The organism is Corynebacterium sp. AOP40-4SA-5, assembly GCF_052377355.1.
In the GTDB taxonomy this organism is placed as follows: domain Bacteria; phylum Actinomycetota; class Actinomycetes; order Mycobacteriales; family Mycobacteriaceae; genus Corynebacterium.
Genome location: NZ_JBQSWS010000020.1, coordinates 1 through 57,405 on the forward strand (window position 1 = coordinate 1; position 57,405 = coordinate 57,405).

General features: G+C 70.0%; 48 protein-coding genes (1 of these 48 only partly in view). 28 read left to right on the plus strand and 20 right to left on the minus strand.

Annotated features, from left to right (window positions below):
- The first annotated feature begins 163 nt into the window (after positions 1-163).
- Together ACT3S3_RS11620 and ACT3S3_RS11625 are read left to right on the plus strand one after the other, a co-directional pair.
- A complete protein-coding gene (locus ACT3S3_RS11620; protein ID WP_301444185.1) occupies positions 164-1,456 on the plus strand; it encodes a glycosyltransferase 87 family protein in 1,293 nt (430 codons plus the stop codon).
- A 67-nt stretch (positions 1,457-1,523) separates the two neighbouring features.
- Positions 1,524-2,555, plus strand: a complete 1,032-nt coding sequence (locus ACT3S3_RS11625) for a GmrSD restriction endonuclease domain-containing protein (RefSeq protein WP_301444184.1) — start codon at positions 1,524-1,526, stop codon at positions 2,553-2,555.
- A gap of 18 nt (positions 2,556-2,573) precedes the next feature.
- On the opposite strand, the gene ACT3S3_RS11630 is transcribed toward ACT3S3_RS11625, so the two are convergent.
- The gene (locus ACT3S3_RS11630; RefSeq protein WP_301444179.1) at positions 2,574-3,389 is read right to left on the minus strand and encodes a CPBP family intramembrane glutamic endopeptidase; all 816 of its coding nucleotides are present in this window, start codon (positions 3,387-3,389) and stop codon (positions 2,574-2,576) included.
- A 226-nt stretch (positions 3,390-3,615) separates the two neighbouring features.
- On the opposite strand from ACT3S3_RS11630, the gene ACT3S3_RS11635 reads away from it, so the two are divergent.
- Positions 3,616-5,076 (plus strand): dicarboxylate/amino acid:cation symporter, encoded by a 1,461-nt coding sequence (locus ACT3S3_RS11635; protein WP_301444178.1) that lies wholly within the window; start codon positions 3,616-3,618, stop codon positions 5,074-5,076.
- Positions 5,077-5,215: 139 nt separating this feature from the next.
- On the opposite strand, the gene ACT3S3_RS11640 is transcribed toward ACT3S3_RS11635, so the two are convergent.
- The 6 genes from ACT3S3_RS11640 to ACT3S3_RS11665 form a co-directional block, all read right to left on the minus strand.
- Positions 5,216-6,721 carry a carboxylesterase family protein gene (locus ACT3S3_RS11640; protein ID WP_441579308.1) on the minus strand — a complete coding sequence of 502 codons (1,506 nt, stop codon included), beginning with the start codon at positions 6,719-6,721 and terminating at the stop codon, positions 5,216-5,218.
- 84 nt (positions 6,722-6,805) lie between these two features.
- Positions 6,806-8,083 (minus strand): NAD(P)/FAD-dependent oxidoreductase, encoded by a 1,278-nt coding sequence (locus ACT3S3_RS11645; protein ID WP_301444032.1) that lies wholly within the window; start codon positions 8,081-8,083, stop codon positions 6,806-6,808.
- Positions 8,084-8,135: 52 nt separating this feature from the next.
- Positions 8,136-8,318: a rubredoxin gene (locus ACT3S3_RS11650; RefSeq protein WP_075816283.1), complete on the minus strand. Its 183-nt coding sequence runs from the start codon at positions 8,316-8,318 to the stop codon at positions 8,136-8,138.
- Positions 8,319-8,369: 51 nt separating this feature from the next.
- Entirely contained in the window at positions 8,370-8,546 is a 177-nt protein-coding gene (locus ACT3S3_RS11655) for a rubredoxin (protein WP_441579309.1), read from the minus strand.
- Between the two features lie 78 nt (positions 8,547-8,624).
- A complete protein-coding gene (locus ACT3S3_RS11660; protein ID WP_301443021.1) occupies positions 8,625-9,014 on the minus strand; it encodes a hypothetical protein in 390 nt (129 codons plus the stop codon).
- A 3-nt stretch (positions 9,015-9,017) separates the two neighbouring features.
- Positions 9,018-10,277 carry an alkane 1-monooxygenase gene (locus ACT3S3_RS11665; RefSeq protein ID WP_441579310.1) on the minus strand — a complete coding sequence of 420 codons (1,260 nt, stop codon included), beginning with the start codon at positions 10,275-10,277 and terminating at the stop codon, positions 9,018-9,020.
- A gap of 261 nt (positions 10,278-10,538) precedes the next feature.
- Between ACT3S3_RS11665 and ACT3S3_RS11670 the strand changes: the two genes are divergently transcribed.
- Together ACT3S3_RS11670 and lepB are read left to right on the plus strand one after the other, a co-directional pair.
- Complete coding sequence (locus ACT3S3_RS11670; protein ID WP_301443022.1) at positions 10,539-11,333, plus strand: ABC transporter ATP-binding protein; 795 nt, start codon at positions 10,539-10,541, stop codon at positions 11,331-11,333.
- Between the two features lie 10 nt (positions 11,334-11,343).
- Positions 11,344-12,090 (plus strand): signal peptidase I, encoded by a 747-nt coding sequence (gene lepB / locus ACT3S3_RS11675; protein ID WP_301443023.1) that lies wholly within the window; start codon positions 11,344-11,346, stop codon positions 12,088-12,090.
- Here lepB and ACT3S3_RS11680 read toward each other — a convergent pair.
- The 3 genes from ACT3S3_RS11680 to phoA all read right to left on the minus strand — a co-directional run bounded on the left by ACT3S3_RS11680 (position 12,087) and on the right by phoA (position 15,579).
- Positions 12,087-12,743 (minus strand): histidine phosphatase family protein, encoded by a 657-nt coding sequence (locus ACT3S3_RS11680; RefSeq protein WP_301443024.1) that lies wholly within the window; start codon positions 12,741-12,743, stop codon positions 12,087-12,089. The genes lepB and ACT3S3_RS11680 overlap by 4 nt on opposite strands.
- Positions 12,743-13,969 (minus strand): dicarboxylate/amino acid:cation symporter, encoded by a 1,227-nt coding sequence (locus tag ACT3S3_RS11685; protein WP_301443025.1) that lies wholly within the window; start codon positions 13,967-13,969, stop codon positions 12,743-12,745. The genes ACT3S3_RS11680 and ACT3S3_RS11685 overlap by 1 nt, the downstream gene beginning before the upstream one ends.
- 71 nt (positions 13,970-14,040) lie before the next feature.
- The gene (phoA, locus tag ACT3S3_RS11690) at positions 14,041-15,579 is read right to left on the minus strand and encodes an alkaline phosphatase (protein WP_301443026.1); all 1,539 of its coding nucleotides are present in this window, start codon (positions 15,577-15,579) and stop codon (positions 14,041-14,043) included.
- 155 nt (positions 15,580-15,734) lie between these two features.
- Between phoA and ACT3S3_RS11695 the strand changes: the two genes are divergently transcribed.
- Complete coding sequence (locus tag ACT3S3_RS11695; RefSeq protein WP_301443027.1) at positions 15,735-16,688, plus strand: hypothetical protein; 954 nt, start codon at positions 15,735-15,737, stop codon at positions 16,686-16,688.
- Positions 16,689-16,852: 164 nt separating this feature from the next.
- On the opposite strand, the gene ACT3S3_RS11700 is transcribed toward ACT3S3_RS11695, so the two are convergent.
- Both ACT3S3_RS11700 and ACT3S3_RS11705 read right to left on the minus strand, forming a co-directional pair.
- Entirely contained in the window at positions 16,853-18,718 is a 1,866-nt protein-coding gene (locus tag ACT3S3_RS11700) for a hypothetical protein (protein ID WP_441578975.1), read from the minus strand.
- A 147-nt stretch (positions 18,719-18,865) separates the two neighbouring features.
- A complete protein-coding gene (locus ACT3S3_RS11705; protein ID WP_301443897.1) occupies positions 18,866-19,483 on the minus strand; it encodes a sugar O-acetyltransferase in 618 nt (205 codons plus the stop codon).
- Between the two features lie 107 nt (positions 19,484-19,590).
- On the opposite strand from ACT3S3_RS11705, the gene ACT3S3_RS11710 reads away from it, so the two are divergent.
- From ACT3S3_RS11710 to ACT3S3_RS11720, 3 genes are read left to right on the plus strand one after another with little or no spacing between them, the layout of a single operon-like run.
- Positions 19,591-20,847 (plus strand): cystathionine gamma-synthase, encoded by a 1,257-nt coding sequence (locus ACT3S3_RS11710; RefSeq protein ID WP_301443896.1) that lies wholly within the window; start codon positions 19,591-19,593, stop codon positions 20,845-20,847.
- Positions 20,844-21,590, plus strand: a complete 747-nt coding sequence (locus ACT3S3_RS11715) for a hypothetical protein (RefSeq protein WP_301443895.1) — start codon at positions 20,844-20,846, stop codon at positions 21,588-21,590. Before ACT3S3_RS11710 ends, ACT3S3_RS11715 begins: the two co-directional genes overlap by 4 nt.
- Before the next feature lie 53 nt (positions 21,591-21,643).
- On the plus strand, positions 21,644-21,973 hold the full coding sequence (locus ACT3S3_RS11720) for a YdeI/OmpD-associated family protein (protein ID WP_301443894.1): 330 nt from the start codon (positions 21,644-21,646) through the stop codon (positions 21,971-21,973).
- Between the two features lie 12 nt (positions 21,974-21,985).
- Here ACT3S3_RS11720 and ACT3S3_RS11725 read toward each other — a convergent pair whose 3' ends face one another.
- The 4 genes from ACT3S3_RS11725 to ACT3S3_RS11740 all read right to left on the minus strand — a co-directional run bounded on the left by ACT3S3_RS11725 (position 21,986) and on the right by ACT3S3_RS11740 (position 26,621).
- Positions 21,986-23,011: a zinc-dependent alcohol dehydrogenase gene (locus ACT3S3_RS11725; protein WP_301443893.1), complete on the minus strand. Its 1,026-nt coding sequence runs from the start codon at positions 23,009-23,011 to the stop codon at positions 21,986-21,988.
- A 411-nt stretch (positions 23,012-23,422) separates the two neighbouring features.
- Positions 23,423-23,842: a hypothetical protein gene (locus tag ACT3S3_RS11730; protein WP_301442651.1), complete on the minus strand. Its 420-nt coding sequence runs from the start codon at positions 23,840-23,842 to the stop codon at positions 23,423-23,425.
- A gap of 160 nt (positions 23,843-24,002) precedes the next feature.
- A complete protein-coding gene (locus tag ACT3S3_RS11735; RefSeq protein ID WP_444626821.1) occupies positions 24,003-24,611 on the minus strand; it encodes a DNA-3-methyladenine glycosylase in 609 nt (202 codons plus the stop codon).
- Between the two features lie 3 nt (positions 24,612-24,614).
- Positions 24,615-26,621, minus strand: coding sequence for an FAD/NAD(P)-binding protein (locus tag ACT3S3_RS11740; RefSeq protein WP_301442653.1), 2,007 nt, complete (start codon positions 26,619-26,621; stop codon positions 24,615-24,617).
- 99 nt (positions 26,622-26,720) lie between these two features.
- Between ACT3S3_RS11740 and ACT3S3_RS11745 the strand changes: the two genes are divergently transcribed.
- The 14 genes from ACT3S3_RS11745 to ACT3S3_RS11810 all read left to right on the plus strand — a co-directional run bounded on the left by ACT3S3_RS11745 (position 26,721) and on the right by ACT3S3_RS11810 (position 48,412).
- Complete coding sequence (locus ACT3S3_RS11745; protein WP_444626823.1) at positions 26,721-28,436, plus strand: TIGR04028 family ABC transporter substrate-binding protein; 1,716 nt, start codon at positions 26,721-26,723, stop codon at positions 28,434-28,436.
- A gap of 17 nt (positions 28,437-28,453) precedes the next feature.
- Positions 28,454-29,395, plus strand: coding sequence for an ABC transporter permease (locus ACT3S3_RS11750; RefSeq protein WP_301442661.1), 942 nt, complete (start codon positions 28,454-28,456; stop codon positions 29,393-29,395).
- The gene (locus ACT3S3_RS11755) at positions 29,392-30,228 is read left to right on the plus strand and encodes an ABC transporter permease (RefSeq protein WP_441578976.1); all 837 of its coding nucleotides are present in this window, start codon (positions 29,392-29,394) and stop codon (positions 30,226-30,228) included. Before ACT3S3_RS11750 ends, ACT3S3_RS11755 begins: the two co-directional genes overlap by 4 nt.
- A gap of 14 nt (positions 30,229-30,242) precedes the next feature.
- Positions 30,243-31,925 (plus strand): dipeptide ABC transporter ATP-binding protein, encoded by a 1,683-nt coding sequence (locus ACT3S3_RS11760; protein WP_301442663.1) that lies wholly within the window; start codon positions 30,243-30,245, stop codon positions 31,923-31,925.
- The gene (locus tag ACT3S3_RS11765; RefSeq protein ID WP_301442655.1) at positions 31,922-33,259 is read left to right on the plus strand and encodes an alkylhydroperoxidase domain protein; all 1,338 of its coding nucleotides are present in this window, start codon (positions 31,922-31,924) and stop codon (positions 33,257-33,259) included. Before ACT3S3_RS11760 ends, ACT3S3_RS11765 begins: the two co-directional genes overlap by 4 nt.
- Before the next feature lie 17 nt (positions 33,260-33,276).
- Positions 33,277-34,242 carry an aldo/keto reductase gene (locus ACT3S3_RS11770; RefSeq protein WP_301442656.1) on the plus strand — a complete coding sequence of 322 codons (966 nt, stop codon included), beginning with the start codon at positions 33,277-33,279 and terminating at the stop codon, positions 34,240-34,242.
- A gap of 14 nt (positions 34,243-34,256) precedes the next feature.
- Positions 34,257-34,847: a GNAT family N-acetyltransferase gene (locus tag ACT3S3_RS11775; RefSeq protein WP_301442657.1), complete on the plus strand. Its 591-nt coding sequence runs from the start codon at positions 34,257-34,259 to the stop codon at positions 34,845-34,847.
- A gap of 39 nt (positions 34,848-34,886) precedes the next feature.
- Positions 34,887-35,087 carry a hypothetical protein gene (locus tag ACT3S3_RS11780; protein WP_301442658.1) on the plus strand — a complete coding sequence of 67 codons (201 nt, stop codon included), beginning with the start codon at positions 34,887-34,889 and terminating at the stop codon, positions 35,085-35,087.
- Between the two features lie 204 nt (positions 35,088-35,291).
- Positions 35,292-37,586: an acyltransferase family protein gene (locus ACT3S3_RS11785; protein ID WP_301442659.1), complete on the plus strand. Its 2,295-nt coding sequence runs from the start codon at positions 35,292-35,294 to the stop codon at positions 37,584-37,586.
- Between the two features lie 5 nt (positions 37,587-37,591).
- Positions 37,592-39,865 carry an acyltransferase family protein gene (locus ACT3S3_RS11790; protein WP_444615012.1) on the plus strand — a complete coding sequence of 758 codons (2,274 nt, stop codon included), beginning with the start codon at positions 37,592-37,594 and terminating at the stop codon, positions 39,863-39,865.
- Between the two features lie 62 nt (positions 39,866-39,927).
- On the plus strand, positions 39,928-42,564 hold the full coding sequence (locus tag ACT3S3_RS11795) for an acyltransferase family protein (protein WP_444615011.1): 2,637 nt from the start codon (positions 39,928-39,930) through the stop codon (positions 42,562-42,564).
- 91 nt (positions 42,565-42,655) lie between these two features.
- Positions 42,656-45,217, plus strand: coding sequence for an acyltransferase family protein (locus ACT3S3_RS11800; RefSeq protein WP_301442611.1), 2,562 nt, complete (start codon positions 42,656-42,658; stop codon positions 45,215-45,217).
- A 144-nt stretch (positions 45,218-45,361) separates the two neighbouring features.
- Entirely contained in the window at positions 45,362-46,297 is a 936-nt protein-coding gene (locus ACT3S3_RS11805) for a hypothetical protein (RefSeq protein WP_301442610.1), read from the plus strand.
- 69 nt (positions 46,298-46,366) lie between these two features.
- A complete protein-coding gene (locus tag ACT3S3_RS11810; protein ID WP_301442609.1) occupies positions 46,367-48,412 on the plus strand; it encodes a glucose PTS transporter subunit IIA in 2,046 nt (681 codons plus the stop codon).
- Positions 48,413-48,442: 30 nt separating this feature from the next.
- Here the strand turns inward: ACT3S3_RS11810 and ACT3S3_RS11815 are convergent, their stop codons facing one another.
- From ACT3S3_RS11815 to ACT3S3_RS11825, 3 genes are all read right to left on the minus strand, one after another.
- The gene (locus tag ACT3S3_RS11815; RefSeq protein WP_301442608.1) at positions 48,443-49,180 is read right to left on the minus strand and encodes a hypothetical protein; all 738 of its coding nucleotides are present in this window, start codon (positions 49,178-49,180) and stop codon (positions 48,443-48,445) included.
- Positions 49,173-49,901, minus strand: a complete 729-nt coding sequence (locus ACT3S3_RS11820; RefSeq protein WP_441578981.1) for a class I SAM-dependent methyltransferase — start codon at positions 49,899-49,901, stop codon at positions 49,173-49,175. The genes ACT3S3_RS11815 and ACT3S3_RS11820 overlap by 8 nt, the downstream gene beginning before the upstream one ends.
- 181 nt (positions 49,902-50,082) lie before the next feature.
- Entirely contained in the window at positions 50,083-51,693 is a 1,611-nt protein-coding gene (locus ACT3S3_RS11825; protein WP_301442606.1) for a glycerol-3-phosphate dehydrogenase/oxidase, read from the minus strand.
- A 92-nt stretch (positions 51,694-51,785) separates the two neighbouring features.
- Here ACT3S3_RS11825 and ACT3S3_RS11830 point away from each other — a divergent pair, with 92 nt between their 5' ends.
- Both ACT3S3_RS11830 and ACT3S3_RS11835 read left to right on the plus strand, forming a co-directional pair.
- Positions 51,786-53,411, plus strand: coding sequence for an FAD-binding oxidoreductase (locus ACT3S3_RS11830; RefSeq protein WP_301442613.1), 1,626 nt, complete (start codon positions 51,786-51,788; stop codon positions 53,409-53,411).
- Complete coding sequence (locus ACT3S3_RS11835) at positions 53,404-54,369, plus strand: diacylglycerol kinase (RefSeq protein ID WP_301442605.1); 966 nt, start codon at positions 53,404-53,406, stop codon at positions 54,367-54,369. The genes ACT3S3_RS11830 and ACT3S3_RS11835 overlap by 8 nt, the downstream gene beginning before the upstream one ends.
- 43 nt (positions 54,370-54,412) lie before the next feature.
- Here the strand turns inward: ACT3S3_RS11835 and ACT3S3_RS11840 are convergent, their stop codons facing one another.
- Positions 54,413-54,646, minus strand: coding sequence for a hypothetical protein (locus ACT3S3_RS11840; RefSeq protein WP_301442604.1), 234 nt, complete (start codon positions 54,644-54,646; stop codon positions 54,413-54,415).
- A gap of 42 nt (positions 54,647-54,688) precedes the next feature.
- On the opposite strand from ACT3S3_RS11840, the gene ACT3S3_RS11845 reads away from it, so the two are divergent.
- From ACT3S3_RS11845 to ACT3S3_RS11855, 3 genes are all read left to right on the plus strand, one after another.
- The gene (locus ACT3S3_RS11845; RefSeq protein WP_441579826.1) at positions 54,689-55,447 is read left to right on the plus strand and encodes an SDR family oxidoreductase; all 759 of its coding nucleotides are present in this window, start codon (positions 54,689-54,691) and stop codon (positions 55,445-55,447) included.
- A gap of 324 nt (positions 55,448-55,771) precedes the next feature.
- Entirely contained in the window at positions 55,772-56,431 is a 660-nt protein-coding gene (locus ACT3S3_RS11850; RefSeq protein ID WP_301444110.1) for a GntR family transcriptional regulator, read from the plus strand.
- A gap of 93 nt (positions 56,432-56,524) precedes the next feature.
- Positions 56,525-57,405, plus strand: partial view of a LysR family transcriptional regulator gene (locus ACT3S3_RS11855; RefSeq protein ID WP_441588349.1) — the 5' portion only. It continues 34 nt past the right edge of the window; 881 of the gene's 915 nt are visible here — the first part of the coding sequence; its start codon is at positions 56,525-56,527; the stop codon falls past the right edge of the window.

Here is a 57,405-nt window from a genome sequence, read left to right on the forward strand (position 1 = left end):
AGGTAGCCGCGTTTTCTCCTGAAGCCGCTGTCAGTCCCAACGGGGCTGACAGCGGTTTCACAGTGTGCGGGGGTGGCGTGGCCAGCGCCGTCCCCTACGCTTGTTCACCGACCTGACCACCTGAGCCGACCAACCGAGCCCCGTACGGAAGAGACCATCTGCCATGACCCCTGCCGCACCGTCGCGCCCCGAGCCCACCAGTGACCCGGGGACGGTGTCGGACACGCTGCCGGGGCAGCTATCTCGCAGGACGCCACGCAGGACGCCACGGACCACCGCAGGACGCACCGTCGCCGGCGCGGCCGCGGCGGTGGGCGTCGTCCTGCTGGTGTGGCAGCTGGTGGGCGTCATCGGGCACGTCAGTTCGAGTTACCTGCTGGACGTGGGCGTGTTCCGCGACGCCGGACGTGCCGTCGTGGAGGGCGGCGGGCTCTACGGCGAGGACTTCGACTCACGTAGCGGTTTCGCCTTCATCTACCCGCCTCTCGCGGCGGCGCTGTTTGTGCCGCTGACCTGGTTCGACGAGAACCTCATGGAGGCGTTGTGGACGGCGACGAGCCTGGTGGCCGCCTGGGGTGTGCTGGCGATGGTCGCCGACCGGCTGCGCCTGTGGCGTCCGCTGCTGGTGGCGCTGCCGATGCTGGGCTTCGCGCTGTGCCTGGAGCCGTTGCAGACGCACCTGATGTACGGGCAGATCAACGTGTTCCTGGTGCTGCTGGTCACCGCGGACCTGCTGGGGTACACGCCGCGGTGGCTGCGTGGTGCCGGGGTGGGCCTGGCCGCGGGGATCAAGATCACCCCGGCGGCGTACGCGCTGGTCTTCCTGGTGTCGCGACGCTGGGGCGACCTGGCGCGTTCGGCCGGGACGTTCTTCGTCACGGTGGCGCTCGGCTGGGCGATGCGTCCGGCGGAGTCCCTGTTCTACTGGACGGAGGAGTTCTTCAACGGCGACCGTGGCGGCCCGCCGGACTACGAGGCGAACCAGGCGTTGACCGGGCTGATCTCCCGCGCCGGGGTGGACGGCGACCTGGCGCAGACGATCATGCTGCCCGGGCTGCTGGTCATCGCGGTGCTGGCGGGCTGGGGTGCCTGGCAGCTGGGCCGGGCGGGGCGTCCGGTGTCGGTGCTGCTGCTGATGGTGCTGGCGGTGAGCATCTCCGCGCCGGTGGCGGTCACGCACCACTGGACGGGCATCATCGTGGCGGTGGGGCTGCTGGTCTCGCTGGTGCTGGGCCGGGAGGGTGCCTCGCGCGACTGGGTGACCCTGGTCGGGGTGTTCGTGCTGCTGGCGGCGAACGTGCTGCCGCGCAACGACGTGAGCGTGGGGGCCACGGTGGAGCCGTACTACCGGGCGTTCGAGGGCAACTGGTTGCTCAGCAACGTGCAGGGTATCGCCGGGATCGTGTGTTTCGTGCTGCTGCTGGTGGCCGCGTGGCGCTGCCGCCCACGAGCCTGAGTAACACCCGTGTGAGTTGTCCCCTTAGTATGTGAGTCGTAACGACCACATCAGACTCAGGGGTCACATGAGCTTCACCGGCCGGGCGTCCGTACTCGCCGCCGTCACCGCCACCGCACTGGTCCTCGCCGGCTGCGCCGGCACCACGCAGGACGCCACGTCCGCCGCGCCTTCCGCCACGTCCGCGCCGGCGGCAGCGTCCGGCACGTCGTCCGAGGCGTCCTCCCCGGAGCCGACGACGGACGCGGCCGAGACCGGGGACGCCGGCGACGGAGCCGACGCCGCGTCCGGCGAACCCGCCGTACAGGACATGGTCGACATGCTCGGCACCCTGGAGGTCAAGGGCCGGGCGCCGAAGACCGGCTACAGCCGCGACGAGTTCGGCCAGCGGTGGAAGGACACCGACCGCAACGGCTGCGACCAGCGCAACGACGTCCTCGCCCGCGACATGACCGACATCGACCGGGAGGGCCCGTGCAAGGTGATGACCGGCACCCTGGACGACCCGTACACGGCGACCACGATCGATTTCGTGCGTGGCCCGGACACGAGTACCGCGGTGCACATCGACCACGTCGTGGCCCTGTCGGACGCGTGGCAGAAGGGTGCGCAGCAGCTGTCGGCTGAGCGTCGCGAGGAGCTCGCCAACGACCACCTCAACCTGCTGGCCGTCGACGGCCCGGCGAACATGCAGAAGAGCGACGGGGACGCCGCGACCTGGCTGCCGGCGAACCGCGCCTTCCGCTGCAGCTACGTGGCCACCCAGGTGCAGGTCAAGGCGAAGTACGCGTTGTGGGTGACCGCCGCCGAGCATGACGCGATCGCCCGCGAACTCGGCAACTGCGACTCGGACGGTTCCGCCGGCCTCGCCCCGGTGGAGGAGGCTCCCAGGCAGGCCGCTGAACCTGCCGCCGAACAGGCCCCGGAGCAGGCCCCCGAGCAGGCCCCTGCCGCCGAGCCGGCGGGGGAGGTCGGCGGTGAGGTGTACTACCAGAACTGCACCGCGGCACGTGCGGCCGGAGCGGCTCCGCTCTACCGTGGCCAGCCGGGCTACCGGGCGCAGATGGACGGCGACAACGACGGCGTCGCCTGCGAGTGAGCCTCGTACCGGCGCCGGTTAGAGCAGCTGCCAGGCTGCGGCTGCGGCGAGCGCACCCACCGCGTTGAGTGCCCAGTGCAGGCCGATCGGGGCGATCACGCTGCCGGTGTGGTGGCGCAGCCAGGTCAGCCCGGCGCCGGCCCCGGCGGTGGCGACGACGGCGGCGCCCACGCCCAGCCACTGTGCCGCCGTCCCGGACCCCAGGAAGGCGGTCAGGCCGGCATTGCTGGCCGTCAGGTTCAGTGAGCTGGCGATGTGCCACAGACCGAACAGCAGCGAACTGCCGAAGAACACCAGCTTCGTGCCGCCCATGCGTGCCAGGGTGCCGTGCAGTACGCCGCGGAACGCCAGCTCCTCGGGCAGGACGGTCTGCAGCGGGATGATCACCAATGCGGCGATCAGCGCGGTACGCAGGCTCGCGTAGGACTCGTTGAAGAAGAACTCCCTGGTGAACGGCATGGCCAGGCCGATGCCGACGGCCAGCACCACCAGGCCGGCCGCGCCGAGACCGTACAGCAGGCCCTTGCCGTGGGTGTGGCGTCCCAGCCCGAGGTCCCGCCAGGTCATCCCGTTCGCGCGGGCGATGACCAACAGGATCGCCACGCCCACCGGGACGGTGGTGGCGACGGCGGCGAGTTGGGAGAAGTGCGCGGTGACGTTGATCACGGCCAGGGCGGTGACGACCGCCAGGACGTTCAGGACGTCCCGCGTGCGGACGCCTCGCGACGGGGCGGCGGCGCGCGCGGGGGTGGCGGTGTCGACAGTGGCGGTAGTGGCGGTGGCACGCCGCCGGAACAGGGCGGACGGGGTGAATCGTGTGGTGGTCAGGCTCATTACAGATCAACGTTATACCGCCCGCGGCATGGTCCGCGAGCTCATCGGCGGGCTGTGGACGGATCGACATGGACTCCGGACGCCACTGCCAGCCAACGGTCAGGGACACCGCCGGGACCCACCCGGGAATGGATTCGGGGGCCGGTGGCGTTAGAGTATGGACACCAAGAATAGACAGATGAGTCTGTCCGTAACCCGTGCAGCGAAGAGAATCAGGAACACGCGCATGTCGACTACACACGACCAACGGAGCAGCCGCATCCCGGGCTGGCTCACCGGGTTCGGCGCCCAGGTCATCGCCGGTCTCGTCATCGGCCTCATCCTCGGCTTCATCGCCCGCGCCCAGGGCGCCGACCTCGGCGAGGACGACCAGAGCTGGCTCGGCACCCTCCTCGACGAGGTCGGCTCCACCTACGTCAGCCTGCTGAAGCTGATGATCCCGCCGCTGATCATCGCCGCGGTGATCACCTCGGTGGCCAACCTGCGCAAGGTCGCCAACGCCGCACGCCTGGCGGTGAGCACCCTGATCTGGTTCGCCATCACAGCCTTCTTCTCCGTGCTCGTCGGTATCGGCGTCGGCCTGGTGATGAAGCCGGGCGAGGGCACCTCGGTGGACGCGACCAGCGCCGCCGAGCCGTCCAGCTCCGGTTCGTGGCTCGGCTTCCTCGAGTCCATCGTCCCGGACAACATCCTCGGCCTGGCGGCCTCCGCCAACTCGGAGGGGGACATCGGCCTGAGCTTCAACGTGCTGCAGCTGCTGGTCATCTCCATCGTGCTGGGTGTGGCCGCGGTGAAGGCGGGCAAGTCCGCCGAACCGTTCCTGGCGGTCACCGAGTCACTGCTCACCGTGGTGCAGAAGGTGCTGTGGTGGATCATCCGCCTGGCACCGATCGGCACCGGTGCGCTGATCGGCCACGCCGTCTCCGACTACGGGTGGGACGCCCTGGGCTCCCTCGGCAAGTTCGTCCTGGCGATCTACATCGGCCTGGCGATCGTGATGCTGGTCATCTACCCGGCGGTGCTCGCGTTCAACGGACTGCCCGTGGTCGGTTTCTACCGCCGCGTGTGGCCGGTCACCTCCCTGGGCTTCATCACCCGTTCCTCGATGGGCGTGATGCCGGTGACGCAGCGTGTCACCGAACGCTCCATGGGTGTGCCCACCGAGTACGCCTCCTTCGCCGTGCCGCTGGGTGCGACGACGAAGATGGACGGTTGCGCCGCGGTCTACCCGGCGATCGCCGCCCTGTTCGTCGCCCAGTTCTACGGCATCGACCTCGGCTTCACCGACTACCTGCTGATCATCTTCGTCTCGGTCATCGGTTCGGCCGCCACCGCCGGCACCACCGGCGCGACCGTGATGCTGACCCTGACCCTGTCCACGCTGGGCCTGCCGCTCGCCGGTGTGGGCCTGCTGCTGGCCATCGAGCCGATCATCGACATGGGCCGTACCGCGGTCAACGTCACCGGTCAGTCCCTGGCTGCCACGGTGGTGGCCAAGCGGGCAGGCATCTGGGACAAGGAGATCTGGGACGCCGCCCAGGAGGGCGGGTTCGAGGCCTCCGCCGGTGAGGACAGCCACCGCGCGCACCTGCCGGAGGACGCTGAGAGCACTGGGAGCACTGAGAACGCTGGGAGCGCCGAGGATCCCGAGGACTCCGAGCTCACCGGTTCCACCGTGCGCGGCTGACCGACAGGCACGCACTACACGCACCGCACCTTGAGCCCTCAGGTCGCCGATCACCCCGATCCGCGACCTGAGGGCTCAAGGTCTCACAGGGGGGGGGCAGGGGAACCGGGGCAGGGGAACAGAGGAAAGCGGCCAGCTGCTACCCGGTGAGCCGCACCCGCGACCACGCCTCACGCAGCTCCGGCACCGGGTCGTCGACGGTCTCCTCGCCGGCGTCGAAGACCTGGGTGGCGAAACCGTCCCGGTAGGGCGTCCAGCCCGGGTCACCCCGGTGGATGAACTCGCGCCAGCGCTGCTGCATCACCGCCGTCGTCGCCGACATCCGGTCGCGCCCGCCCAGGGCCAGGGCACCGGGGCCGCGTCCGGAGTCGTAGCGTCCGAAGAGGATCGGCAGGTCCAGGGCGTGGGTGGCACCGATGCCGGAGATGTTCAACGACGGTGTCGTCAGGTCCAGCCGGTACATCCAGGCGCGCCCGGACGGGTGCTGGTCGGCCAGCCGCATGGAGGGGGCGGTGAACAGGGCGTCGCCGATGAAGCGTCCGGCGTCCCCGCGACGCCGCCCGCCGGAGTAGAACGTGGACAGCACGTCCGGCCCTCGTTCGTCGTCGATGAGGCCGGCGAAGTCGCGGGTCTGGCCCTGCAACGTCCTGCGCGACACCCGGTTCCAGCGCATCAGCACGTACTCGTCGAGGTTCGTGCCGACGAGCAGCGGCACGTCCAACTGCGCGCCGGGTTCCAGGGGGTGGCGCGGCAGCAGGTCGTCGACGACCGGGGCGAAGGCGCCGGCGATCCCGGCGGCACCCCAGGACGCGGCGTTGAGCTTCTCCGTCAACCAGGCGAGGTCCCGGTGGTCGGCGTCGAGCGGGGAGGCGTCGGTCCGGGTGGCGAGCAGCTCCAGGGCCGCGTCCGACAGCTGCCCTGCCTGGGCGGGGGAGTGCACCATCGCGCCGGCGGGGGACTGGGCGATGAAACCGGCGACCAGGCCGTCCATCCGCGGTGAGGCGCTCAGCGCGGTGACCATCGCGCCGCCGCTGGACTCGCCCATCACGGTGATCCGTGACGGGTCGCCGCCGAACGCCTGGGCGTTGGCGTGGACCCACTCGACGGCGGTGACGATGTCGGACAGCCCGGCGTTGGTCTCGAAACGGTCGGTGTCGAGGCCGTCGGCGTGGCCGAGGGCGAGTTGGCCGAGCATGCCCAGGCGGTAGTTCACCGCCACGTAGACAGCGTCGGTGGCGTTGGCGAAGTACTCGCCGGACAGCAGCGGTTCGCGGGCGGAGCCGTGGATGTTCGATCCGCCGTGCAGGTAGACCACGACAGGACGCTGCTCGTCACCGTCGCGGGGCCCGCCGTGTGGGACGACGACGTTGAGCCAGAGGCAGTCCTCGGAGCCGATCCAGCCGTGGCGGGCGTCGCGCCACTGGCTGCAGTACTCGCCGGGGCGGTCGGCGACGAAGGTCCCGTCCCACGGGGTCTTCGGGCGTGCACGGCGCAAGCGCAGGTCACCGACGGGCGGTTCGGCGTAGGGGATGCCGCGGAAGGCCACGCCGTGGTTCACGGCGTGGCCCCGGATCCTCCCGGTGGTCGTGGTGACGGTCCACCGGTCGGCGACGGTCGTGCGGACGGTGCGGGGTCCCTGGTGCATGCCGACAAGCCTAACGCCCGGCCCCCGCGTGGGGTGGCCGGGCGTTGAGGACGGTGGGTCACGGTGGGCCCGTGAGGGCGGGACTCAGGTCGCCGAGGAGATGAGCGCCCCGTCGGTGAAGAACTCCGCCTCGACCTCGTGCAGGGTCATGCCCAGGGCGTTCTTCGCCTTGCGGACGACCGGGCTGCGGCCCACGGTGGTGACACCGGAGACCTCGGACTCCCCGCCGGAGCGGGAGACAAGGCTGAACACCACGAGCTCCTCGTCCTCGCTGAGCAGGACGAGCTCGTGGTCCGCCGGGGTGTCGGACGGGCCGGGCTGGCCGCTCTGCACCGGTCGGCCGGTGGCGCCGGCGAGGTTGAGCATCAGACCGTACTGGCGCGACCACCCCTTGGACGGGGAGAGCAGGAAGGACTCGGCGTCCTTGCCGGCCAGTGCGGCGCCGACGATGCCGCCGAGCAGGCGGGCGGACCCCTCGTCCTCCGGGAGGTTGACGGTCCCGTCCTCGGCACGGATCTCCACGCAGTCACCGGCGGCCCAGACGCCGGGGGTGGAGGTGCGGCCGAACTCGTCGGTGACGATGCCGCGTCCGACCTCCAGCCCGGCGGAGCGGGCCAGGGAGACGTCGCGGTCGAGACCGACGGAGACGACCATGACGGCCGGGTCGAGTTCACTGACCGCGGCGTCGATCTGCTCGTCGCTGAGACCGCAGCGGATGTCGATGCCGTGCTCGGTGTGGCGCTGGCGCAGCCAGCCGGCCGCGGCGGCGGGCAGGATGCGCCGGCAGATGTCGTCCTGCGCCTCCAGCACCGTGACGCTGGCCTCGGTGAGGGAGGACGCGGCGGCCGCCGCCTCGAGCCCGAGGATGCCCGCGCCGACGATGACGACGTTGTCGTCGGCGGTCAGGCCCTGGAGGGAGCCGCGCAGCGACGTGGAGTGCTCGGGGGTGCGGATGTAGTGGACGTCGCGTCCGGCGGTCCACGCGGTGTCGAGCTCACGCGGGGAGGCCCCGGTGGTCAGCACGAGCTGGTCCCAGGGGCGCTCCTCGCCGTCGACGGTGAGGGTGCGGGCCGTGGTGTCCACGGCGGTGACCTCGCTGGACAGGTGCAGCTCGACGTCCACGTTGTCGGAACCGTCGAAGACCGCGCCGGGCAGGGAGACGTCCTGCGGGCCCTTGCCGTCGATGAGGATGTCCTTGTTCACGGACGGGCGACGGTACGGGCGGTGCGCCTCCCGGGTGTAGATGTCCACGGTGGTGGAGCCGACCGTGTCCCCGGCCGCAGCGAGGAAGGCCTTGAGCGCCGAGTGGGCGGCCACACCGCCGCCGATGACGGCGATGCGCTGGTGGTCGGGTTCAGTCATGAGCAGGATCCTGTCTGTGAAGTCGGTGGTACGTCAACGTGAGGGTGTGCGGCTACTTGCGGCTGATCTGGACCATCTCGAAGTCGGCCTTCGCCGCACCGCAGTCCGGGCACTCCCAGTCGTCGGGGATGTCGTCCCAGAGGGTGCCCGGGGGGAAGCCCTCCGCCGGGTCTCCTTCAGCCTCGTCGTAGATGTACCCGCACTGCAGGCATTCGTAGACTTTGTAGTCGTCCATGGTGAGCTCCTTTCCTGAGCTGGTGTCCGGTGCTGCCGTTGCGGTCGGCACCTAGCTGACCTTGTCGAAGTCGACCTTGTCGCGGACCCCGCAGTCGGGGCAGAACCAGTCCTCGGGGACCTCCGACTCCCAGTCGAATCCGGGGGAGAACCCTTCGGCGTCGTCTCCTGCGTCGGTGTCGACACGGTAGTCACACAGGGGGCACTGGTAGACAGCCACAGTGGTCACCTGTCCTTTCTCTTCTCAATGGTGTGTGCAGTAGGGAACCGCCGCCGGCGACGGCGACGGGTGGGGCAGGGGGACTCGTCAGGCCGCCGGGGCCGGGCCGGCGGCGCCACCGGCGCCGGCGGCGTAGTCGATCGGCTTGCGGTTCTTCGGCCGGGGGATCACGTGGGTGGACGGGACCCCGGGGCCCCTGATCAGGCCGACGAGGCCGGGCAGGAGGAAGAACAGGGAGATCAGGACGAGCCACGGGCTCACGGCGTGTACGTAGGCCAGGCCGTACGCCCCGAAGATGCCCAGGGCCAGTGCCACCGCCCCGACGACGGCGATCACGGTGCAGAGCATGTAGTGCACCTTCGGGTTCGTCATCTTCTGCGGCGGAGCCTGGTTCTCGGGGATGTCGGCCCCGCCGGTCGCGCGGATCGCGGCGATGTCGGGGGCGTCGGACGATGCGTTGTTCGCGGTCGCGGTCATTGGTCAGCCCTCCTTGGTGGCGGCTGCCGGTGCTGCCGTACCCCACTTGGCACGCAGCTTGGCGGCCTTCGGCGGGTAGAGGTTCGCACGCTCGGTGTCGTTGTTGTAGTACTGCATCAGGCGCTTGTCCATGATCTTGAACCACAGGGGCGGGAACGAGGCGACGGCGATCATCGTCGCGTAACCGCCGGGCAGCTCCGGGGCGAAGACGTCCGAACGCAGGGACTGGTAACGCCGGGTGGGGTTGGCGTGGTGGTCCGAGTGGCGCTGCAGCTGGTACAGGAAGATGTTCGTGGTGAGGTTGTCCGAGTTCCAGGAGTGCTCCGGGGAGCAACGCTCGTAGCGGCCGTCCTCGAGCTTCTGGCGCAGCAGGCCGTAGTGCTCCAGGTAGTTGACGAACTCCAGCAGAGCGATGCCGATGACCGCCTGGATCAGCAGGTACGGCAGGATGTTGATGCCGAACACGGCGAGCAGCACGCCCCAGATCAGGACGGTGATCAGCCAGGCGTTGAGCACGTCGTTGTCCAGGTTGAACTGGCCCTTGCCGCCGCGGGCGAGACGCTTCTTCTCGATGTCCCAGGCGCGGGGGATCTGACGGGGGATGGAACGGACCAGGTAGGCGTAGACGTTCTCACCCATGCGCGAGCTGACCGGATCCTCCGGGGTGGCGACCTTCACGTGGTGGCCCTTGTTGTGCTCCACGTAGAAGTGGCCGTAGGCGGGGACCGCCAGGACGATCTTGCCGAGCCAGCGCTCGAAGCTGCCCTTCTTGTGGCCGAGCTCGTGGGCGGCGACGATGCCGATACCCGAGGTCATGCCCATGGTCCAGGCCAGGCCGATCTTGTCGTACCACTCGAGCCCGCCGTAGGTCCACTGCCAGCAGCACAGGATCAGGCTGGCCAGCATGAGCGGGAAGTACAGGTAGGAGATGATCCGGTAGTACTTCGTCTCCTCCAGCCAGGGCACGAACTCCTCGGGGGCGTTCTCGCCGTCACGGCCGAGGACCCAGTCCCCGATGGGGACGATGATGAACACGGCGATGGGCCCGAGGAACCAGGACGCGGAGACCAGGACGTCGGGAGCGTTGATGGCCCGCATCCACTCCACGATGCCCCAGATGATCAGCGGCATGGCACCGGGCACCATGCTGAGGATCCAGGCGTACTTCTTCTTGTCCACCCACTGCTTCTCTTCCGGGGTGAACGACTCTTCTGCGGTGACACCACCCTCGGCGGGTGCTGTCTTCTTGTTTGTTGTCGTCATGACTAGGCGACCTCCATCTGAATGGCGCGAAGTGTGTTGTGGAACACACACTATGTAAAGTGTGGTTCACAGTACGATATGTATTCGAGGAACACAATGTTTATCGAGAAAAAACTGGATGGCGCGCTACAGATGGCTGTGACCTGCGCGTATCTTCCCGAATTGGGGTAAGGGGGGAGGGGGGTTCGCCTAGCAGAGGCGGCGGTCGGCCCCGTAGCCGGCTGTGCCCGGGAGGACGCACCGGGCGTAGGGTGCCTACCCATGAACGCGCTCGAGATCACCGACGTCACCGTCCGCCGCGGCGGCAGCCACCTCGTCGAGGACGTGCGCCTCACCGTGGCGTCCGGCACGCACTGGGCCGTGCTCGGCCCCAACGGGGCCGGCAAGTCCACGATCCTCAAGCTCGCCGGCGCGCGGCTGTACCCCACCACCGGTGAGGTGCGCATCCTCGGCGAGCAGGTCGGACGCACCGACGTCCGCGAGCTGCAGAAACGCATCGGCTACGTCGACCCGAAGCAGCGCCTCGACGACGTCACCGCCGAGGAGGCCGTCCTGTCCGGGGCGTCGGCGTCCAACGGCTACGTCCAGCGTTTCGACTACGCCCCGCACCGCGCGCGTGCCGCCGAACTGCTCGACCTGGTGGGCATGGCGGACAAGGCCGACCGGCGCTGGAGCCAGATGAGCCAGGGGGAGAAGGCGCGCACGCTCATCGCCCGTGCGTTGGTCACCGACCCGGAGATGCTGCTGCTCGACGAACCGTCCACCGGCCTGGACCTGCCCGGACGCGAGACGCTGCTGCGTGTCGTCGACGACCTGCGCGCCTCCCACCCCAGGCTCACCACGGTGCTGATCACCCACCACGTCGAGGAGGTCGCCGCCTCCACCACCGACGTGCTCATGGTCAAGGACGGCCGCGTGCTGGACGCCGGGCCGGTGGAGCGGACGATGACCGCGCAGAACCTGGGCGTCCTCTACGACATGCCCGTGCAGCTGCAACGCGTCGAAGGACGCTGGTTCGCCGTGGCAGGACCGGCTGCGGCGCCGACCGTGGGATAGGCTCTCAAGGGTGACTGACTCCAGTGAAACCGCGGAAACGCCGGGAACGACGGACGCACCGGACGCGACGAAGAAGCGTCCGGCGTGGCTCGAGTACCTCGTGACCTTCCTCATCGCGATCCTGCTGCTCGGGCTGTTCAACACCTTCGTCGGACGGCTCTACCAGATCCCGTCGGAGTCGATGGAGCCCACGCTCGTCGGCTGCGACGGCTGCACGGACGACCGCATCTTCGTGGACAAGGTGTCCTACCACTTCACCGACGTCTCCCAGGGCGACGTGGTCGTGTTCACCGGCACCGAGGCGTGGTCGGAGGACTACGTGTCCACCCGCTCGTCCCAGCCGCTGGTCAAGGGTCTGCAGACCGGCCTGGAGAAGATCGGCATCCTGGCCCCGGACGAGTTCACCCTCGTCAAGCGCGTCGTCGCCACCGGCGGGCAGACCGTGCAGTGCCAGGAAGGTGACCCCGGGATCATGGTCGACGGCGAGAAGGTCGACGACTCCTTCACCGAGGAGCCCATGGCCTACCCCGTGAACCAGACCACCGGCTCGGACGCCTGCCAGGGCGAGTACTTCGGCCCGGTCACCGTGCCGGACGACAAGGTCTGGCTCATGGGCGACAACCGCACCAACTCCAAGGACTCGCGCTACTACAACCTCGCCGGTGACCCGGAGGAGGGCATGGTCCCGCTGGACAACGTGGTGGGCAAGGTGCAGTTCAAGGTATGGCCCCTGAGCCGGATCGGCTCGGTGAACTAGCTAGCGGGCCAGGTGCCGCCCAGGTGCTCTGTCTGGTTGAGGCTGACCAGGGTGCGGTTGTGGAAGTAGTCGTCCTCCCGCAGCACGCTGATGCTGCCGGGCGTCACGCCGAAACGCGCGTACCCCAGGGTATCGACGGGCAGGCGCAGCCAGTGCGCGACGACCATCGTCGCCGTCCCGCCGTGGGTGACCACCACAGTGTCGGGACGTCCCGCCGCGAGGACCTCGTCCATGCACGTGTGGACGCGCCGGGCGAAGTCCCCCATGGTCTCCGCGCCCAGCCCCTCGTCGTGCCCCAACCGCTCGCCCACGGCGGGCGGCGGGGTGAACCGTTCGCGGAACCATGCGTCTGGGCGTCCCTCCCCCTCGCCGTAGGACTTCTCCCGCAGCGCGGGCAGGAACGTGGCCTCCACGCCCAGGGCCGCGGCGACGGGCGCGGCGGTCTCGCGGCAGCGCGTCAGGTCGGACGCGACGAGCGCTGTGCCGTCCCCGCCGTCCCCGCCACGTCCTTCAACGCAGGACGCCACGGCGTCGGCGATGCGCGCGGCGTCCTGTCGTCCGCGGGCGGTGAGACGCGAGTCGAACCAGCCGCCGACCAGACCGTCCACGTGGTGCGTGGCCTCGGGGTGGGTGACGACGATGAGCCGGCGCATCAGGACTCGCTGGTGTTCAGCACACCCTCGGTCTCGATCTCGTCGTCGGTGGTGCCGATACGGCCCTTGGAGAGCTTGTTGACGACCATGGCGATCGCGCCGTCGCCGGTGACGTTCGCCGCGGTACCGAAGGAGTCGATGGCGATGTAGGCGGCGATCATCAGGGCGATCTGGTCCGCGTCGAAACCGAGGTTCGACTGCAGCACACCGACGGCCGCCATGATCGCGCCGCCGGGCACACCCGGGGCGGCGATCATCATGATGCCGAGCAGCAGGATGAAGCCGATGACCTGCCCGGCGTTCACGTCCAGGTCGAACATGTGGACCACGGCGAGGGCGAAGAGGGCGATCTTCATCATCGACCCGGCCAGGTGGATCGTCGCGCACAGCGGGACCACGAAACCGGCGACGTTGTCCGGCACACCGTTCTTCTTCGCGCTGGCCAGCGTCACCGGGATCGTCGCCGCCGAGGACGAGGTGCCCAGCGCGGTGGCGTAGGCCGGCAGCATGGTGACCAGGGCCTTGAACGGGTTACGTCCGGTGAGCGCACCGGCGACGAGGAACTGGGCGATGACCAGCAGGACCGTCATCACCACGGCGAGGACCAGCACCTTGGCGAAGGAGGAGATCACGTCCAGCAGGTGGCCGTTCATGCCCATCGACAGGAACACGCCGAAGACGAACACCGGCAGCAGGGGGATCACGAAGGAGCTGATGACCTTCATGACCACGCCCTCGAGCTCGCGGGCGGCGCCGTGCAGGATGTCCGACTTCACCGCGGTCATCGCCAGGCCCACGCAGAAGGCCAGGATCAGAGCGGTCATCACCTCGAACGGCGCGGGCATCTCGATCTCGAAGTAGGGCGAGAGCGCGCCCTCGTCGATGTCCATCAGCGTGCTGATCTTCTGGTCGCCCAGGAGCCAGCCGTAGGTGGCGGTGGCGACGGCGAAGGCGATGAGCCCGGAGATGACGGTCGAGCCGTAGGCGATGCCGGCCGTCAGCCCGAGCCACTTCCCGGCCCCGCGGCCCACCCCGGCGATCGCCGGGGTGATCAGCGCGAAGATCAGCACCGGGATGAACAGGTCCAGGAAGTTGCCGAACAGCCCGTTGAAGGTCACGAAGACCCTGGCCAGCCACTCCGGGAAGAAGAGACTGAACACGATGCCGAGGACGATCGCCACCACGATCCGGAACAACAGGGAGCCCGCCAGCTTCTTGAAAGTCATGGTGGTGACGATATGCCACCACACGCCCCCCGGCATAGCGGGGGGTGAAACTACCTCCCCGGCAGGTGCACCTAGAGGCCGAGTGCGTCGGCGATGGTGAAGTGCAGGTCCGTCTGGTCGGTCAGTCCGGAGACGTTCGCGGCGGACGGCCCGTAGGCGGCGATGCGCAGCTGGGTGCCGGTGTGGCCCTGCGCCTCGGTGTCGACGTTGTCGGAGGTGGCGTAGGCGATGGTCATCTCCGCGCCCTCACGGGTGATCAGGTTGCGCGACAGGCCCGGGTACACGGTGGCACGGGCCTCCTCCACGCTGATGCCCTTGTCCTCGGCGATCTCCTTGATGTCGTCCTCGTCGACGCCGCCCACGATCTGGCTGGTGTGCGCGTGGTCGGCGGTGACGAGCACGAGGGTCTCTCCGTCCTCCTCGGCGAAGGAGAGCGCCTCCTGGACGGCCTCGTCGAGGTCCACGGTCTCGCCGATCTGCCCGCAGGGGTTCGCGGCGTGGTCCTCCTTGTCGATGGACGCGCCCTCGACCTGCAGGAAGAAGCCGTTCTCCTTCCCGTCGTCGTTGTTGCTCAGCAGGTCGATGGCCTTGTTGGTCATCGAGGCGAGCTTGGGGATGTCCTCGGTGCGCTCGGGGTTGTCGGTGCACTCCTGCGCGGGCTTGAGGTAGCCCTCCTTCTCGGCGGTGTCGCCGTCCCAGCGCACCGGCATGTTGCCGTCGGAGAAGAGGCCGAGGACCGGGGAGTCCTGGTTGGCCTCGGAGACGGCGTCGAGCTCGGCGGCGTTGGTGGGCAGCTGGTAGCCGCGATCCTCGGCCTGCTCCAGCAGGGTCTTGCCCTTCCAGTCGCCGGCCTTGGCCTTCTGGGCGAAGCTCTCGGCGCCGCCGCCGAGGGTGACGTCCGCGCGCGACTCGAGGTACTGCTCGGAGATGGAGCCGTCGCCACCCTTGTCGAGGAGGTCGTCGCCGCAGGCGTCGGTGTCCTCCGGGCCGTAGCACTTGCGCTTGGCGACGTGGGCGGCCTGCACGGCGGGCGTGGCGTCCTGGATCTCGGCGGTGGACACGTTGCCGGTGGCCAGGCCGGCGGACTTGGCCTTCTCGATGAGGTTCTGCTGGCTCTCGCCCTCGACGTCCACGCCGATGGCGCCGTTGTAGGACTTCGTGCCGGTGGCCCAGGCGGTGCCGGACGCGGCGCTGTCGGTGACGTAGTTCGGCGTGCCGTCCTCGTTCAGCGAGTAGTGGGTGTACTGGCCGGTGACGGGGAGGGCGTCGATGCCCTTGAAGCTGCCGGACGCGCCCTCGGCGAAGTTGCGGGCGGCGGTGATCTCGGAGTCGCCCATGCCGTCGCCGATGAGCAGGATGACGTTCTTGGCGCCGGTGGCGGCGACGGCGTCGCGGACGTAGTCGCCCTGGTCGCCGTCGAGGCGTCGGGCGCCGCCGTTGGCGGTCAGGTCGCCGTCGGCCTCGCGGTGCTGGATGGCGGGGGTGCCACCGTCGGCGTTGTCGTCGGCGTTGCTGTCGCTGCAGGCGACGGCGGTGGCCAGGAGGGATACGGTGCCGACGAGACCCAGTCCGGTCTTCAGGACGGCGACGGCGGTGCGGTTGTGGTTCACGGTCAACTCTCTCTAAACGAAAACGTCAGGAACAGACCGTGACGCTACGGAGCCGAGGTGAATCCACGGTGAGATCCGAGGGCCCTTGAGGTGAACAGGTGGTGACAGGTGCTGAAGAACTCAGAACCATATGATTTGATAATGGGATGACGTTCATGAATATGAGGAAGAAGAAGCTCAGCGGCGCGGCCTTCGCCGCGGCCCTGGTGCTCGGCGCCGGGTCGCTCACCGCCTGCGGCGGGGACGACGCCGAGGCATCGGACGCCACCGGCGCTGCGGGCGCAACGGACGCAGCGGCAGCAGCGTCCGGCGCCGGTCTCGATGGCAGCGAGGCGCTGCAGGCGATGCAGGTCAAGGCCGAGGAGAACGGCTACGACAGCTGCATGATGACCCCGGCGAGCAGTAGCGACCTCAGCACGATCCGGCTCGCCTGCGTCCAGGCGGGCCTTCCGCAGATCTCGCTGTTCGACAAGGCGGACCGGGAGTCCGGCAGCGAGGTTGTCGAGGCGGAGCTCGACGAGCTCGAGGAGTTCTCCGCGGACCAGGAGTACGCGGCGACGCGCGAGGACATGGGCGGTAAATACCGCGCGCTCGACGGCGACGACGTCGTCGGATCCTGCAACGACCTGTCCAACGACGATTGCGATGACATCGCGGAAGCCCTCGGACTGGAGTCGACGCTGCCGGACGGCGCGATCACCGAGGAGGAGTTCAAGGCCAACCTCGCCGAGGAGATGGAGCGCGACGCCAAGGAGGCCGAGGAGAAGCGGAAGAAGGAAGAGGAGGAGAAGGAGCGCGAGCTGCAGACCTACTCCGGCTGGGACGACCTCTCCCAGGCCAGGGAGCAGCTGAGCGCGTGGGACCTCGCCTGCTCGGAGGCCAGCGGCTCGGGCGGCCAGGCTGCCTGGTGCGCACTGGACTCCGTGCTGGTCACCTTCGACATGGACATCGACGAGCTCGAGGACCAGGGCGTCTTCCAGGAGGTCTCCCGCGACGACATGGTCTCCGTCTCCGACGACGACTGGATCGTGATGTGCTCGCCCGGGTCCCACGACCGGTGCGAGATGATCGCCGACAAGACCGGCAAGTCGGTCAAGGACGGCGTGTAGGTGCGTAGTTCGTAGGCCCGATTTCGGCCCCTGTGCTGTCGGTGCAGGGGTACCAAGTTGGACCTGGGAGCTCTGAGTTGGTCGACTCAACGCTCCCAGGTCCAACTTGGTCCCCGTCCTCGCACAGGACGTCCCGCGTAGGACGCCGCGAGCCGGGTCGGCGGTTACGGCGCGAGCGCCTCCGCAACGTCTGTGCCGGCACCGCCGTCCCCGCTGCCGAGCAGCTCGCTGAGCCACACGATGTCGTCGACGAGGGTGACGCTGTCGAGCCAGTTGGCGAGGATGAGGTCGGGGCGGGTCAGGTCGTCCAGCGCGACGGTGCCCAGACCGAAGGCGTTGTCCCAGGTGACCAGGCTGACCTTGGGGAGCAGTCCGGCGTCGGCGTCGTCGGCGACGGCCTCGATCTCCGGCAGGCTGAGGTAGTTGGGCCGCTCGTCGCCGTTGACCTCGACGGCGGGGAAGAAGACCACGCGCTGTCCGAGCCATTCCACGGTGATCGGGTCGCGGAAGCCGTAGTCGCTGGTCAGCCAGGCGGCGCTGGTGGTGCGCGTGGTCATCTCGGTGACGGGCTCGCCGTTGTCGTCGAGGACGGGGTTGCCGTCGTCGTCGAGCACGGGGGTCTCGACCTCGTCGGTGTAGGTGTCGGAGGTCAGACGCACGAAGTCCTTGGCGAACTTCAGACGGTCGTCCTCGGAGGTGACGTTGTGCATCAGGTCGTCGAGGAACGGGGTGTCCTCGGTCTCGCCGGTGAGCTGCTTGAGCAGGGCGTCGTTGCCGAGCACGAGGGAGCTCACGTCGGTCAGGCCGACCTGGCTCTGGCGGTGCTCGCCGACCTCGGGGTCGCGCAGGTCCTGGTAGGTGTCGACGGTGCCGAGGATGTTGGTGCACTTGCCGAGTCCCTCGGCGGTGGCGCGGGAGTTCAGGCCGAAGCAGCTGACCTCCTTGAGCGCGGGGACCTCGAGGTCGTCGACGGTGTCGAGCATGTCCTCGACGTCCTCCCCGGCGAAGTCGGCGATGCCGTCCTCGCGCAGGCGGTCGAAGTCGAGGGCACGTCCGAACCAGGTCAGGCCGATCTCGTCGGTGTCCATGTTCATGGCGGAGGCGAAGCCGAGGCGGGTGTAGGCGATGGAGCTGCGCTCCTCGTCGGCGGCGGCGAGGGCGATGCCGGGCAGGCCGAAGAGTTCGTTGGCCTCGGCGGTGGCGTCACCGCCGCGCATGGACGCGGCGACCTGGGTGCCGTCCCCGGCCACGGTGGACGTGCCACGCGGTGCGGGACGCTCCGGCAGCTCGACGGGCTGCGTGTAGTCGTACGTCTCGCCGGTGAGGTACCCGGCGATCTTCAGCGCGTCGGTGCGCGTGGCGAGGTTGGTGTCGGTGGTGCGTTCGCGCCAGGACCCCAGGCAGCGGCCGGCGATCACGACTCCGCTGCAGTACCGTTCGGTGACCATGTTGACCGGCAGCGCGGCGTCCTGCTGGACCTGCGCGTAGGTGCTGTAGGCGCCGAGCCGTCGCGGTTCGATGTTGGGGTACCCGAGGGCCGTGATGGTCCGCCTGACGAGGGGGCTGAGGCTGTCCTGGTCCAGGACCACGGCGCTCAGGATCTCGATGAGGTTGCGTTCACCGAGCTCCAGGGTCATTCCCAGGATGGAGATGTCGTCGCCGAGGTCGATGGTCATCTCCTCGGCGGCGGAGCCGACCTCGATGTTCTCGGGCAGGACGACGGCGATGCCGTCGCCGGTGGACTGGCTGCAGTCGGCGACGGCGGTCACCTCGGTCGCGTCGGACGCCTCGTCGCCGGACTGGCAGAGCTCGACGTAGTCGAGGATCATCTCGTTCTCGAGGAGGTCCTGGAAACCGCCGAGGTCGACGTCCACGTTGGACGTGTCGACCTGGACGTCCTGCTGGTCGTCCGGTGCGTCCTGCGCGGTGGCGGTGGGGAGCAGGGCGGCGCCGAGCGCGAGCGCGGTGGCGACGGCGGTGGTGGTTGCGGCGATGCGGCGCAACGGGCGGGGGCGGCGGGGACAGGTCACGGTGGGGCCTTCGGGGCTGCGGGGACGGAGGGTGCGGCAGGAGAGGAGGTTTCTCCTACGCAACATACGTCACATGAGTCACATAAGTAACACTGGTAACACCGGTACCCCCGTGGGTATCCGACTTCGCGCGGTCTCAGGCCATGCTCAGAGCTCCCGCACCACCGTGGCGGGCGTCCCCACGGCCAGCACGTCCGACGGCAGGTCGCGGGTCACCACCGAACCCGCCCCGACCACCACATTGTCGCCGATCGTCACGCCCGCGCACACCGTCACCCGGCCGCCGAACCACACGTTGCGCCCCAGGGTGATCGGCGCGCCGTACTCCCAGCCGGTCGCCCGCAGTTCGTGGTCCTCCAGGGGGTGCAGCGGGGTGAGGAACTGCGCGCCGGGGCCGATCTGGCAGTGGTCGCCGATGCGCACCGGGCAGACGTCGAGGATCGTGGCGTCCACGTTGATGAAGACGTCGTCGCCGAGGTGCACGTTCGTGCCGTAGTCCACGCGCAACCCGGGCCACACCTGGCTCCGCTCGCCGACGTGGCCGAGCAGGTCGCGGACCTGCGCGTCCCAGGAGTCCGCGTTCGCCGGGTCGGTCTGCGACAGCCGGAAGCACGCCGAGCGTGCGGCGACGTCCGGCTCGTCGGCGAGGTAGTACTCGCCGGCGACCATGCGTTCCCACATGCTGCGCGGGTCGGCGTCGACGGCGGCACGCAGGGAAGTGGCCGTGGTGGCCGTGGTGGCTGTGGCGTCTGTGCTGTCACTCATCTGCCCAGCCTGCCACACCCCGGGGTGCGTCCTGAGGTAGACCGCTCGGTTCGATAGGATGGCCACGCGAAATATTTTCAGCAGCCGACCAGCACAGGAGAGCACCCATGAGCAGCGACGACCACTCCCACGAGCACGAGTCGCGTGCGGACGCCGGCACCGCCGCACGCCGCGCCGCTGCCCTGCAGGCCGGCGACCGCCTGACGGACGCCACGGGACGTCCCTTCGGCTTCGACACCAACGCCATCCACGCCGGCTACGAGCCGGACGGTCAGACCGGTGCGATCAACGCCCCGATCTACGCCTCGACGACGTACGCGCAGGACGGCGTGGCGCAGCTGCGTGGCGGCTTCGAGTACTCGCGGTGCGGAAACCCCACGGTCACCGCCCTGGAGGAGACCGTCGCCGCGCTGGAGGGCGCGAAGTTCGGCCGTGCCTTCTCCTCGGGCATGGCCGCCACGGACACCGTCCTGCGCGCACTGCTGCGTCCGGGCGCCCACGTGATCCTCGGCAACGACGCCTACGGCGGCACCTTCCGCCTGCTCGACACCACCTACCGCGACTGGGGCGTGGAGGTGTCCGTGGTCGACACCGCCGACACCGCGCAGGTCACCGCCGCGCTGCGTCCGGAGACCGCGCTGGTCTGGCTGGAGACCCCCACCAACCCGCTGCTGGGTATCACCGACATCGCCGCCACCGCGGAGGGGATGAAGGACCACCCGGCGAAGCTGATCGTGGACAACACCTTCGCTAGCCCGTACCTGCAGCGCCCGCTGGCGCTGGGTGCGGACGTGGTCATGCACTCCACCACGAAGTACCTCGGCGGGCACTCGGACGTGGTCGGCGGCGTGATCGTCACCGACGACGAGGACCTCGACGGCGAGCTGCTCTTCCTGCAGGGTGGCGTGGGCGCCGTGCCCAGCCCCTTCGACGCCTACCTCACCTACCGCGGCATCAAGACCCTCGGCGTGCGCATGGACCGCCACTGCGCCAACGCCCAGGCCGTCGCGGAGTTCCTGGAGGGACGCCCGGAGATCTCCCAGGTGCTCTACCCGGGTCTGCCCGGGCACGTCGGCCACGACGTCGCCGCACGTCAGATGGACGGTTTCGGCGCGATGGTCTCCGTGCGTTTCACCGGCGGCGAGGCCCCGGCGCTGCAGTTCTGCGAGAACACCCGCCTGATCTGCCTGGCGGAGTCGCTCGGCGGGGTGGAGTCGCTGCTGGAGCACCCGGCGAAGATGACCCACCAGTCCGCCGCCGGCTCCGCCCTGGAGGTGCCGGACGACCTGGTGCGCATCTCCATCGGCATCGAGAACATCGACGACCTCCTCGCCGACCTCGAACAGGCGCTGGACGCCCTGTGACGCCCGACCCCGCCCTCTGCCGCACCGGCGTCACCGCAGGTCACACCGTGCTCAACGTGCAGGTGTGGCACCCGAACTGGGGGTCTGTGGCCACCGCGGCGATGCGCCGCTCCCTGTTCGGCGCCGACGCCCCCGCGCAGGACGCTCCGGACGTGGCGACCGCCGCGCGCATGCTCGACGACGTCCTCGGCGCCGACCGCGCCGCCGCCTGGCTGGGACGCGTCAGCGTCACCGACCACAGTCCCGAGGGGGCCGTGTCGGTCGACGAGCTGCGCCGGCGCGTGGACGGCATGGCCGCGGCCGCGCTGGACCCGGACGGGCGCCCCGCCCGGGGCGTCCTGCGCGTGGAACGTGACGGGACCCAGGGCGTCGCCCGGGTCGTCCTGCCGCTGTCGCCCGTGGTCGCGCCCGGCTGTGACCTGCACGTCCCGATCACGTTGGGTACGGACCCGCTCGCGGCGTCCGACCTGACGATGGCGCAGATCGAGGACCTCGCCGCCGGCGTGCAGGACGCCCTGGTCGCCACCGTCGAGGAGAACGGCGCGGGCGTGCTCGCCGTCGCAGAGACCACGGAGTCGCAGGTCACGCTGCACTTCTACCTGGACTCCACCGCGCCGACCGTGGCGGACCGCTCGTTGCTGAACACGCTGCGCACCGTCGCCTCCGCCTGGGACCTCGGCGACGCCGCCGTGACGGACGAACCCGACCCGGCCTGGACCGCGGTGCAGGACTTCCGCGTGTGATCGGTCGTGATCGGCTCACCGGTCGAATGCCGGTGGGGGTAGCGTCGGTGACCATGACCGACACCACAGGCACGACCCCCACCGACACCGCGGCCGTCCCCGGAACTGTCTCCGGCGGCGTGGTCCATGATCTGCCCGATGACCTGCGCGATGCCATCCTCGGCGGCGACCGCGGCCCGGGCGACGACGGTGCCCCGGCGATCGCCCGCAGCGTCCTGCCTCTGTGGGAGGACATCACCCCGCTGGCGCGCAACGAGTTCATCTGCTGGGTCGAGGACGCCCGCCAGGCTCCGACCCGTGCCCGCCGGATCCGCCGCACCTGTGAGGAACTCGAGGAGGGCAAGCGGCGTCCCTGCTGCTGGCCCGGCTGCAAGCACCGGTGAGCGGGTGCGCGGTCAGTAGCGGATGACCATGCGACCGTCGACCGTGCCTTCCTCCAGGTTCCCGAGGACGGTGTTGATGTCCTCCTGCGAGCACTCGTGGACCGTGGGGTGGATCAGGCCCCGGGCGTAGAAGTCCAACGCCTCCACCAGGTCCTGGCGCGTGCCCACCAGTGAACCGCGGATCGTGAGCCCCTTGAGGACGATGTCGAAGATCGGCGCCGGGAACTCCCCCGGAGGCAACCCGTTGAATACGATCGTCCCACCGCGGCGGGCCATGCCGATCGCCTGGCCGAACGCCTGCGGGTGCACCGCGGTGACGAGTACGCCGTGCGCCCCGCCGTCGGTGAAATCCTGGATCGCCTCAGCGGGGTCACCGTCCCTGGCATTGACGGTGAACTCCGCGCCGTACTTCCTCGCGAGCTCGAGCTTGTCCTCGGCGATGTCCACGGCGATCACACGCATGCCCATGGCCACCGCGTACTGCACGGCCACGTGCCCCAACCCGCCGACACCTGAGACGACCATGAACTGGCCCGGCTTCGTCTCCGAGACCTTCAGCCCCTTGTAGACGGTGACCCCGGCGCAGAGGACCGGTGCGACCTCGACCGGGTCCGAGCCCTCCGGGATACGGGCGCAGTAGCGGGTGTCGACGAGCATGTAGGTGCCGAACGAACCGTCGACGGTGTAGCCGCCGTACTCCGCCGACAGACAACGGGTCTCCCACCCGGTACGGCAGAACTCGCACTCCCCGCATGCCGACCACAGCCACACGTTGCCGACCGTGTCACCGACCTGGACGGAATGCTCGCCGGGACCGAGCTCGACGACTTCGCCGACGCCTTCGTGACCGGGGACGAACGGGGGCTCCGGCTTGACCGGCCAGTCGCCGTGGGCGGCGTGGAGGTCGGTGTGGCAGACCCCCGAGGCGATGAGCTTCACCAGCGCCTGGTTGCGGTCCGGGGTCGGACGGTCGATGTCCTTGAGGGTGAGCGGGTCGTGGAACTTCTCGACGACGGCGGCGTGCAGTTGGTCGGTCATGGTGTAGGTCCCTTCCGGTGGGGTGTGGTGGTCCGCGTCCCGGGCCGAGAAACAGATCGGCGTCCCGGGTGGCGTTCCGGGGATGCGGTGTGGGGGACGCTAACAACGACAGAGGTGGTTGCGGCAGGGGTCCGTACGACGGCGTGCTTAGCGGGGGGGGGATGCTCCCGGGGGTGCGGGAGCGCCACGCCAGGGGCCTGGAGGCGGGGCCGGCGCTCCCGGTCCAGGTAGGAGGGATGCTGCCGGGGCCCTGTGGTGGGGGTTGCGGTGTGGGTGGGCGGCGGTGCAGGCGGGGGTGGAGGCGGGACGTCAACCGGGGAAGAGTTCCGGAAGATCCCACTGGACAGGAAAAGCTGTGTCGATGTTGTTATGTCGACGTCAGTATCTCCGCCGACGTGGCCGCGGACGGTGTCAGGCTTCGCCGTGGAGCACCAGGAGCGTGACGGTGGCGGGGGCCGCGGCGCGGAGTTCGTGCACGCGGCCGGCCTCGATGTGGACCGCCGACCCGGGCGACACGACGACCACGTCGCTCTCCGTCTCCTCGTTCCGGATCTCGACCTCGACGGTGCCGACCTGCCCGAGGATGAGGATCGGGGCGGCGGCGCTGTGGTCGGCCATCACGTCGCCGTCGCGGAAGGCCAACCGGACCACGGTGACCCCGTCCTCTCTGGCGAGCCGTTCCACCGCGGGTTTCGCCTGCGTGTAGTCGGTGCGGGGGATCTCGTAGTCGGACTTCACCGTGCCGGGGTGGGCGTCGGCGAGGCCGTCGACGCTCGTCCAACCGTCGCGGGACTCGGTGTTCGCTGAGGCGGAGCGTGGTGTGGGTGTCATGGTGGAATCCAGCCTACGTACGTGCCGGGGGGGTCGGCGTCATGGTCGGAGAAAGACCCCTGCAGGATCCTCACCCTTCCAGGTAGGGATTCGGGCCGAAGTGCTTCCTGGGAGGGCGACTATTTCCACGGTGGGGAGGTGGTGGGGAGGTGGCCGGACGCTAGGGGGTGCGTGGGCGGCTGCGCGGGGTGGTGACCGTGCGGTCGCCGGGGATCCAGAAGCGCAGTGGTGCGTCGACGTTCTTCGAGATCCCGATCCGCGGCCCGGCGACCTGCTCGACCGGGGAGGACGCCGCGGTGAGGGTGAAGCCGGGAGCGTCTTCCGCATCGTCCTGCCTGATCTCCGAGCCGTTGAGGTCCAGGTCCAGGTCGAGGCCGAGGACGGCGCCGAGGTTGCCGGGGCCGCGGGCCAGGCCGTCGTCGGTGGGTTTCGGGCCGCGGCGGGAACGGGCCAGGTCAAGACCCTCGACGACGCGTCCTGCGCGCATCAGGATCCCCGCACCGGTGCCCTCGTCGCGGCACACGAGGTTGCCGGCGCGGTGGATGCCGTAGCTGGCGTACACGTAGAGCCGCCCGGGCGGGCCGAACATGGTCACGCACCGCGGAGTCGGACCATTGTAGGTGTGCGATGCGGGGTCGCCCACCCCGGGGTAGGCCTCGACCTCGGTCAACTCCACGGCGACGGTGCCCTCGGCAGTGGTGCGTCGCAGGGTGGCGCCGAGCAGCTGCGGGGCCACGGTCTCCGGCGCCCGGGAGAAGTCGATGTCCATGGGCTATTTCCCGGCGGCGCCCAGCACACCCAGCGCAGACACGGCCGCGGCGTCGGTCTCCTGCAGCATCAGCGGGTCGGTGCGGGGCATGGGGGAGATGGTCATGTCGGCGCGGACCTCCTGCAGCGGGATGCCGAGCATGTGCACCCGCGGGTCCGGGCTGCCGTCGACGTGCACCAGCCGGGAGGTCGCCAGGTCGACCTCCGGGGCCTTGGACGCCACCTCGGCGGGTTGCCCGGTCTCGTCGGCGCCGCCGGTGAAGACGAAGGGGCGCAGCCGGGCGTCGCGCACCAGTGCGGCGGTGACGGGCGAGGCGGTGTCACGCACGGCGGGTTTGTGCAGCCAGGCGTCGACCAGCGTGGTGGAGGAGACGTTGACGTCCCCGGTGGTCTCGGAGGCCATGAGGAACGCCGGTGCCTCGGGGTCGACGACCACGGTGGGGTGGCCGCCGAGGAAGCGGACGTAGCCGGCGTCGACGAGGCAGAGCAGTTCGGCGGTGCGGAACGCCGGCGGCCCGGAGCCGACCATCTGGCCCACGCGTCGTAGTTCGGCGTAGGCACCGCGCCGGGACTCCAGGGTGAAGCGTCCGGGCTGGTCGGCGACCTGGGCGGGTTTGCGGGCGGAGCCGATGACCTGCAGTCCGGCCTTGACCGCGGAGGCGGTGCCGAGCGACGCCTCGTGAAGGTCGGTGGCGAGACGGTCGCCGATGTGGGCGGTGAGTTCGTCGATGGTGGGGGCACTGTCGCGCGAGCGGACGTAGGTGGCGACGGGGTCGGCGTAGCCGGGAATGTCGAAGCGGTCGGCGGCGTCGGGGACGAGGGCGGCGAGCGCGGGGTCCTCGTGCAGGTTCCAGGGGTCGTCCGAGGCATCGATGACGCTGCTCACCTGCTGGAGTGCCGACGGAGCGTCCTGCAGCAGGATGCGGTAGTAGGCCTCGTGGGCGTCGCGCAGCAGCGCGGGCCACAGGCGCTCGCCGAAGTCGACGGAGCCGGCGGTCGCGTCGGACGGTACGGCGGCGAGCTCGGCGCGGAAGCGCGGCATGCGCGCTGCCGGCGGCAGCGCGTCGTAGACGGGTTTGGGCTGGTAGGGGTATCCGTGGTGGGAGGAGACAACCAGGCGCGGTTCGTCGCCGGAGGCCTCGTAGCGCAGGCCGGAACGCGCCGAAGCGTCCGGCACGAAGCGTCCTGCGCGGTCGATGGTGACCATGGCCATGAGGTCGAACAGGCCCATGCCGAGGCCGCGGACGAGCACGTCCTGCCCCGCGGGCAGCGCGGAGACGTCCTGGTCGGCGGGGTTTCCGGGGCGAACCCACGTCAGCTCGGGGTAGTGCTCCACGGACTGGGCGGTGAAGGTCTCCAGGGCGTCGGGCTCGGTGTCGGTCCAGCCGAGGGCGAGCACGGTGGCGTCGACGTCGAGGGTGGTGCCGTCGGCGAGGGTGATGCGGTCGCGGCCGTCGGACGTGGCGCGCACGTCGGTGGCGCGGGTGGTGTGCGTGCGCAGGACGAGGCCCTCGGGCAGGCGGGCGACGACGACGTCGTACACCCACCGCAGGTAGTGGCCGTAGAGCGCGCGCGAGGGGTGGGACTCCGGGCGGCTGGACGCCAGCTCCGCGGCGAAGTCGACGCCGACCTCCTCCGGCACGAGGCCGGGGTGGGCGTGGAAGAGCTCGGACTTCGCGGTGCCGGCCGGCCCGGTGAGTTCCTCGCCGCGCAGCAGGCGGATCCACTCGTACATGGTGGGGCCCTCGAGTACGGGGGCGGTCACGGTGGAGCCGGGTTCGGTGAACAGGGTGACGGCGTCGGCCAGGGTGTTCATGCACAGCGTGCGGGTCTGGTCGGTGCGCCAGACGCGGCCGGTGCCGACGGCGACGTCGTCGACGAGGTGCACCGTGACAGGCTCGGACGTGCCGGACGCGCCGGACGCTGCGTGCCGGTCGCGCACCAGGGCGCTGAGCCGTTCGAGGACGGAGATGCCGCGCGGGCCCCCGCCGATGACTGCTAAGGCGTTCATGACCACCATGGTATCGGTCGCAAACTGTTGTGTTACGGTGGGCGCACCCTGGAAGAACAGACAGATCTGTTCAGTTCTGTTGAAAGCACTAAAACGCCCATGCCGCCGCTGCACCCGTCACGCCGCACCACCCGCACGAACCGCAGGAACCGCACGATTTTCGCCCCGGTTGCCGCCGCCGTGACCGCCGTCGCCCTCGCGGCGTCCCTCGTCGCCTGCGGGTCGTCCGGCGACCGGGACGCCGGCGCACGGGAACTGGTGTACCTGGAGTCCCTGCCGTTCACCTCCCTGTACCCGCCGGCCGCCGGTTTCTACCCCAACGGCGGCATCCTCAACAACATCACCGACCGGCTGCTGTGGCAGGACCCGGAGACCCTGGAGCTGCACCCGTGGATCGCCACGGACCTGCCCGAGGTCAACGACGACGCCACCGAGTACACCTTCTCCCTGCGTGACGACGTCACCTACTCCGACGGCACGCCGCTGACCGCGCAGAACGTGGTCGACAACTTCGACCTCTTCGCGCTCGGCGACCCGGACCGCGGCCTGGCGTCGTCGGAGCAGATCAGCAGCTACGAGCGCGGCGAGGTCCTCGACGACACCACCGTGCGCTTCCACTTCGCCGACCCGGAGCCCGGCTTCGCGCAGGCCACGAGCTCCTTCAACGCCGGGCTGCTCGCCGACTCCAGTCTGGCGCAGTCCGACGAGGGCTTCGCGCCGGGCAGCGCGACGTCCGTCGTCGGCTCCGGACCGTTCGTGGTCGCCGACGAACAGCTCAACACCGAGGTCACGCTGGACGCCCGGGACGACTACGACTGGGCGCCGCAGGGCCGCGACGCCGCCGACGACCAGCAGGGTGCGGCACAGATCGACCGGGTCAGCGTGGTCGTCACCCAGGAGGACAGCGTGCGCGTCGGCGGGCTCAAGACCGCCCAGGGCGACGTGGCCCGCCAGATCGAGGCCCCGGAGGAGCAGCACCTCGCCGACGAGGGCATCGAGGTGCTGTCCGCGCCGACGAACGGGGTGAACAACCAGCTCGCCCTGCGTTTCCGTCACCCGCTGCTCAGCGACATCCGGGTGCGTCAGGCGATCATCGCCGGGGTGAACCGCGACCGGATCCTGGACTCCCTGTTCAGCGACTCCTACACCAAGGCGACCTCCTCGCTGGCCAGCACCACGGCGGGCTACCGCGAGCAGGAGGACGCCTACGTCTTCGACCCCGAGCGGGCCCGCGACCTGCTCGACGAGGCCGGCTGGGTGCCGGGTGCCGACGGCGTGCGCGTCAAGGACGGCCAGCGGCTCAGCCTCACCGCCAACGACTCCGCGCAGCAGCCGCGGACCCGGGAGGTGGTGACCATGGTCCAGGAGCAGCTGCGTGACATCGGCGTGGAGGTCAACCTGTACCCCGGTGACGTCGTCGCGCAGAAGGCAGCGCAGGTCGACCAGGACCTCATCCAGCTCAACGTGACCATGGTCGGGCGCGCCGACTACGACGTGATCAAGAGCCAGTACTACTCGCAGAACCGCAACCAGCTGCTCAACTTCGACGCCGACGACGAGTCCGTCGGCGATCCGGAACTCGAGGAACTGCTGCTCAAGGTGTCCGGATCGGTCAACGAGGAGGACCGCGCCGCGGCCAGCGGTGACGTGCAGGACTACCTCACCGAGCAGGCGTACGTGCTGCCCTTCTTCGAGGAACCGCAGGTCTACGGCGTGCAGGACTACGTGCACGGCTTCACCACCGACCCGATCGGGCGGCCGTGGTTCTACCCGGTCACGCTCGACACCGGTGCCACAGAAGAGCAGGAGGGCTGACAGACACCATGGACTCCCTGACCACCGGCGCCGTACTGCGGCGCATCGGCCAGTCCCTGCTGGTCCTCTGGGCCACCTTCACCCTGGCGTTCATCCTGCTCACCGCCCTGCCGGGGGACGCGGTACAGACCCGCTACGCCAACCCGGAGCTCGGCCTGTCGCCGCAGGAGATCGCGCAGATGCGCGAGTCCTACGGCGCGGACGAACCCGTGCTCACCCGTTACTGGAACTCGCTGACCGGCATGCTGCGCGGCGACTTCGGCTACTCCATGGAGACCGGCACCCCGGTGTCCACGATGCTGGGGGAGGCGCTGCCGAGCACCCTGACCCTGGCGCTCACCGGCTTCGTCCTGGCCGTGGTCGTGGCCGTGGTGATCGCGGTGGCCGCGACGTCCTCCCGGTTCGGCTGGGTGCGCGGCGCGTTGCGCGCGCTGCCGCCGCTGTTCATCTCCCTGCCGGCGTTCTGGCTGGGCATCATCCTGATCCAGACGTTCAGCTTCCAGCTGACCTGGGTGCCGGTGATCCACGCCAGTGCGGTGCAGGAACTCATCCTGCCGTCGATCGCGTTGGCGTTGCCGTTGTCCGCGCCGATCGCGCAGGTGCTCATCCGCGGCATCGACGACGCCTCGCGTCAGCCCTACGTGACCGTGGTGCGGGCGCGCGGCGCCGGGGAGCAGTGGATCCTGTGGCGCAACGTGATGCGCAACGCCGCCCTGCCCGCCCTGACCATCGCCGGGGTGACCTTCGGTGAACTCGTCGGCGGCGCGGTGGTCACCGAGGCCGTCTTCGACCGGGCGGGTCTGGGCGCGGCCACCGTGGACGCGGTCTCCACCCGGGACACCCCGGTGCTCATGGCGGTGGTCGTGCTCGCCGCCGCGGCGTTCATCCTGGTCAACCTGATCGTGGACCTGCTCTACCCGGTCCTCGACGCCCGACTGCGCAGGACGGTGACGGCATGACGAGCATGAACCTGAAGAACCTGAAGACCCTGAAGACCCTCAGAACCCTCCGCCCCGGCGTGTGGCTCTCCGGCGCGGTGGTGCTCGTCGCCGTCGCCTGGGCACTCGTGCCGGGTGTGTTCGCCTCCGGCGACCCGACGTCCTCCGGGGAGACCGCGCCGCTGCTCGCCCCGTCCGCCGAGCACTGGTTCGGCACGGACGCGGTCGGACGCGACCTCTACACGCGGGTGGTGTGGGGTGCGCGCCAGTCGCTGGCCGGCGCGCTGCTCGCCGTGCTCGTCGGCATGGTCGCCGGCTCCCTGCTGGGCCTGCTCGCCGGCGCGCGCCGCGGCTGGCTGGACGCCCTGGTCATGCGCGTGGTCGACGTCCTGCTGTCCATCCCGTCGCTGCTGCTCAGCCTGGCGGTGATCATCCTGCTGGGTTACGGCACCTTCAACGCCGCGGTCGCGGTGGGTGTCACCAACGTCGCGGTGTTCGCCAGACTGGCGCGCTCCCAGGTGCTCAGCGTGGCCGGCAGCGACTTCGTCGAGGCGGCGTACGGTTCCGGCGGCACGGCCATGCAGGTGCTGTGGCGTCACATCCTGCCGAACTCGCTGACCCCGGTGGTCGCCCTGGCGGCACTGCAGTTCGGCAGCGCGATCCTGCAGCTGTCCACCCTGGGCTTCCTGGGCTACGGTGCGCCGCCGCCCACGCCGGAGTGGGGCCTGATCATCTCCGAGGGCCGCGACTTCATCGCCACCTCCTGGTGGCTCACGGTGCTGCCGGGCCTGGCGATCGTGCTGGTCGTGCTGGCCACCAACCATCTGAGCCAGTCGTTGCGGAAGGAGTCCTGAACATGACGGAAGCAATGGACTGGGACGACGGCTCCTGGCACGACGAGCGCGCACGCGCGCCGCGTCCTGCCGAGACGCCGCTGCTGGAGATCCGCGACCTGGCGGTGTCCTACCGGACGCGCCGCGGCGAGGTGCACGCCGTGAAGGACGTCAACCTCACCGTCCGCCGCGGGCGGGTCACCGCCATCGTCGGGGAGTCCGGCTCCGGCAAGTCGACCTCGGCGATGGCCACCCTCGGCCTGCTGCCGGACAACGCCACGGTGTCCGGCGAGATCCTGCTGGAAGGACGCAGCCTGCGCGACCTGGGTCGCCGCGAGTGGCGCACGGTACGCGGAAAGCGCATCGGGCTGATCCCACAAGACCCTAACAACTCGCTGAACCCGGTGAAGACCGTCGGCGAGTCGGTGGGCGAGGGGTTGCGCATCCACGGCCGCAGCTCCCGGTCAGAGCGTCGTGCCAAGGTCGTCGAGCTGCTGGACACCGTCGGCATCGACGACCCGGAGCGCCGCTACTCCCAGTACCCGCACGAACTCTCCGGCGGCATGAAGCAACGCGCACTCATCGCCGCGGCCCTGGCGCTGGAACCGGACCTGCTCATCGCCGACGAGCCGACCAGCGCATTGGACGTCACGGTGCAGCGCACCATCCTGGACCTGCTCGACCGCATGCGTGACGAGCTGGGCCTGGGCGTGCTGTTCATCACCCACGACCTCGCCGTCGCCGGCGACCGCGCCGACGAGCTGGTCGTGATGCGTTCCGGGGAGGTGCGGGAGGACGGCCCGACCGACCGCGTGCTCACCGACCCGCGCGACGACTACACGCGCCGACTGCTTGCGGACGCCCCGTCGCTGGTCAGCGCCGTGGAGGCGGCGAGTTACCGTCCCGCGACGCCGCAGGACGGCACCCCGGCGCTGCTGCAGGTCACCGGCCTGCGCCAGGAGTTCGGGGACGCCGTCGCGGTGGACGACGTCTCCTTCTCCGTCCTGCCGGGCACCACCCACGCCATCGTCGGGGAGTCCGGTTCGGGCAAGTCCACCGTGGGCCGGGCGGTGACCGCCTTCCGGCGTCCGACGTCCGGCGAGGTGCGCCTCGGCGACACGCGCGTGGACACCCTGGATGCGAAGGGTCGCCGTGAACTGCGACGACGCGTGCAGATGGTCTACCAGAACCCCTACAGCTCGCTGGACCCGCGCCAGAGCATCGGACGCATCATCGGTGAGCCGCTGCAGAACCTCACCGACCTGTCGCGGGCGCAGGTCCGTGGGCGGGTGGACGGGATGCTCGACCGCGTCGCCCTCGGCGCGCCGGGCTCCGGCATGGCCGAGCGGCGTCCCGCGGAACTCTCCGGCGGGCAACGCCAGCGTGTGGCGATCTCCCGCGCCCTGATCCTCGACCCGGAGCTGGTGGTGCTCGACGAGGCGGTGTCCGCCCTGGACGTCACCGTGCAGGCGCAGATCCTGCACCTGCTCGACGAGCTGCAGCGCGAGCTCGGGCTGACGTACGTCTTCATCTCCCACGACCTGGCGGTGGTGCGCGAGATCTCCGACACGGTGTCGGTGATGTCCGGTGGCCGCCAGGTGGAGTCCGGGCGCACCGAGGACATCTTCGAGCGTCCGACCAGCGACTTCACCATCCGACTACTCGACGCGATTCCGGGGCGGCGCTACCGCTCCGGAGGACTTAACCTGGGACTATGAGCGACAGCACAGACAGCGCAGACATCATCGAACTCCTCGCCGGCATCAACCCCGGAGAGCCTGTCGCCGAACTGCGGCGCAACCGGTCGCAGGCCCGGACGAACGCTCAGCACAGTTTCCGGGTGCTGCTCGAGGCCGGCGACGGCGAGGATGACGGCTCTGGCTTCACCGACACCGAGCGGTACGTGGTGGCCGCCTTCGTCGCCGGGCTGCACCAGGGCCAGGCCGCTGACTTCTACGCCGACCTGCTCGGCGACGTGGTGGAGGACGCGGTCGCCACCGCGGTGGCGGAGTCCGTGCAGGCAGGGCTCACGGTCGGGCCGTACGGCACCTACCGCGAGCCGGACCTGGCCGGGGAATCCGTGCCCGGCCCGGAGTTCAGCGTGGACCCGCACGTGCGCGGGGTGCTCGGCGAGAAACTCACCGCCGCCCTCGAGTTCGCCCACCTGCTGGTCTTCCACCCTCGCGACAGTCGACCGGAGCGCCTTGCTCCCCTGGCCTGGTCGGGGTGGACGCCCACGCAGGTGGTGAGCCTGGCGCAGCTGATCTCCTTCCTCTGCTTCCAGATACGCGCCGCGGCGGGGCTGTTCGCCCTGAAGGCGGCGGACGCGATGTACATGCCGCTCGCCGCCGGTCCCGTCCGCCGCCGCGGGAAGGCACAGGAGCGAGCACAGGAACCGGGCGGCCCCGCACCGCTCACCGGCGGCGCATTCGACGTCCTGACCTACCCGGACCTGCACCGTCCCACCCGGTTCGTCAGCCACAGCCTGGGCTGGCAGCCGTGGGTGCCGCCGGTGGAGGAGGACGAGCTCACCGAGCGGCAGCGCACCGCCCTGGTCGACCCGATGCGTGCGAAGTCGTCCTACTTCCGCCTGCTCGCCCGCGACCCGGACGCGCTGGAGGCGCGCACCCTGACCGACAAGGACATCTTCTACAACGTCACCGACGGTGCCGGACGTGCCGAGCGCGAGATCTCCGCGGCGGTGACCAGCCGCTACAACGGCTGCGTCTACTGCGCCTCGGTGCACACCGGGCGCGCCCTGCAGGAGTCCACCGGCCGGGAGGACGACGTCCAGCGGCTCTGCGACGAGGCCGTCGGCCCCGACTCCCTGCCGGACCTGGGATCCGAGGCGTGGAACGCCATCGCCGAGGCCTCCGTGGCGCTGACCAGCACTCCCGTGGACTTCTGTCGGGATCACGTGGAACGGCTGCGCGCCGCCGGGCTGGACGACGCCTCCATTGTCGACGTGATCAACGGTGCGGCGTTCTTCAACTGGGCCAACCGGTTGATGCTGTCGCTCGGGGAACCGGAACTTCCGGCGCGCTTCCGGTAGGGCGTACCGTGGTCGCCATGACAGAGACAAAGCGTATTACCGTCCCCGGCACCGATCTTGAGATCACCCCGCTCAACCTCGGCGGCAACACCTTCGGATGGACCTCGGACACCGAGGAGTCCTTCGCGGTGCTCGACGCGTTTCTCGCCGCCGGCGGCAACTTCATCGACACCGCCGACATGTACTCGCAGTGGGGCGAGGGCCACTCCGGCGGCGAGTCGGAGACCGTGCTCGGCCAGTGGTTCGCCGAGCGCGGCAACCGCGACCAGGTCGTCCTGGCCACGAAGGTCGGCGCACTCCAGGGTGCCGAAGGCCTGGCGCACGACACGGTCGTGTCCAACCTCGACGACTCGCTGAAGCGGCTCCAGACCGAGGTCATCGACCTCTACTACTTCCACTACGACGACGAGTCCGTGGCGATCGCCGACCAGGTCCGCACCGCCGCGGCCCTGGTGGACTCCGGCAAGGTCCGTTACATCGGCCTGTCCAACTACTCCACCGAGCGCATGCGCGAGTTCTTCGAGACCGCCCGCGAGCTGGAGCTCGACCACGCCATCCCGCTGGCGATCCAGCCGCAGTACAGTCTCCTCTCGCGCGCCGGCTACGAAGACGGCTACATGCAGGTCGCCGAGGAGTACGGGGTGGGTGTGTTCAGCTACTTCTCCCTGGCGTCCGGCCTGCTGACCGGTAAGTACCGCAGCCGTGAGGATCTGGAGGGTGCTGCCCGCGAGGGACAGACCGGCGGTTACTTCGAGAAGGACGCCGACCCGTTCAGCGTGGTCGAGGCCGTGCTCACGGTCGCTGAGGCGCATTCCGTGGAGCCGGCGTCGGTGGCACTGGCGTGGCTGCTGGCCAAGGGCGTCACCGCCCCGATCGCCTCGGCGCGCACCCCGGAGCAGGTCGCCCCGCTGATCGCGGCGACGACCCTGGAACTCACCGAGGACGAGGTCGCCACGCTGGACGCCGCGTCGAGTAGTTTCTGAGTAGAATCCGTGGCATGAACCACGGCGCAGGCAACGGAACGGATGACACGCACGGCCTCCCGGTGATCCGCCCGGAGGCCGCCGACGGCGGCGACGCCGGCGAGATCCGCTCGCTCACCGCGGCAGCCTTCGAGGGTATCGAGCACTCCGACGGGCGCGAGCCTGCCATCGTCGATGCTCTGCGCGCCGCCGATGCGCTCACGTTGTCGCTGGTCGCGGTGCGTTCCGGCTGGGTGATCGGACATGTGGCGGTGTCGCCGGTGACGCTCGAGGGCGACACGTCAGGTGGCGTGGCAGGGGAGGACGCCGGGCGCTGGTTCGGCATCGGCCCGCTGTCGGTGTCCCCGGCGCACCAGGGGGAGGGGATCGGTGCGGCGCTGATGCGCAGCGCCTTGGAGTTCCTCGACACCACGAAGGACGCCACCGGTGCGGTCCTGCTCGGCGACCCCACCTACTACGACCGTTTCGGTTTCGCCGCCCGCGAGGGCCTGGTGATGGAGGGACTGCCGCAGGAGAGCGCGCCCTACTTCCAGGCGCTACGGCTCGACGGAGAAACGTCCTACCCGCGTGCGGTCGTGAGCTACCACCCCGCGTTCGGGGCGTAGCCGGAAGGTCAACGAGAGGCCCAAGACAGGACCGACGACATGACTGAAGAACCAGCGGTACCGGGCACTATCGACCGTGACCGGTTGCGTCGCACCCTCGGGGAGGCCCGTCCGGCACATGCCCAGGCCGTTGCCGAGAATGACGGCTGGAGCACCATGCTTCCGGGGCTACCGCTCGTGGCCGACGGTGACTCGTTCGACGGCGCCGTCGCAGACATGGTTGATCCCTTGCGGGTCTAAGCGATCGACTGGGTCGACCACCTCCGCCTCGCGGACAATCACCAAGGCAACCGGGATCTTGTCCGGATGGTCGACCTGTCCACGGATGAGCAACTCACCGGGTGGCTCACCTCCTAAGCGGGTGATGGCAGACCCCCACCGTCCCACCCCGCCCCGGCGGGCCTTCGTGCCGTAGGGCCCCGGCGGCGATACCATGTGAGCGCTATGGATTCGACACACACGCGACGCCAGCCCGGTGCCAGTTCACAGGCCGGCCCCCGGTCCGGCAGCAGGTACCGGGGCCACCGCAGGGACATCGACGGCCTGCGCGGTCTGGCGATCGCGCTCGTCGTCATCTTCCACGTCTTCGTCGGCCGGGTCTCCTCCGGCGTGGACGTGTTCCTGCTGCTCGGCGGCATCTTCTTCTTCTCCCCGCAGATCCGCAACGCGCTGAACCCCGCCGGGCTCACCGTGGTGCAGTCCTTCCTGCGCATCTTCCGTCGCCTCTACCCGGCGCTGATCACGGTCGTCACCGTGGCTGTCATCGCCTCGGTGCTGATCTTCAACCGGGTGCGCTGGCCGGAGGTCGGGGAGGACGCCGGAGCCTCGCTGCTCTACATGCAGAACCTGCACCTGGCGAACCTCGGCCAGGAGTACACGGCGGTGAACCGCGAGGTCAGTGTGTTCCAGCACATCTGGTCGATGTCGGTGCAGATGCAGATCTACCTCGGCTCCCTGCTGGTCATCGCGGCGGTGGCGGCGATGTTCCAGCGTCACGTGCGTTCCAGCTCGCAGGTGCTGCACTGGGGTCTGGTGGTGGCCACCGTGGCCAGCTTCGGCTACGCCACCTGGCTCGGCGGCCACGACCAGGGCGCGAACTACTACTCCCCGTTCTCCCGCTTCTGGGAGATCGGCCTGGGTGGGCTGTTCGGCATCTGGCTGCTGGGCCGCGCGCTGCCGGCGGTGTGGGCACGCCTGCGCCTGGGCGCCGGCATCGTGGGCCTGGTGCTGATCATCGGCACCGGCCTGTTCCTCGACGGAGCCGCGCAGTTCCCCGGCCCCTGGACGCTCGTGCCGTTGGCCGGCGCCATGCTCGTGGTGCTCGCCGGCAACCCCGTCGCCGGGGAGGACGCCGCGAGCACGCAGGACGCCGCGACCTCGCAGGACGCAGCGTCCGGCGTGACGGCGATGCTGTGTGCCGCGCCGTTCCAGTTCCTCGGCCGCATCGCCTACAGCCTGTACCTGTGGCACTGGCCGGCGTTGGTGCTGGTCACCTACCTGATGTCGCAGGGTGCCGAGGTCGCCGCCCCGGGCGGCGGCACCGGTTTCCTCAACGGCATCACCGCCACCCTCGGCAACGGGGAGGGTTTCCTCGTCGGCTCCGTGGTGGTGGTCGTGTCGGTGCTCCTGGCGTGGGCGACCTACCGCTTCATCGAGACCCCGCTGCGCCAGCAGGCCAAGCCGGAACGGGCGACGGCGCTGTCGGCGTCCTACGTGCGCTCGTCCGTGGCGGGACGCCGCGGCACCGTCGGCGCGGTGTGCGCGCTGGTGATGGTCGTCGCCACGGCCGCCGTGGTGTCCTTCGGGCCGGTGATCGAGCACCGTAACCAGCTCGCCGCCGCCGTGGACGCCGACGACATCGACCCCGCCGAGTACCCCGGCCCCGCCGCCTTCCTCGCCGACGCCAACGCCCCGGACGACGTCCCCGTCGAACCCGACCCCGCCGTCGGGGAGGAGGAGATGCTGCCGCAGACGCAGAAGGACGGCTGCTTCTCCGGCTTCGCCGAATCCAACGTGATCTTCACCAAGCAGTTCAACTCCTCCGACGAGCCCTGCGTGTACGGCGACGTGGACTCCGACCGCACCATGTACCTCGCCGGCGGCTCGCACTCCGAGCACTACCTCACCGGCCTGGAGGAGGTCGCCGAACAGCAGGGCTTCAAGATCGTGCCGCTGCTGAAGATGGGCTGCGTGCTGGGCATGAACCTGCCGCACCTCAGCGGCGACCCGTACCCGGAGTGCGCGGAGTGGAACGACAACGTGCAGCAGTTCATCTTCGACAACCCGCCGACCGACGGGGTGTTCATGCCGTCCACCAGGCCCACCATGATCGAGGGCGACGGCCCGGACGTGGTGCCGCCGGAGTACGTGGAGATGGTGCAGCGTCTCACCGACGCCGGCATCCACACCTGGGGCGTCCGCGACACCCCGTGGCACATGGCGGGCCCGGGCGTGCAGGGCAATGCGCGCCTGTGCGTCGCCGAGGGCGCCGAGGACGATGCCGGCGGTGACTGCGGCATCGCCGAGGAGGCCAGCCTGTCGCCGGTGAACCCTGCGCCGGAGGCCTACGAGGGCCTCGACATCACCAACATCGACCTCACCGCGGCGCTGTGCCGTGACGGGCGCTGCCCGGCGGTGGTCGGCAACGTGCTGGTCTACCGCGACGGCCAGCACTTCACGTCCCTGTTCTCCTCACTGCTGGCACCCGAGATCAGCCGGCAGATGTACGACGCCGCCTGATCGCCGTGGCAGAAACGAAACCTGCACTGAAACCAGAGAAGAAACGCACCGTCCGACGCATCGACATCGACGGGCTGCGTGGCCTGGCGATCGCGCTGGTGGTGGTCTTCCACGTCTTCGTGGGCCGGGTGTCCGCCGGGGTGGACGTGTTCCTGCTGCTCGGCGGCATCTTCTTCTTCGCCCCGCAGATCCGCAACGTCCTGAACCCGGCCGGGCTCACGGTGGTGCAGTCCTTCCTGCGCATCCTGCGTCGCCTCTACCCGGCGCTGGTCACCGTGGTGACGGTGTCGCTCGTGGCCGCGCTGGTGGTGTATGCGCCGGTGCGCTGGTCGGATGCGGGGGAGGACGCCGCGGCGTCGTTGCTCTACGTGCAGAACCTGAACCTCACCCGCCAGGGCGACGACTACGCCGCGATCAGTGCGGACGTGAGCCTGTTCCAGCACATCTGGTCGATGTCGGTGCAGATGCAGGTCTACCTCGGCTCGCTGCTGGTCATCGCCCTGCTCGGGTCGATGTACCGCAGGTGGCCGAGGGTCGGGACGGCCCTGCTGCGGGTGCTGCTGCTCATCGGCACGGTGGCCAGCTTCTGCTACGGCGTGTGGCTCGGCGGGGTGGACCAGGGCGCGAACTACTACTCGCCGCTGTCGCGTTTCTGGGAGATCGGCCTGGGCGGACTGTTCGGCATGGCCGTGCTGGGCCGTACGCTGCCCGCCGCGTGGGCACGCCTGCGCTGGCCGGCCGGGGTGCTCGGCCTGGTGCTGATCGTGGCCACCGGCCTGCTGCTCGACGGCGCCGCCCAGTTCCCCGGACCCTGGACCCTCGTGCCGCTGGCCGGCGCGATGCTCGTGGTGCTGGCCGGCAACCCCGTCGCCGAGCGGGACGCCGCGACCTCGCAGGACGCCGCGACCACGCGGTACACGACGTCCGGCGTGACGGCGCTGCTGCGCACCGCGCCGCTGCAGTTCCTCGGCCGTACCGCCTACGGCCTGTACCTGTGGCACTGGCCGCTGCTGACCCTGGCGACGTTCCTGGCCACCGACACCACGCAGGCCGCGGCGGAGGAGACCGGCGCCGAGGCGTCCGACGCGGGTCTGCAGGGCATCACCGCCACCCTCGGCATGGGCACCGGCGCGGCGGTCGGCGCCGGCGTGATCGCCGCGTCCGTGGTGCTGGCCTGGCTCACGCTGCGGTTCATCGAGGTGCCGCTGCAGCAGTCGGCGCGCCCGCCGCGCTCGTTCGTGCTCGGCGACCACGCCTACCTGCGGGCCGCGCTGCGCAGCCGCGGCAAGACGACCGCGGCGATGGTGATCGTCGCCGCCAGCGTCGCGGTGATGGCCTTCGGCCCGCTCGTCGAGCGCCACAACGAGGACCGGGCGACCACCCTGGCCACCGAACCGGTCGACCCGCGCGACTACCCCGGCCCCGCCGCCTACCTGGAGGACGCCCCGGTGCCCGACGGCCTCGACGTGGTCCCGGGCACCACCGAGGTCGATCCGATGATGCCGCAGACCCAGGACGACGGCTGCTACTCCGGCTTCGACGAGACCGGCCTGGTGCTGACCAGGGAGTTCAACGAGTCCGACGAGCCCTGCGCCTACGGCGACGTGGACTCGACGCGCACCATGTACCTGGCCGGCGGTTCGCACTCCGAGCACTACCTGCCCGCCCTGGACCGCATCGCCGCCGAGCGGGGCATCAGGGTCGTGCCGCTGGTGAAGATGGGCTGCGTGCTCGGCGAACCGCTGACCCGCGACACCGGTGAGGCCTACCCGGAGTGCGCGCAGTGGCAGGTCGCCGCCGAGCAGTACATCCTGGACAACCCGCCGACCGACGGGGTGTTCATGACCTCCACCCGGCCCACCACCATCGCCGGCGACGGGCCCGACCAGGTGCCGCAGGGCTACGTGGACGTGGTCTCCCGCTTCACCGCCGCCGGCATCCACACCTGGGGCGTGCGCGACACCCCGTGGCTGATGGCGGAGCAGGGCACGCAGCTCAACGGGCGGCTCTGCGTCGCCGAGGACGGCGACAAGGGTGACACAGGGACGTCCGACTGCGCCGTCGCGCAGGACGAGGCGCTCGCCGCGTCCAACCCGGCGACGTCCGCCCTCGCCGGGCTGGACGTGACGCACCTCGACCTCACCGCCGCGGTGTGCCGCGACGGGCAGTGCCCGGCGGTGGTCGGCAACGTGCTGGTCTACCGTGACTCCCAGCACCTCAGCAACCGCTTCGCCGGGATGCTCGCCCCGGAGATCACCCGGCAGATGTTCGGGGCCTGAACACCTCCACCGGTGTGTCGTGGGGGTAATGGGCTGAGAGTCGACTTAATATCGACGACGAGATGACGCCCGCCCCAGCCCCAGGACCCCCACCCGCCCCAGCACAAGGCCCCGCCCCCGTGCTCGGCGGGCGGCGGTCGTCGCGGCGTACCCACCGCCGTGACATCGACGGGCTGCGTGGCCTGGCCATCGCCCTGGTGGTCGTCTTCCACGTGTTCGTGGGCCGGGTGTCCGCCGGGGTGGACGTGTTCCTGCTCATCGGCGGCATCTTCTTCTTCGCCCCGCAGATCCGCAACGCGCTGAACACCGCCGGGTTGACCCTGGTGCAGTCGGTGGTGCGCATCGTGCGCCGCCTCTACCCCGCACTGCTCACCGTGGTCTGCCTGGTGATGCTGCTCGCGTTGGCGGTCTACCCGGTGTCGCGGTGGACGCAGGCCGCGGGCGACGCGGCGTCCTCCCTGCTCTACGTTCAGAACCTGCACCTGGCCGCCGAAGGCAAGGAGTACTCGGCGATCAACCGGGACGTGAGCCTGTTCCAGCACATCTGGTCGATGTCCGTGCAGATGCAGATCTACCTCGGGTCCCTGCTGGTCATCGTGGTGCTCGCGGCGCTGTTCCGGCGTCACCCGCGCACCGGCAACCGGCTGCTGCACCGCGCGCTGTCGGTGGCCACGGTGGCCAGCTTCGCCTACGCGGTGTGGCTGGGCGTGCACGACCAGGCGCTGAACTACTACTCGCCGTTGTCGCGCTTCTGGGAGATCGGGCTGGGCGGCCTGTTCGGCATCTGGATGGTCGGCCGCAGCATCCCGTGGGTGTGGCGCTGGCTGCGCTGGCCGGCCGGGGTGGTGGGCCTGGTGCTCATCGTGGCCACCGGCCTGCTGCTCGACGGCGCCGCCCAGTTCCCCGGCCCCTGGACGCTCGTGCCGCTGACCGGGGCGATGCTCGTCATCGTGGCGGGCACGCCCGTCGCCGAGCCGGACGGCAACCGGGCGCGTGCGGCGGCGGAGGGACGCACCGTCGCGTCGGTGGGGGTCACCCGTCTGCTCGACGGACGGATCTTCCAGTTCCTGGGGCGCACCTCCTACGGTCTGTACCTGTGGCACTGGCCGCTGCTGGTGCTGGCGACCTACCTCTTCGCCGAGGCTGGCTCGGCCGGCACCTCCGGCACAGGGGAGACCGGCGGGACCGGTGAGTCGGCGTCGGACGGCCTGGCCGGCATCACCGCCACGTTGGGCACCGGGCGCGGCGTCGCCGTCGGTACCGGCGTGGTGGTCGTCTCGCTGCTGCTGGCGTGGGCCACCCACCGGTTCGTGGAGACCCCGCTGCGCCAGCACGGCAAACCGGAACGCTCCTGGATGCTGACCGACCGGCGCTACTGGGCGTCGCTGCTGCGCTCCCGCGGGAAGCTGGTCACGGTGACCGCCATCGTGCTGGCCAGTGCGGTCGTGCTCTCGTCGGAGCGCATCGTGCAGGACCGGGTCATCGGGCCCAGCCTCGCCGCGGAGGACGTGGGCTCCGGCGCCACCGACGGCACGTCCGACGACTACCCGGGGCCGCGCGCCTTTCTCGACGACGGCACCGGCGTCCCCGACGACGTGCCGGTGCGTCCCGCACCCGTATGGGACAAGTCCGTGATGCTGCCGGAGACCTCCCTCGACGGCTGCCTCGTGGGCATCGAGGGCGAGGACCTGGTGCTGACCAAGGAGAACAACACCTCCGACGAGCCCTGCGCCTACGGCGACGTGGACTCGACACGCACCATGTACCTCGCCGGCGGCTCGCACTCCGAGCACTACCTGCCCGCCCTCGACGCCATCGGGCGCGAGCGGGGCATCCGGATCCTGCCGCTGGTCAAGGTCGGCTGCGTGCTCGGCGCGCGGATCGAGCGGATGAACGGCGACGACTACGATGAGTGCTACGCCTGGCAGGACAAGGTCGAGGACCACATCCTCGACAACCCGCCCACCGACGGGGTGTTCATGACCTCCACCCGCCCCACCGCGCGGACCGGCGCCGGGCCCGACCAGGTGCCCGACGGGTACGTGGACACCGTGCGCCGGTTCAGCGACGCCGGCATCCACACCTGGGCGGTGCGCGACAACCCGTGGCGTCAGGTCGACGGGTCGCTGGGCAACTCCATGCTCTGCGTCGCCGACGGCGGCTCACCGGAGGACTGCGGCCCCTCTGCCGCCGAACTGCTGGAGACCAACCCCGCGCAGGACGCCTACCGCGGGCTCGACGTCACCCACCTCGACCTCACCGCCGCCTACTGCCACGACGGGGTGTGCCCCGCGGTCGTCGGCAACGTGCTGGTCTACCGAGACGGCAACCACTTCACGCCCACCTGGTCGGCGATGATGGCCCCCGAGATCGAACGGCAGATGTACGACCCCGCCCCGGCCGACGAGCAACGCCGCGTGGTGGCGGACGCCGTGCGCGCCAGCGGCGACGCGGCGTCCGGCGGTTCCGGCAGTTCGGGCGGTGCCACCGCGCCGGCGCTGGCGCCGAAGGACGTCTTCGTACTGCCGCGCCCGGAGACGGAGCCTGTGCCGGAGCCCGTGCCGGAGCCGGTGCCGGAGCCCGCGCAGGAATGGGTCGACCCCGGCTACGTGGATCCGGGATACGTGGACCCCGGTTGGGTCGATCCCGGCTACGTCGACCCGGGCTACGTGGATCCGGGCTACGCTCCGCCTTACTGAAGCATTACCTTGCCCGACACCCCCGTGTAACGCTCCGGGGCCCTGGCGTGTTCAGTATTCCGGGTCGGTGGGCGGTATGCTGTAGCGCGCCATGAACTCTTCCTCCTCGCAGCCAGGGACGTCCAGCGCGTCCACAGGGCGTCCCCGGGCCTCACACCGCCGGGACATCGACGGGCTCCGTGGACTGGCGATCGCACTGGTCGTCGTCTTCCACGTCTTCGTCGGACGGGTCTCGTCGGGCGTGGATGTGTTCCTCCTCGTCGGCGGCATCTTCTTCTTCGCCCCGCAGATCCGCAACGCGCTGAACCCCGCAGGCCTCACCGTCGTCCAGTCGTTCCTGCGCATCCTGCGCCGCCTGTACCCGGCCCTGATCACCGTCGTCGCCGCCACCCTGGTGCTCGCCGTGGTGGTCTACGCCGAGGTCCGGTGGGTCAACGCCGGCAACGACGCCTCCGCCTCGCTGCTCTACATCCAGAACTTCCACCTGGCCAGTGAAGGCCAGGAGTACACCGCCATCAACCGGGACGTGAGCCTCTACCAGCACATCTGGTCGATGTCGGTGCAGATGCAGATCTACCTCGGGTCGTTGCTGGTCATCGCCCTGCTGGCGACCCTGTTCCGCAAGAAGGCGAAACTCGGCACGAACCTGCTGCACCTGCTGCTGGTCATCGGCACCGCCGCCAGCTTCGGCTACGCCACCTGGCTGGGCCAGCACGACCAGGCCGTGAACTACTACTCGCCGTTCTCCCGCTTCTGGGAGATCGGGCTGGGTGGCCTGTTCGGTATCTGGCTGCTGGGTATCGCCATCCCGCGCTCACTGCGGTGGCTGCGCTGGCCGGCCGGCCTGGCGGGCCTGGCTCTGATCATCGCCACGGGCCTGTTCCTCGACGGTGCAGCCCAGTTCCCCGGCCCCTGGACTCTGCTGCCGCTCGCCGGCGCGATGCTGGTCATCTTCGCCGGCAACCCGGAATCCGATACGTCCGACGCGTCTGACCCGTCCGCCGCAGCGGGGGAGAAGCTGCCCGCGCCGTCCACCGGCGTGAGCCGTCTGCTCGACGGACGGATCTTCCAGTTCCTGGGGCGCACCTCTTACAGCCTGTACCTGTGGCACTGGCCGCTGCTGACCCTGGCGACGTTCTGGTTCTCCACCTCGACGGCCTCGCAGGCCGGCGGGCTGCGCGGCATCACCGCCACGCTCGGCCCGCTCAACGGTGCCCTCGTCGGCACCGGCGTGATCGCCCTGTCCCTGCTGCTGGCGTGGCTCACCCACCGCTTCGTGGAGACCCCGCTGCGTCAGAAGAAGAAGCCGCACCACTCGTGGGTGCTCTTCGACCGCGGCTACTGGCGGGCGTCGCTGCGCTCGCGCGGCAAGGTCGTCGCCACCCTGGTCATCGTCCTGGTCACCGGCGCGGTGTTCGCCTTCGGGCCCGTCGCCCAGGCACGCATCGACAACCGGGCCCGCGAGCTCGGCGTGCAGGACGTCGACCCCGCCGAGTACCCCGGTCCCAACGCCTTCCTGCAGGACGCCGACGTGCCGGACGGACTGCCCGTCCTGCCCGACCCGTCCGACGACGCACCGATGCTCGCCAACACCCTGAAGGACGGCTGCCTCGCCCACTTCGGCCACACCGACCTGGTGATGACCAAGTGGTTCAACGAGGAGGACGAGCCCTGCGCCTACGGTGACCTGGAGTCCGACCGCACGATGTACCTCGTCGGCGGTTCCCACTCCGAGCACTACCTGCCGGCGCTGGAGCGCATCGCCAAGCAGCGCAACTTCAAGATCGTCCCGATCCTGAAGCTCGGCTGCGTGATCGGCATGGACATCCCCAAGTGGGACGGCTCGGACTACCCCGAGTGCCGCGAGTGGCAGAAGAAGGCCGAGGACTTCATCTTCGAGAACCCGCCGTCCGAGGGCATCTTCATGACGGTGACACGTCCGACCACCATCGAGGGCGACGGGCCCGACCAGGTGCCGAACGAGTACGTGGAGATGGTGCGCAAGCTCTCCGACGCCGGCATCCACACCTGGGGCGTGCGCGACACCCCCTGGGTGCTGGACTCCCCCGGGGTGCAGGGCAACGCGCGGCTGTGCGTGGCCGAGGATCGCGGCGACGAGGACTGCGGTGTCGACGAGGAGGAGTCGCTGGCACCGGTGAACCCGGCGCTGGCCGCCTACCGTGGGCTCGACCTGACCAACATCGACGTCACCGACGCGGTGTGCCGCGACGGACGCTGCCCCGGCGTGGTCGGCAACGTACTGGTCTACCGCGACGCGCAGCACTTCACGAACCTCTTCGCCGCGATGCTCGCCCCGGAGATCTCCCGGCAGATGTACGACCCGGAGGCGCTGGAGGAGACCGAGCGTGAGCAGGAAGCGTCCCCCGGACCCGACTCGCCGGACGGTGAGGTGCAGAAGGACGTCTTCCGCCTGCCGAAGCCCGGCGAGGAGGACGGTGCCGACGGCGCCGACGGCGGCGACGGCGGCGCGTCCGACCCCGTGCCGGACCCCGCTCCCGACCAGGGCTGGGTCGACCCCGGCTACGTCGATCCGGGGTACGGGTACCAGGACCCCGGCTACGTGGATCCCGGCTACGGCTACCAGGATCCGGGCTACGTGGACCCGGGGTACGGCTACGCGCCCCAGTGGTGACCGCCTGACCCCGCGCCGCGTGCCCGATCCGTCCTTCCCGCGGCACGGAACCACCGGATCCGGCACGGCACGCGGGGTCGCCCGGTAGCGTGAGGGGAACGCGGGACGGCAGGGGGCTGTCCTACCCGGGGGAGGGGACCGCACATGGCGGGAAACGACAAGAAGTTCTGGACGACCACCGAGCTGATCGCGTCGGGCAGGACGCCCGACTCGCTGCGCGGGGAATGCGCGCGCGGCGCGATCCACCGCATCGTCCGCGGCCTGTACAGCACCGAGGAACCCACTGACCTGGTCGTGCTCGCCGCCCTGGCCTGGGCGCGCGAGGGCCTGGTCTACACCGGACGCACCGCGGCGTTCCTGCACTCCATGGTGCCCATGGCCTGGCCGGCGCAGGCGAGCGTGCCGCGCGGGAGAAGCCGGGACGGCGGGACGTTGCTGCAGCTCAGCACCGCGCGCCGCGGCGCCACCGAGTACCGCCGCGGCCTGCCCACCCTCAACGGGCTGGCCACCGCCGTCACCGCGCAGGGTGCCGACATCACCGAGAGCATGCGCGGCTCCCTGCTGATGCGCAACTACGGCGGGTTCCGTGGCAACCGGCGACTGGCGGAGGATCTTGCCGCCCTGGAGCCGTCGCGCAGGGCACGGGCGGTGGAGCTCGCCGGCGGCGTGATCACCGGCACCGCCAGCGAACTGGAGTACAAGGCCGTGTGCATCATCGTGAGCGCCCTCGACGGGGTGGACGTGACCGTGCAGGTCAACGCGCAGATCCGTGGCTACTACTTCGACATCGTCATCCCGGAGGCGCGGGTGTGCATCGAGATCGACAGTCGTCAGTACCATGCGGCCGGCTCCGCGCGACGCGAGGACTTCGTGGCCGACCGGTGGAAGGGCAATGCGGCGGTGCGGTGGGGCTGGACGCTGCTGCGCTACCCGGATGCCAGCGTCGATCACGCCGCCCGCGAGATCGGCGCGGAGGTGCTCGACACCGTGCTGTTCAACCTGGCCAACCGGCGCACCCGCAAGTTACGGGTCGAGGAGATCCCCACGGACCGCAGCGTGCACGACTGGCACAGACGGTAGGACGCCGCGGTTGCCGTAGCCTGGTGCAATCCCGTAGCTACCCCAGGAGCGTGCAATGAGGAGTGTGAGATGAGCCAGGAAGAGATGGTGTGCCCGTTGGCGGGCACCGTCATCGAGATGTCGGAGGTCCCCGACCCGGTGTTCGCCCGCGAGGCGATGGGGGTCGGCTTCGGCATCACCGACACCCCGGGCGGCGAGGTCTGCTCCCCGGTCACCGGGGAGGTGGTGATGGTGGCCAAGACCGGCCACGCGGTGGGGATCGCGACCGACTCCGGCCTGCAGTACCTGGTCCACCTGGGTCTGGACACCGTGGAGCTGGAGGGCCGCCCCTTCACCGTCGACGTCGCCAAGGGTGACACGGTGACCGCGGGTCAGAAGATCGCCACCATGGACGTCGCGGCGATCACCGAGGCCGGCAAGTCCACCACGACCGTGGTGGTGGTGACGAACTCGAAGAAGATGGTCGACCACCTCGACGTGACCGTCGGCGAGGCGGAGCGCGGCGACGTGGTGGCGCAGGTGTTCCTCGCCGGCGCGGCCGCCACGCAGGACGCACCGGCCGCCGCGCCGGCGGCGGAAGCGCCGGAAGCGCCGGAAGCCTCGGGGCGTCCTGCGGGTCTGGACGGTTTCGACCTCACCGCGTGGGAGATCCTGGACAACATCGGCGGCGCGGAGAACGTCCGCAGCGTCACGCACTGCATCACGCGGGTGCGCTTCTACCTGAAGGACGCCGACCTCGCCGACGACACCGCCGTCGCGGACCTCGACGGGGTCATCGACGTGGTGCGCGCCGGCGGGCAGTACCAGGTCGTCATCGGTGCCGACGTGGAGGACGTCTACGACGCCGTCGAGCGGCGGCTCGAGGCGTCCGGCGCGGGAGGCGCGGGCGGCGGAGACACAGGCGCCGGTGCGTCCGACGCGGAGCCGCGCGAACGCCCCACCACCGCGGTGGGGTGGGTGAAGTACGGGTTCTCCGAGCTGATCGGCGTGATCACCGGGTCGATGATCCCGGTGATCGGGCTGCTCGCGGCGTCCGGCATCATCAAGGGCGTCCTGTCGCTGCTGCTGAACTTCGACCTGATCGCCGAGGACTCGAACACCTACCAGATCATCAACGCGATGAGCGACGCGGTGTTCTTCTTCCTGCCGATCTTCGTCGGGTTCACCGCCGCACGCAGGCTGGGGGCGGACCCGATCATCGTCTCGATCATCGGCGGCGTGCTCTGCTACCCGAGCCTGGTGGACATGTCCGAGACCGAGGGCGACAGCGCGCTGCTGGGTATGTCGCTGAACTCCGACTTCTTCGGCATCCCCTTCCACGTGGCGAGCTACTCGTACTCGATCTTCCCGATGATCGTCGCCGCCTGGCTGGCCTCCGTGCTCGAGCCGTGGCTGAAGCGGGTGATCCCGAACATGGTGCGCATGATCTTCGTGCCGTTGTTCGAGGTCGTCATCGTGTCCCTGGCGATCCTGCTGATCCTGGGGCCGGTGGTCATGTTCGTGTCCACGGGCATCGCGAACCTGATCCAGGGGCTCTACGACCTCTCGCCCACGGTGTCCGGCACGGTCATCGGTGCGCTGTACCAGTCGCTGGTGATCTTCGGGCTGCACTGGGCGGTGATCCCGCTGGTGGCGCAGGACATCGCGGCGAACGGGAACTCCTACCTCAACGCCATCATCTCCGTGACGATGGTCGCACAGGGTGGCGCGGTGCTCGCGGTGTTCCTGCGCACCCGGATCGAGAAGATCAAGACCCTGTCCGGCCCGGCGGCGATCTCCGCGTTCTGCGGCATCACCGAGCCGGCGATGTACGGGGTGAACCTGAAGTACGGGCGCGTGTTCATCATGGCGTCCGTCGGTGGTGCGGTCGGCGGGCTGCTGACCGGCCTGTTCAACGTGAACATGTGGGGCTTCACCGGGTCGCTGATCGGCTTCACCTCCTTCGTCAACCCCGACGACGGGGTGGACGCCAGCTTCTGGGGCTACCTCGTCGCCTCCGCCGTGGCGCTCGCCGTGGCGTTCACCCTGACCTGGTTCTTCGGGTTCAAGGACTCCGACGTGGACAAGGGACGCGAGGTCGAGAAGGTCCGGCTGGGGAGCCGGGAGCCGAAGTAGGACGGCGCGGGGCGCGGCGGCGCGGCGGGCTCAGCCCTCCACGACCCCGTCGCCGTCGCTGGCGTCCATGAGGTCCTGCACGGTGGCGAACTCGTCCAGGCCGAAGCGCTCCAGCATGCCGGTGGAGCCGTCGGTCGGCCACACCTCGGTGCCGGCGACGGGCAGGAATCCGAGGGAGTCTCCGTCGGGCAGGCAGAAGATCACGGTGTCCATCGCGGTGAGGTTCAGCAGCGCGTCACCGAGCAGGTCGTGGGGGAACAGGGTCACGAGGATGACGTCGGACGGGCCCTCGGCGCCGTCGTTCCCGTCGGCACCTGCGGCGTCCTCGCCTGAGTCGTCCTCACCGGTGTCGCCGGCGACGAGCGCGGGCAGGGTGCTGCGGATCTCCGGGGTGGAACGGATCCCCTCGAGGTAGGCCTGCGCGAGGTTCTGCCGGTGCAGGCGCTGGTTGGTGTCCTCGTCCTGCAGGGAGCGCACGAACATGCCCGGCCCGCTGGGAGGCCCGCCGTGGGACCCGCCGTGCGGCATGGCCTCGGGGCTGGTCTCCTGGTCCACGGCCCACTCGGCGTAGCTGCGCATCGCCGGCTTCTCCTCGCCGGAGAGGAACTGCAGGTCACGGTTGGCGGCGTACTTCGCCTCGGAGAGTTTCTGCGCGCTGCCGGTCATCGGCGCGTTGATGCCGTAGTAGGTCCACTGCGGCGCGGCGGTGGGGTCGTGGCGGAACACGACCTGCGCCACGGAGTTCGACACGGGGGTGGGCTCACTCATCGTGGTCACCTCCGGCGGGCTCGGCGAGCTGCAGCACGGCGACCATGAAGTCGCTCGCGTCGGTTCCCTCTGTGCCGTCGGTGAACGGCTGCAGCTCCCACGAGGAGAACCGCTGGACGAGACGCAGGCCGGCGGCCGTGACGTCCTGCGCGAACTCCTCGACGGAGCGCCCGCGCGACAGGCCGAAGCCGACGACGAGGCGTCCTGCCGGGGCCAGGCGGGACGCCAGGACGCCGAGCGCCTGGCGGTGCGCGGCGTCGGGGATGAACGCCAGGACGTTGCCGGCGGAGACGATGATGTCGAACGGGCCGGACGGCACCTCCGCGTCGGACGCCAGGTCGCCGACCGCCCACTCCACGCCGGAGCCGGCGTAGCGCCCGCGCGCGTACTCGACGAGCTGCGGGTCGATGTCGACGGCGGCGACGAGGTGGCCGCGGGCGGCCAGGACGGCGGCGACGCGTCCGGTGCCGGAGCCGGCGTCGAGGACGCGGGCGTGGCGCGGTGCCATCGCGTCGACCAGCCGGGCCTCACCGTCGATGTCCTTGCCCTCGTGCTCGAAGCCCTCCCACCGGGCGATGTAGCGCTGCGAGTGGGCGGGGTCCGCCCCGGTGACGGACGCCCAGGTGGTGGTCGCGTTACCCGCGGGGCCGGTCCCGGACTGGGGCTCAGGCGAGGGTTCTGACGGTACTGGCGGTACTGACATGGGCTGGATCGGACTCATGCCCACCAGTATGCCAGTCGACCGGTGTGGTGGGGCCGCACGCGGTGGCCGGGTGGTTCTTTGAGGGTTCTTCACACAACTCCAAAAGAACTCTGCAAGAGCTTCTCGGCATCCAGCAGGCCGCAAACGGACTAACGGTGCAGTTCAGACAGTTCTTCGGGGGTACTTTCGCGGGTTGTTTCTAGCGCACCGCGGCGAGGATCTCCTCGGCGGCGGGCAGGCAGACGTCCCGGTCGGCGGTGACCAGGCCGATGCGGGACCGGCGGTCGATGAGGTCCTCCACCGTCATCGCACCCTCGTGGGTCACGTGCCAGGCGAACTCGGCGCGCACGGTGTCGATGCCCGGGGCCACCGGCTCCAGCGGTCGCTCCACCGGGCAGGTGCGCAGCACGGCCGGGGCCTCGTGGCCGAAGCGTTCCACCATCGAGGCGGGCAGCCCGGCGAGGTCGCTGGAACGCACATACTGCACGCCGGGGGAGCCGGGCGCGCCGACCAGGGGGGTGGTGGCGGTCACGCACGGCCCCGGAGTGGACCCGGACTCGCGCAGCATACCGGCGACGAGGTCCATGGTCTGCTCCGCCATCAGCCGGTACTCGGTGAGCTTGCCGCCGGTCACGGTGACCAGGTTGGCGTCGCCCCCCTCGCCGGTGAGAATCACGTGGTCGCGCGAGAGGTCCGCGGTGGACGAGTCGGCAGAGTCCCCAGAATCACTGTTGAACTGCACCAGCGGCCGCAGCCCGGCGAACGCACCGAGCACGTCGTCGGTGGTGAGGTCCACGGCGAGGGCCTGGTTGACCACGTCGAGGATCCAGCGCACGTCGGAGTCCGGCACCTCGGGCACGTCCGGGATGGTCTTCGTGCCCAGGTCCTCGTCGGTGATGCCCACGTAGCAGCGGCCGAGCTGCTCGGGCAGGATGAAGCAGAACCGGCTGCTGTGGCCGGGCACGGGCACGGTCAGCGCGCCGGTGGGGTTGCCGACGGCGGCGGCGTCGATGACCAGGTGCGTCCCGCGGGAGGGACGCACGGTGACCTGCGGGTCCAGGTGCCCGGCCCACACGCCGGTGGCGTTGACGACGGCCCCGGCGGTCACGCCGAACGTCGGGGCGTCCGGCGAGAGTTCGTCGCGCAGGACGACCCGGTCGCCGTGGGCCTCCACGGCGCGGCAGTGGGTCACCACACGTGCCCCGTAGCCGGCGGCGGTGCGGACCAGGGCGGTGACCAGGCGGGCGTCGTCGACGAGTTGACCGTCGTGGTTGACGTAGCCGAAGCGCAGGTCGGACGTGTCGACGGCGGGGCACAGTTCGGCGACGGTACGGGCGCTGACGGTGCGTGAGGCCGGCAGGGTGGACGCCGGGGTACCTGCGGCGACACGCAGTGCGTCGCCGGCGAGGAACCCGACGCGCGGGGTGGTCTTCTGCCCGCGGGTGTAGCGGTCCTGCACGGGCACGACCTGGGTCACGGCGTGGGTGAGGTGCGGGGCGGTGGTGCCCATGAGGATGCCGCGTTCCACGGCGGAGCGCCGGGCGATGCCCACGTTGCCGGTGGCGAGGTAGCGCAGACCGCCGTGGGCGAGTTTCGAGGACCAGCGCGAGGTGCCGAAGGCGATGTCGTGGGCGTCGACGAGCAGGACGTCCAGTCCGCGGGTCGCCGCGTCCAACGCCACCCCGGCGCCGGTGACGCCGGCACCGATGACGACGAGGTCCACATGGGTGTGTCTGTCGCGCAGGCCGGTGACCTCACCGGTGCGGCGGGCGGCGTCGAGTCGGGTGGCGTCCGGCCGGAAGGTTGTCATGACCTGCAGTCTATCGGTGTGCGGGATTCCGCGTCGGGGAGTCGGCGGACCGGGTATCTTGTGTGGTCATGGACACGTTGCCGATCCCGCCGATGAAGTTCAACCTCTGGGGCACCGTCGACGAGGCGAAGCCCCTGGGCTCCTCGACGCGCTCCATGCTCGGCACCCTCATGGGCGTGCGGGAGGACGCCGGGGCGACCGCCGCGCGCGAGGTCGACCTCGACGCCGTCACGCTCAGCCCGGTACGGCTGCAGGACGCCGACCTGCAGGCCTTCGCCGACGTCGTGGGCGCCGCCCACGTCTCCACCGACGACGCCCAGCGCGCGCCGCGCGCCCGCGGCAAGTCCTCCCTGGACCTGCTGGAATGGCGCGCCGGGGCGTCCCACGTGGTCTCCGCGCCGGACGCGGTGCTCGCACCCGGCACGGAGGACGAGGTGCTGGCCGTCATGCGGTTCTGCTCGCGCGAGGGGATCGCCGTGGTGCCCTTCGGCGGCGGCACGTCCGTCGTCGGCGGGCTGACCCCGGGCGACACCGACGGCTCGCGCAGCTTCCGCGCCGTGGTCAGCCTCGACCTGGTGCGCTTCGATCGCCTGTCCGAGGTGGACGCCGAGTCCGGCCTGGCCACCCTGGGGGCGGGGCTGACCGGCCCGGCCGCCGAACTGCTGCTCGCCGAGCACGGACTGCAGATCGGCCACTACCCGCAGTCCTTCCCCTACGCCACGATCGGCGGCTACGCGGTGACCCGCTCGTCCGGGCAGAACTCCGCCGGGTACGGACGCTTCGACGACATGGTCCGCGAACTCACTCTGGTCACCCCGGTCGGTGTGATGACCGTGGGCCACGCGTCCCCGGCCTCGGCCGCCGGGCCCGACCTGCGCGAACTGGTGATGGGCTCGGAGGGGGTCTTCGGCGTGGTCACCCGCGTGCGGCTGCGCGTGCACCCGGTGCCGCAGGTCAAACGCTACGAGGCCTTCACCTTCCCCGACTTCGCCACCGGTGTGGCCGCGTTGCGGGCCGTGAAGCAGACCGGCACCGGGCCCACGGTGATCCGGCTGTCCGACGAGATCGAGTCCTCGGTCAACCTGTCCTCCGGCGACAAGGCCGGCGAGTCCAGCTCCCCGCCCGGGTGCATGTGCATCACCATGTACGAGGGTACCGAGGAGCACACCGCCTCCCGGCACGCCGAGACCCGCGACCTGCTGCTCTCCAAGGGGGCCACGAGCGTGGGGGAGGAGCCCGCACGGCACTGGGAGCAGGGCCGGTTCAACGCCCCGGTGCTGCGCGACTCCCTGCTGGACGCCGGCGCACTCTGCGAGACCCTGGAGACCTGCACCGACTGGTCCAACGTCTCCCGGCTGAAGAAGGCCGTGGGCGAGGCGCTGGCGGGCACTTTGAACGGCTCCGGCACCATGGCGCTGATCATGTGCCACGTCTCCCACGTCTACGCCGAGGGCTGTTCGTTGTACTTCACCGTGGTCGCCGCGCAGAAGGGTGACCCGGTGGCACAGTGGCGCACCGCCAAGACCGCGGTGACCCGAGCGCTGACCGAGAACGGCGGCACCGTCACCCACCACCATGCCGTGGGTGCCGACCACCGCCCCTTCATGGCCGCCGAGATCGGCGAGCTGGGGGTCGCCGTGCTGCGCGCGGTGAAGGACCGTCTCGACCCCGACGGCGTGATGAACCCCGGCACGCTGATCGGGGGCGACGATGAGTGAGCGCCGGCACGCCTACGAGGTCGGCCACGTCGACCTGCGGCGCATCGCCCTGCTGACCAACCCCCACGCCGGCAAGGGTGGGGCGGGGGCGGCCGCCGACATCGCCCGCGACCGCTTCGCCGACCACGGCATCGACGTGGTCAGCATCCAGGGGGCTTCTCCCGAGGGCGCCCGCGAACTCGCCGGACGCATGGTCGCCGAGGAGGGGATCGACGCACTCGTCGTCTGCGGCGGCGACGGGCTGATCAACCTTGCCCTGCAGGAACAGGCCGGAACGTCCACCCCGTTGGGCATCATCCCCGCAGGTACGGGCAACGACCACGCCCGCGAGTACGGCATCCCCACCCACCCGCGCCGGGCGGCAGACGTCATCGCCCGTGGTTTCTGCACCACCACCGACCTGGGACGCATGCGTGACGACGCCGGCGACGAGCACTGGTTCGGCACCATCGCCTGCGCCGGCTTCGACTCCCTGGTCTCCGACCGCACCAACCGGATCCGGTGGCCGCGCGGGCAGATGCGCTACAACGTGGCCATCGTCGCGGAGTTCCTCAACTTCCACTCCATCCCGACCCGGCTGGTTCTGGACCCCGGTACCGACGAGGAGAGGGTCGTCGAGGAGAACATGACGCTGGTGGCGATGGGCAACACACGCAGCTACGGCGGCGGCATGGTCATCTGCCCGGACGCCGACCACCACGACGGCATCCTCGACGTCACTGTGCTCGAGCGCATGGGACGGGCGAAGGCGGCGACGAAGTTCATGAAGATCTTCGACGGCAGCTTCGTGGAGGAACGTGGGGTGAACACCTACCGGGCGCGCCGGGTGCGCATCGAGATGACCGACCGTGGCGGACAGCACATCAACGGCTACGCCGACGGTGACCGCTTCGCCCCGCTGCCGATGGAGGTCGAGGTCGTCCCCGGGGCCGGGCGCTACCTGGTGCCCCGGCCGTAGGTTCGGGTGTGTGCCCCGCTCAGTGCCTGGCTCAGTGTTTGGCTCAGTGCTCGGCGGGGATTCCGGCGGCAAGCTTCGCAGCCTCGATGCCGTTGGTACGGACCGGTGACGCAGCAGCGGAGGATATAGAGGACACAGCCTCCTCTGTCGCGTCCATCGCGTCCGAACCCTTCTTCCCGCTCGAGCCGGTCAGCTGGCGGATCACCTTCGCCGCGACCACGGGATGGTTGATCTGGGCGCGGGTCACGGGGCCGTTGAGCATGCTCGGGAGCTTCATAACGGATGAGTCTATGCGGTCGGAGGTACTACGCTCTGGCGTATGAGCGATAAAGAACAGACATCAGAACGCCGTCTCGCCGTGGTAACCGGAGCGTCCGCCGGCATCGGGGAGGCCACCGCGGTGGCCCTGGCCACGGACGGGTGGGACGTCGTCCTCGCCGCGCGGCGTCCGGAGAGGCTGGAGCAGGTCGCCGCTCGCATCGCCGCGGACGCCCCGGAGGTGTCCACCCACGTGGCGACCGTGGACGTCACCGACCGGGTGAGCGTGGACGCCCTGGCGTCCGCCGTGCACGACCTTGGCGGGGCGGACCTGCTGGTCAACAACGCCGGCGGCGCCCGTGGTCTCGACACGGTGCTCGACGGGGACGTCGATGACTGGCGGTGGATGTACGAGGCGAACGTGATCGGCACACTGCAGGTCACCCAGGCGTTGTTCCCCGAGCTGCAGCGCACCGCCGCGCCGCAGGTGATCAACATCGTCTCCATCGCCGGACGCAACGCCTACCGCGGCGGGGCCGGCTACAACGCCGCGAAGTTCGGCGAGACCGCGCTGAGCGACGTGATGCGCATGGAGTTCGCCGAGAAGGGGGTGCGCGTCTGCCAGGTCGACCCGGGACGCGTGGCGACGGACTTCAGCCTCAACCGGTTCAAGGGCGACGCCGACCGCGCGCAGCAGGTCTACGAGGACGTGCTGAACCTCACCGCGCAGGACGTCGCCGAGACCGTGCGGTGGGTGGCGGGGCGTCCGGCGCACATGGACGTGGACACCGTCATGATCCGTCCGACCGACCAGGCCTGAGTCTGACGGGGAGTTTTATTCACTGTCGATGAAATTCCCACTACCCCCGATCTTCTCCCCCCGCTACCCTCACTTCGGGGCTCCTCCGGGTGCTCTCGCCGGTGCCCCCGGGGCCGGTTACCGCGGTACGCATGGTGCTGATGGTGCTGGTGGGGTTGATTTTCCGCCGCGCGTGGAGATTGCATGTAGTTCGGGGGTGGGCAGGGGCGGCGCCGTCCGGCATCCTTGGTAGTGCGGGCGGGAAGTTGTCGACCGGAGGCCGGCCGGGAGGGTCGGGCCCTACATGCAGTATCGCCAGCGGGCCCCTATATAGAGGAGAAGTGCATGACGGAACAAGTGGACGCGAGCGGTGCCGGTGCACTGCTCGGGGAGTCCGTGCTACAGCGCCTGCGCGAGGAGATCATCACCGGCGCACTGCCGCCGGGAACCGCCCTGAGCGTGCCCGGCATCGCGGCGCGCTACGGGGTCTCGCGCAGTCCCGTGCGCGAGGCCGTCCAGCAACTCACGGTGGAGGGCGTGGCGGAGTACCGGCCACGTGCCGGCGCGCGTGTGGCGGAGATGGACGCGGCCACGCTCGGACAGGTCTTCGAGTTGCACCAGATTCTCGACGCGCAGGCCTCTGAACAGGCGACACGCAATGCAACGAGCGCGCAGATCGCGGCTTTGCGGGCACTCGTGGAGGTCCAGGAATCCAACCTCGGGGCGCCGCCGGACCCGGTACGTGATCTACGGGTGAACCTGGAGTTCCACACCCGCCTCCGGGAGGCCTCGGGGAACCGTCCCCTGTGCGACGTCCTCGAGAGGTTGGACGTCCAGAGTTTCCTGTATCCGACCACCGCGTGGAGCGACCCGTGGAACGTCTCGATGGCGGTGCGGGAGCACCGCGCGATCGTCGACGCCCTGGAGATCGGTGACGCCCGCGGTGCCGCATCCGCGGCGGCCTCCCACGCCGGTGCGGTATTCATCCGGATTATACGCACCTGAGGCGCACATCACCCCTCGTCGTTATACTCGGAGGGGTATTCCTTATGGACAATGTTTTATGATGCTGGCCAGCGGCAATAGGATGAGAACACCATGAATGCCAGACTTACACTCGAATCCCTTCGCTACGCCGACGCGGTAGCGGACGCAGGGTCGTTCAGCTCTGCCGCGCGTCGTTTCGGAGTCACTCAGCCGGCCTTGTCCATCAGCATCGCCAAGCTCGAGGAACACCTCGGCGGACGTATCTTCCTGCGTAACCCGCGGGGCACGTCGCCGACGGCCTTCGGCGCGGCGCTGCTGCCGCGGATCAAGCAGATCATCGCGGACATCACCCGCATGGAGGTTGAGGCGGAGTCCTTCACCTCCAGCAGGTCGGGCACCGTGCGGGTCGGGATCTCCCCGAAGATCGACAAGGAGATCGTCGCACAGCTCAAGGACGCCATCCACGGGCCGCACGCCCTGGCCGTGGGTCACGACGCGATGCTGCTCGAGGCCGAGCTCGACCCGCTGGAGGAGTTCCTGCAGGCCGGCAGCCTGGACATGATCATCGTGCCCGCGCTGGGTTCGCTGCCGGGCTACAGCCACCGGTTGATCGATTCGGACTACCTCGTCCTGGTCGAGGAGCCCAATGAGGGAGACGGCGACGAGATCACCGTGGACGAACTCGCCGAGCGCGAGCTGATCCTGTGCCGTCACGGTTGCGGCATCACCCGCATGGTCTCGGACATGTTCGCCGAGGCCGGCCGTGAGCTGAAGCGTGCCGAGATGGAGGTCACCCACTGCACCGCCCTGCCGGGGTGGGCGAACAAGGGCATGGGCTCCGTCGTGCTGCCGGAGCGCCACGTGCGCGAGGGCATGTCCTCACGCCGCATCGTGCGCGAGGACGGCACCCAGGTCGAGATGTTCTACGAGCTGGTCTGGGACCCGGGTTCCGCCAGCGCGGTGTCCCTGGAGTCGTTGGCGAAGTACCTCAC

Coding starts and splice junctions, on each gene's coding strand:
- ACT3S3_RS11685 (WP_301443025.1), bottom strand. CDS start 13,969: ATGACTTTCAAGAAGCTGGCGGGCTCCCTGTTGTTCCGGATCGTGGTG.
- ACT3S3_RS11745 (WP_444626823.1), top strand. CDS start 26,721: ATGCCGCCGCTGCACCCGTCACGCCGCACCACCCGCACGAACCGCAGG.
- ACT3S3_RS11635 (WP_301444178.1), top strand. CDS start 3,616: ATGTCGACTACACACGACCAACGGAGCAGCCGCATCCCGGGCTGGCTC.
- ACT3S3_RS11840 (WP_301442604.1), bottom strand. CDS start 54,646: ATGAAGCTCCCGAGCATGCTCAACGGCCCCGTGACCCGCGCCCAGATC.
- ACT3S3_RS11805 (WP_301442610.1), top strand. CDS start 45,362: ATGGCGGGAAACGACAAGAAGTTCTGGACGACCACCGAGCTGATCGCG.
- ACT3S3_RS11630 (WP_301444179.1), bottom strand. CDS start 3,389: ATGAGCCTGACCACCACACGATTCACCCCGTCCGCCCTGTTCCGGCGG.
- ACT3S3_RS11780 (WP_301442658.1), top strand. CDS start 34,887: ATGACTGAAGAACCAGCGGTACCGGGCACTATCGACCGTGACCGGTTG.
- ACT3S3_RS11760 (WP_301442663.1), top strand. CDS start 30,243: ATGGACTGGGACGACGGCTCCTGGCACGACGAGCGCGCACGCGCGCCG.
- ACT3S3_RS11755 (WP_441578976.1), top strand. CDS start 29,392: ATGACGAGCATGAACCTGAAGAACCTGAAGACCCTGAAGACCCTCAGA.
- ACT3S3_RS11830 (WP_301442613.1), top strand. CDS start 51,786: ATGAAGTTCAACCTCTGGGGCACCGTCGACGAGGCGAAGCCCCTGGGC.
- ACT3S3_RS11640 (WP_441579308.1), bottom strand. CDS start 6,721: ATGCACCAGGGACCCCGCACCGTCCGCACGACCGTCGCCGACCGGTGG.
- ACT3S3_RS11835 (WP_301442605.1), top strand. CDS start 53,404: ATGAGTGAGCGCCGGCACGCCTACGAGGTCGGCCACGTCGACCTGCGG.
- ACT3S3_RS11625 (WP_301444184.1), top strand. CDS start 1,524: ATGAGCTTCACCGGCCGGGCGTCCGTACTCGCCGCCGTCACCGCCACC.
- ACT3S3_RS11850 (WP_301444110.1), top strand. CDS start 55,772: ATGACGGAACAAGTGGACGCGAGCGGTGCCGGTGCACTGCTCGGGGAG.
- ACT3S3_RS11680 (WP_301443024.1), bottom strand. CDS start 12,743: ATGCGCCGGCTCATCGTCGTCACCCACCCCGAGGCCACGCACCACGTG.
- ACT3S3_RS11800 (WP_301442611.1), top strand. CDS start 42,656: ATGAACTCTTCCTCCTCGCAGCCAGGGACGTCCAGCGCGTCCACAGGG.
- ACT3S3_RS11770 (WP_301442656.1), top strand. CDS start 33,277: ATGACAGAGACAAAGCGTATTACCGTCCCCGGCACCGATCTTGAGATC.
- ACT3S3_RS11775 (WP_301442657.1), top strand. CDS start 34,257: ATGAACCACGGCGCAGGCAACGGAACGGATGACACGCACGGCCTCCCG.
- ACT3S3_RS11845 (WP_441579826.1), top strand. CDS start 54,689: ATGAGCGATAAAGAACAGACATCAGAACGCCGTCTCGCCGTGGTAACC.
- ACT3S3_RS11670 (WP_301443022.1), top strand. CDS start 10,539: ATGAACGCGCTCGAGATCACCGACGTCACCGTCCGCCGCGGCGGCAGC.
- ACT3S3_RS11695 (WP_301443027.1), top strand. CDS start 15,735: ATGAATATGAGGAAGAAGAAGCTCAGCGGCGCGGCCTTCGCCGCGGCC.
- ACT3S3_RS11810 (WP_301442609.1), top strand. CDS start 46,367: ATGAGCCAGGAAGAGATGGTGTGCCCGTTGGCGGGCACCGTCATCGAG.
- ACT3S3_RS11645 (WP_301444032.1), bottom strand. CDS start 8,083: ATGACTGAACCCGACCACCAGCGCATCGCCGTCATCGGCGGCGGTGTG.
- ACT3S3_RS11795 (WP_444615011.1), top strand. CDS start 39,928: ATGACGCCCGCCCCAGCCCCAGGACCCCCACCCGCCCCAGCACAAGGC.
- ACT3S3_RS11710 (WP_301443896.1), top strand. CDS start 19,591: ATGAGCAGCGACGACCACTCCCACGAGCACGAGTCGCGTGCGGACGCC.
- ACT3S3_RS11730 (WP_301442651.1), bottom strand. CDS start 23,842: ATGACACCCACACCACGCTCCGCCTCAGCGAACACCGAGTCCCGCGAC.
- ACT3S3_RS11825 (WP_301442606.1), bottom strand. CDS start 51,693: ATGACAACCTTCCGGCCGGACGCCACCCGACTCGACGCCGCCCGCCGC.
- ACT3S3_RS11665 (WP_441579310.1), bottom strand. CDS start 10,277: ATGACGACAACAAACAAGAAGACAGCACCCGCCGAGGGTGGTGTCACC.
- ACT3S3_RS11740 (WP_301442653.1), bottom strand. CDS start 26,621: ATGAACGCCTTAGCAGTCATCGGCGGGGGCCCGCGCGGCATCTCCGTC.
- ACT3S3_RS11765 (WP_301442655.1), top strand. CDS start 31,922: ATGAGCGACAGCACAGACAGCGCAGACATCATCGAACTCCTCGCCGGC.
- ACT3S3_RS11720 (WP_301443894.1), top strand. CDS start 21,644: ATGACCGACACCACAGGCACGACCCCCACCGACACCGCGGCCGTCCCC.
- ACT3S3_RS11620 (WP_301444185.1), top strand. CDS start 164: ATGACCCCTGCCGCACCGTCGCGCCCCGAGCCCACCAGTGACCCGGGG.
- ACT3S3_RS11660 (WP_301443021.1), bottom strand. CDS start 9,014: ATGACCGCGACCGCGAACAACGCATCGTCCGACGCCCCCGACATCGCC.
- ACT3S3_RS11650 (WP_075816283.1), bottom strand. CDS start 8,318: ATGGACGACTACAAAGTCTACGAATGCCTGCAGTGCGGGTACATCTAC.
- ACT3S3_RS11820 (WP_441578981.1), bottom strand. CDS start 49,901: ATGAGTCCGATCCAGCCCATGTCAGTACCGCCAGTACCGTCAGAACCC.
- ACT3S3_RS11815 (WP_301442608.1), bottom strand. CDS start 49,180: ATGAGTGAGCCCACCCCCGTGTCGAACTCCGTGGCGCAGGTCGTGTTC.
- ACT3S3_RS11785 (WP_301442659.1), top strand. CDS start 35,292: ATGGATTCGACACACACGCGACGCCAGCCCGGTGCCAGTTCACAGGCC.
- ACT3S3_RS11705 (WP_301443897.1), bottom strand. CDS start 19,483: ATGAGTGACAGCACAGACGCCACAGCCACCACGGCCACCACGGCCACT.
- ACT3S3_RS11725 (WP_301443893.1), bottom strand. CDS start 23,011: ATGACCGACCAACTGCACGCCGCCGTCGTCGAGAAGTTCCACGACCCG.
- ACT3S3_RS11735 (WP_444626821.1), bottom strand. CDS start 24,611: ATGGACATCGACTTCTCCCGGGCGCCGGAGACCGTGGCCCCGCAGCTG.